Here is a 52,331-nt window from a genome sequence, read left to right on the forward strand (position 1 = left end):
CGCGCGCGCGGGTGGGGGCCGCGGCACCGGGCGGGGCGGGGCTGCGCCCCGCGGGCGGCCCGGGGGGGGGGGGGGGGGGCGGGCGGCGGCGGCCGCGGGGGGGGGGGGGGGGGGGGGGGGGCGGGGGCGGGCGCCCCCCCCCCCCCCCCCCGCCTCCAGGCGGTCGCGCTCCTGCCCGCTGGCCCGCCTGCCCGCCTGCCTGCCTGCCCGCCCGCCTGCCTGCCGGCCCGGTCGCCGAGCGGGCACGAAACGTCCCGTTCGCGGCCGCTGTGCGGCCGGTTCCGCCCGCTCGCCGAACGCGAGCGGCGAGTCGTGCCCGCTCGGCCGCTCAGCCCGGGCGACACATTCAGCCCGCTCGCGGCGGCGCCGGCGAGTGGCCCGCGGCCTACTGCACCGCGGCGCGCAGCGGCGCCGTCGCGAACTCCCGCATGCCGCGCTCGAAGTCGACCTCGGCACGCCACCCGAGCTCGGCGGCGATCCGGTCCGACGACGCCGTCACGTGCCGGACGTCCCCGAGCCGGTACTCGCCCGTGACGACCGGTCGCGGCCCCTCGGGGCCGGCGATCGCGGCCGCCATCTCGCCGATGGTGTGCACGACGCCGGAGCCGACGTTGTACGCACGGAAGGTCTCCGCCGGGAGCTCCGCCGTCGCGGCGATCGACGCGGCGTTCGCGCCGGCGACGTCGTCGACGTGCACGAAGTCGCGACGCTGGCGGCCGTCCTCGAAGACGCGAGGGGCCTCGCCGCGGGCGAGCGCCGAGCGGAACAGCGAGGCGACGCCGGCGTACGGCGTGTTCGCGGGCATGCCCGGCCCGTAGACGTTGTGGTACCGCAGGGCGATCGCGCGGCCTCCGGTGGCACGGGCCCACGACGACGCGAGGTGCTCCTGCGCGACCTTCGTCTGCGCGTACACGTTGCGGGGGTCGAGCGCGGCGGACTCGTCGATCAGGCCGGGCAGGAGCGGCGTGCCGTCCGGCCCGATCGGGTCGAACTCACCGGCGTCGAGGTCGGCGCGGCGACGGGCGGGCGGGCGCACGGGCTCGCCGGCGGCGGTCGTGTACGCCCCCTCGCCGTAGACGACCATCGAGCTCGCGACCACGAGCCGGCCGATGCCGTGGCGGTCCATGCCGGCGAGGACGTGGGCCGTGCCCGCGTCGTTCGTCGAGACGTAGTCCGGGGCGTCCTGGAAGTCGACGCCGAGGCCGACCTTGGCGGCTTGGTGGCACACCACGTCCACGCCGTCGAGGGCTGCGTCGAGGGCGACCCGGTCGCGGACGTCACCGTGCACGAACTCGATGCCCTGCTGCTGGTGGGCGGTGACGACCTCGGCGGGGTCGCCGTGCACGTCGTCGCGGAGGGAGTCGAGCACGCGCACCTCGTGGCCCTCAGCCCGGGCGCGGCGGACGATGGCGGAGCCGATGAAGCCGGCGCCGCCGGTGACGAGCAGGCGGGTCACGCGGTGGCTCCCGTGGTCGCTGCTGCGGGCCGTGCGCTCGTCATGGCGCTCGCGCTCGCCTCGGCCGGGACGAGCTCGCGCGGGGTGTAGTCGTCCGGGATCGCCGCCACGATCGAGCCGATCGCGCGGACGATCACCTCGTTCGCGCGGGCAAGACGCTCCATCACCATGCCGTGCGTGACCGGGGCCTCGCTGGTTCCGGCGGCTGCCTGCGCTTCCGCCTCGGCCTCGGACGGGGCCAGTCCGGCGTCGGCGTCGGTCACGAACGAGAGGTTCACCGTCCCGATGCCGAGCTCGGCCGCGAGGGGCACCTCCGGCGTCATCGTCATGTTGATCGTGTGGCCGCCGGCCTCGCGCATCCAGATGGACTCCGCACGCGTCGAGAACCGCGGCCCCTGGATCACCACGCACGTGCCCGTCGGGCGGGACGGCACGTCGAGGCGCTCGATCGCACCGATCGCGACGCGTCGGAGCACCGGGTCGAACGGGTCCGCGAAGGAGAGGTGCTGCACGGCGTCCTCGAAGAACGTGTCCGCGCGGCCCCACGTGCGGTCGATCAGCTGGTCGGTCACGACGAAGGTCCCCGGGGCGTAGTCGGGGTGCAGCCCGCCGACGGCGCTCGACGACACCACGGCACGGACCCCGAGCGACCGCAGCGCCCACAGGTTCGCGCGGTGGTTGATGCGGTGCGGGGCGACGGAGTGCGCGCGGCCGTGCCGAGTGAGGAACGCGACGCGCTTGCCGGCCATCGTGCCGATGCTGATCGGGCTCGACGTGGCGCCGAACGGGGTGTCGACGTCGATCTCGTCCGCGGTGCCGGGTTCGAACAGCTCGTAGAGGCCCGAACCGCCGATCACCCCGATGCGCGTCTCGTCCACAGCCCCGGTCGTGGTCACGTCGTTCTCCACAGGTCCTCCGAATGGTCCTCGGCGCGTTCTGCGCGCTCGTTACGCTACTGGGACCACCCCCGGCCGGACCGGGAGCGGGCACACTTCTCACCTGTTCGGAGGCGCACGTGCGAACGATCGGTCAGCACCGCGACGAGATCGCGGCCCTGGTCGCGCCGGTCCTGTCCGCCAGGCGCTCCGCGGTCCCGGAGGCGCGGGACATCGACGACCTCGCCACCGGTGCCGGCGGCGGACGGGGGCACCGCGTGCTCGCACGTGCCGTCGTCGCACCCGTGCCGCTCCCGCCGTTCGACAACAGCCAGATGGACGGCTTCGCCGTCCGTGCCGCCGACGCCGGTCGCGTGCTGCGGGTGGTCGCCCCGATCCCGGCGGGGACGATGCCACCGGCACTGGACCCCGGGACCGCTGCGCCGATCATGACGGGGGCGCGCATCCCGCTCGGCGCCGACGCGGTGTTCCCGGTCGAGGCCACCGACCCCGGGGCGTTCCCCGCGGCGCTGGCCTTGGCCGAGGTCACGGTGCCGGACGACCTCGCCCCCGGGACCTTCGTCCGGGCGACGGGCACCGACCTGCCGAGCGGGGGCGAGCTGGCTCCTGCCGGTGCTGCCGTGACACCCGCGGTGCTCGGGACGCTCGCCGCGGCCGGGGTCTCGACGGTCGACGTCGTCCGGCAGCTCCGGGTCCTCGTCGTGTCCACCGGCTCCGAACTCCAGGGCGCCGGTGACGCCACGATCGGCGACGCCAACGGGATCGCACTGCGGGCGGCGCTCGCCGAGATCGGGGTGGCCTCGCGGTCGGTGCGGGTGCCGGACGACGAATCGACCTTCGTCGCGGCCCTCGACGATGCGGTGGGGGACTGGGCCGACCTCGTGCTCACCACGGGGGGCATCAGCGCCGGGGCGTACGAGGTCGTGCGGCAGGCCCTCGAACCGCGGGATCTCGCCGTCACCCCCGTCGCGATGCAGCCCGGCGGCCCCCAGGCGTTCGGTACCGTCGAACTCGCCGGGCGTCCGGTCCCCGTGGTGTCCTTCCCCGGCAACCCCGTGTCGGCGCTCGTCTCGTTCGAGGTCTTCCTCCGCCCGCTCCTGGCGGCGGACGCCGGGATCCCCGACGACCGCGTCGCCGAGGTGCTGCCCGCTGCGGACACCGCGACCTCGCCGGAGGGCAAGCACCAGGTCCGGCGCGGCCGGGTCGAGGACGGCCGCGTGCACTTCGTCGGGGGTCCCAGCTCGCACCTGCTCGCGCACTACGCCACCGCCACGCACCTCGTCCACGTCCCGATCGGCACCGCCACGGTGGCGCCCGGTGACCCGCTGACCGTCTGGAGTCTCCGTTGACCGAACCAGCACCCGCCGCCAACGAACTCTCGCACGTCCGCGCCGACGGCACCGCCCACATGGTCGACGTCTCCGAGAAGGACGTCACCGCGCGGTCCGCCACCGCGACCGCGACCCTCGTCACCCGCCCCGACGTCGTCGCCCGCATCCTCGACGGCTCGCTGCCCAAGGGCGAGGTGATCGGCACCGCCCGCATCGCGGCGATCATGGCGGTGAAGAAGACCTCCGACCTCATCCCGCTCTGCCACCCGCTGCCGATCGCCGGGGTCGAGGTCGACATCACCGGCGACGACGACCGCGTCCTCGTCGAGGTGTCCGTGCGGACGACCTCACGGACCGGCGTCGAGATGGAAGCGCTGACCGGCGCGAGCATCGCGGCCCTGACCGTGTACGACATGGTGAAGGCCGTCGACCGCACGGCCACGATCACGGACGTCCGGGTGCTCGAGAAGCACGGCGGACGCTCGGGGGACTGGAGCAACCGATGACCTCGCAGCCGACCACGGGCCGGGCGGCCGTCGTGGTGGTGTCGACCCAGGCGTCCGTCGACCCCGCGCTCGACCGGACCGGTCCCGTCATCGCGGGCTGGCTCCGCGAGCGAGCCTTCACCGTGGCCGAGCCGGTCATCGTGCCCGACGGCGGACCGATCGCCGAGACGGTCTCCGCCGAGCTCCTGTCGGACGCCCGGGTCGTGATCACCACGGGCGGGACCGGCGTCACCCCGACCGACCGCACGCCCGAGGCGATCGCACCGCTCATCGACCTCGAGCTCCCGGGCATCACCGAGGAGATCCGGCGCCGCGGACTCGCCGGAGCAGGACCGACCGCGCTGCTCAGTCGTGGCATCGCGGGGATCGCCGGCAGTGGCACCCTGATCGTCACGCTCCCCGGGTCCCGCGGCGGTGTCGCCGACGGACTCGCGGTCCTCGACGGCCTGCTCGACCACGTCCTCGCCCAGGTCTCGGGCGAGGGCCACGCCCCGCGGAGCGCCTCGTGACGGACGCTGCGACGGTCGGCGACCGGGTCGTGGTGGCGGACGTCGTGGACCGCTCGATCACCGTCGACGAGGTCTCGGCCGTCGTCGCCACCGACCAGGACGGCGCCGTCGTCACCTTCGCCGGGGTCGTCCGCGACCACGACGGCGGCAAGGGCGTGACCGCGCTCGAGTACGAACGGCACCCGAGCGCCGGCGAGGTCATCGCCGAGGTGGCCCGGACCATCGCCGACGCCCACCCCCAGGTCCGCATCGCCGTGCTGCACCGCGTGGGCGCGCTCGGCATCGGGGACGTGGCGCTCGCCGCAGCCGTGTCGTCCCCGCACCGGGCAGAGGCGTTCGCTGCCTGCGGTGCGCTCGTCGACCTCGTGAAGGAGCGGGTGCCGATCTGGAAGCACCAGCGGTTCACCGACGGCTCCGACGAGTGGGTCGCCGCCCTCTGACCGGCGACCCTGTGGATCCCCGCAGCGGACCGTTGCCGGATCGCAACCGCGCCACGCGTTCGGGGCGTAGCGCCGGTTCCTAGCCGATCCATAGAATCCGAGACCATGAGCGTGCTGTTGTACGGGGCCGGCGTGGTCCTGCTGGTCTTCGCCCTGATCGACATCCTGACGAAGACCGACGACCAGATCCGTGGGCTCCCGAAGTTCGCCTGGGTGCTCCTCGTGGTCCTCGTCCCCGTCGTCGGCAGCATCGTCTGGTTCGCCGTCGGACACGACTGGGCGCCGGGCGAGCGGAACCACGGCCGGTACCTCGAGCCGGCTCGCCACGAAGACCGGTACGCCACGCTCGGCGATGCCCGCAACGCCCACGGCGACAAGCGGGTGAGCGGCACGGAGCAGGAGCTCGCCGAGCTCGAGCGCGAGATCGAGTACTGGGAGGCGCAGGCGCGCCTCAAGCGGGCGAAGGAAGCCGCCGGCGAGGGCGAGCCGACCACCGGGACCTGACCCGCGCCTCCCGACCCGCGCCGCTCCCTGACGGACGCTCGGTGCGAGGTCCCGCCCGACGTGCGACCCGAAGCCCGTCCCACGGAGCGAGGAACCTCGCACGCTGCGGACCGCCTCCCGCACCGACCACCCGGCCACGCCGCCTACCCTTGACGGGTGGCTCATCTCCTCGGCGCCGAGAACCTGCATCTCGAGTTCCCCACCAAGGTCGTCTTCGACAACGTCACCCTCGGCATCGACGAGGGCGACCGCATCGGCGTCGTCGGCCGGAACGGCGACGGCAAGTCGACCCTCCTCGCCCTGCTGTCCCAGCGCCTCGAACCGGACGGCGGCCGCGTCACGCACCGCCGCGGCCTGACCGTCGGGTACCTCGACCAGCGCGACATCCTGCCCGCGGGCGAGACCGTCGGCACCGTCGTCGTGGGTGACCTCGCCGAGCACGAGTGGGCCGGCGACCCGAAGATCCGCGACATCATCGGCGGCCTCGTGTCGGACATCCCGTGGGACGTGTCGGTGGACGAGCTGAGCGGTGGCCAGCGCCGCCGTGTCGCCCTCGCGCGCCTGCTCGTCGGCGACTGGGACGTCCTGTTCCTCGACGAGCCCACGAACCACCTCGACGTCGAGGGCATCCAGTGGCTCGCCGAGCACATCAACCGCCGGTGGTCCGCGAACCAGGGCGGCATGGTGGTCGTGACGCACGACCGGTGGTTCCTCGACGCGGTGTCGACCGACACGTGGGAGGTCCACGACGGCGTCGTCGACCCCTTCGAGGGCGGCTACGCGGCGTACATCCTCCAGCGCGTCGAGCGTGACCGGCAGGCCGCCGCGAGCGAGCAGCGCCGGCAGAACCTGGCCCGCAAGGAGCTCGCGTGGCTCCGCCGCGGCGCCCCGGCCCGCACGAGCAAGCCGAAGTTCCGCATCGACGCGGCGAACGCCCTCATCGACGACGTGCCGCCGATCCGCGACACGGTCGCCCTCGCGAAGACCGCCACCGCGCGCCTCGGCAAGGACGTCGTCGACCTGCTCGACGTCAGCGTCTCGTTCGACGGCACCGAGATCCTCGACCGCATCGAGTGGCGGATCGCGCCGGGGGAACGCACCGGCATCCTCGGCCCGAACGGCGCCGGCAAGTCGACGCTCCTCAGCCTCGTGTCCGGACGCCTGCAGCCCACGAGCGGCCGCGTGAAGACCGGCAAGACCGTTCAGGTCGCCGTCCTCGACCAGCAGCTCGCCGACCTCGCGCAGTTCGCCGATGACCGCGTCCGCGAGGTCGTCGCCCGCAAGAAGACGAGCTACGTCGCCGACGGCAAGGAGATGACGCCGTCCCAGCTGCTCGAGCGGCTCGGCTTCACCTCGGCGCAGCTCTCCACGCCGGTGAAGGACCTCAGCGGTGGCCAGAAGCGCCGCCTGCAGCTCATGCTCATCCTGCTCGACGAGCCGAACGTGCTGATCCTCGACGAGCCCACGAACGACCTCGACACCGACATGCTCGCCGCCATGGAGGACCTGCTCGACACCTGGCCCGGCACCCTCCTCGTCGTGAGCCACGACCGGTACCTGCTCGAGCGCGTGACCGACCAGCAGTACGCCGTGCTCGGCGGGCACCTGCGGCACCTGCCGGGCGGCGTCGACGAGTACATGCGGCTCCGTGCGGCCGGCACCGGTGGCGGGACCGCGTCCGCGGCTGCCGCCGCGTCTGCCGGGAGGCCCGACACGGCTGGCGGGACCGGCTCGGCCGGTCCCGTGGCCGGGTCCACCGCCACGCCCGGTCCCGGCGCGTCGGCTGCGGCCGCCTCGGGCTTGTCGGGCGCGGAGCGTCGGACGGCCGAGAAGGAGATGTCGGCGCTCGACCGCAAGATCGCGAAGATCGGTGCCGACCGGAAGCAGCTGCTCGACCAGTTCGCGACGCACGACCAGTCCGACTACGCCGGGCTCGGCGAGCTGCAGGCTCGCCTGGCCGGTCTGGAGGCCGAGGTGGAGCAGCTCGAGGAGCGCTGGCTCGAGGTCGCGGAGCAGCTCGGGGTCTGAGCGGGTCTACTCCGCTGGCTTCGCGTCCTCGGGGGCCCCGCCGCCGGGATTCGCGACGACCTCCCACAGGTGCCCGTCGGGGTCCTGGAAGAAGCCGGACCACATGCCCCACGGCCGCGTGTACGGCGGCGCGAGCATCGTCGCACCGGCGGCACGCGCGCGGTCGAGGAACACCTCGGCGTCGGCCTGGCTGTCCACGAAGTGCCCGATCGTACTGCTCGGCGCGGTCGCGAGGGCGACCCCGGAGTCCTTCGCCATGTCGTCGCGGCCGTACACACTGACGATGAGTCCGTCGTCGAGCGTGAACATCGCCGTGGTGCCGCCCGCCTCGGTGTCGGTCGCGGGGTACTCGGCGCCGATCACCCCGCTGCCGTCGATCCCGAGCAGGGCGCGGTAGAACTCCGCCGAGCGTGCGACGTCGGCGACGGCCAGGGTGATCGCGTGCATGGGCCGGAGGCTACCCCCGCAGCGCCGGAGCGTGTCCGCCGCACCGCCACAACGCCGCTGCCAGGGCGTCGATCTCCTTCCGGGCACCGGAGTCGCTCGTGCCCTCGGCGAAGACGGTGAACACGACGCGGTCCCCGCCGACCTCGTCGGTCACCCCGGTCAGGCCGTACATGTCGTCGAGCGTCCCGGTCTTGCCGCGGACGTGCCCGCGGGCGTCCGCTGCGGCACCGGTGAAGCGGCCGTGGTCGCCGAGCGTGCCCGTCCGTCCCGCGACCGCGAGCCTGGCGTCGACCGGACCGAGGCCGTCCTGCTTCGAAGCGACGGCGCGCATCAGCGTGGTGAGTGCCGAGGCGGGTACCCGGTTGTCGGGGCTGAGGCCCGAGCCGTCGACGAGGCGCAGGCCTCCGGTCGGCACCCCGTAGCGCACCAGGGCCTTCGTGCTCCCGGCCTGCACGGCGTCGAAGGAGCGGCCGGCGCCCTCGGCGATGGCGACGTGGCGGGCGAGCACCTCGGCGAGGGTGTCGTCGGAGTCCGTGAGCAGCATCCCGACCAGTTCCGACACCGTCGCCGACCGCACGGTCGCGAGCACCTGCGCGCCGGACGGCGCCGGCACCGAGGTCGTGTCCACCCGGACGTCCGGCCCGAGGAGTGCCGCGAACGCCGTCGCAGCGCGCGCGACCGCCCCGGCGCTCCGCAGCGAGTACGACTCGGTCGGGTCGTCGCGGTCTCCGTCGACCATGAGCGACGTGATGTTCGAGACGCTGCCGCTGGTCCGGGCGCTCTCCGGCCAGCTCGGGTGCCACGCCGGCCCGTCGAACAGGCTGGTGTCGACCTGCACCGAGGTCACCGGCTGCCCTGCACGAGCCTCGAGCACCTGCCGCGCCAGGTCGTCGAGGTGCGGTGCGTGCGGATAGACGCTGTCCTGACCGGACGGCAGCCGGCTCAGGGTCGGGTCACCGCCGCCGACCAGCACGACCGCGCCCGGATCGGTGCCCGCGACGACCCGGGTCGTGAACCGGTGGTCGGGTCCCAGCGCGGACACCGCCGCGGCTGCCGTGACGACCTTCATCGTGCTGCCGGTCTGCGTCGGCTCGTCACCCCGGTGCGTCAGGACCGTCTTCCCCGTCCGGGCCGATCGCGCGTCGAGGAACAGCGCACCGTGGTGCCAGCGGGCGGCGAGGTCGTCCGCGGTGCAGAGCTCGCCCGCCGCCTTCGCCTGGCGCTGCGCCCCGATGGCCGAGGTCGTGGCCGTGATGCCCGCCGCCAGCAGCAGGAGCACCAGCACGAAGAGCAGGGTGGAGCGGCGGCGACGGATGAGGGCGCGGAGTCGGGGCACGTCGATCATCGTGGCCGGAGCCGGCGTCGTCGCACATCGACCCGACGACCGAAGCCCGGCCCGTGGAATCGGCCGAACGGATGAAGCCGCTCGGCGGTCGGATCAGTCGCCGAGCCCGAGGATGAGTCGTCGGAGCAACCCCGACAGCTGGTCCTGCTCGGTGTCGGACACCCCGGCGAGGATGGCCCGCTCGGCGGCCAGCAGGTCCGCGATCGCGGCGTCGACCGCTGCGCGCCCGTCGGCGGTCAACGACACGAGGATGCCCCGGCCGTCCTTCGGGTCGGTCCGACGCGCGACGAGCCCGCGGGCAGCCAGCCGGTCCACCCGGTTCGTCATCGTGCCGCTCGACACCAGCGTCTGCTGGAGGAGCGTCTTCGGGCTCAGCTCGTACGGCTCACCCGCCCGCCGCAGTGCCGACAGGACGTCGAACTCCCACGGCTCGACGTCGCTCGCGTCGAACGCCGCCCGTCGTGCACGGTCGAGGTGTCGGGCGAGCCGGTCGACGCGGGACAGGACCTCGAGCGGGCCGAAGTCCAGGTCGGCGCGCTCGCGACCCCACGCCGCGACGATGCGGTCGACCTCGTCCTCCTGCGGCATCCCACCATCTTGGCGGAAGCAGGGGCTGCACGGCCAGCCGCCGCGGCCCGTGCCCGGGGATCAGTCGAACGCGAGCACGATCTTGTCCCGGGTCTCGCCCGACTCGAGGAGCCGGTGCGCCTCGCGGGCTTCCCGGACCGGCAGCGTCAGGCGTCGCTTGAGGCGGAGCGCTCCGGACGCGAGCAACGGCATCGTGACCGCCAGCGCGTCCGGCGCACGGTCGGGGCTCGGGTGGGACAGGAGCGCTCCGGACGAGGCGACCTCCGGGCCCCCGACGAGGGTGACGACCCTGCCGGGGTCACCGACCACGGACACCGCCTCGGCCAGGCCGCCGCGACCGGCCGCGTCGATGACCGCGTCCACCGTCGTGTCGACGTGGTCGAAGACACCGGGACCGGACGCGACGAACTCGCCGCCGAGGTCGCGGACGAGCGCGGCGTCGTGTTCCCTCGCGACGCCGATCACCCGGATGCCCCGGGTCCGCGCCAGTTGCACGACCATGCTCCCGACCGCGCCGGCGGCACCGAGCACGACGAGCGTCCCTCCGGGCTCGATCCCGACGGCGCGCATCGTGCCGACGGCGGCGTCGGCCGAGGCGGGCAAGGCGGCCGCGGCGTCCCACGGCACCGAAGCGGGCTTCGGGTACCAGACCGGGGTGGCGACGAGCTCGCCGTACCCGCCCTGGGCCGGCAACAGCGCGGCGACCTCGTCCCCGACGCGCGCATCGGCCCCGGCTCCGACCTCCTCCACGACACCGGCCGCCTCGAATCCCAGGACGTCGCCGGGGCGCTGCGGGAAGACCGACGTGAGGTTACCGGCGCGGATGTGCAGGTCGGTCGGGCCGACCGCCGCCGTCCGGACACGGAGGAGGACCTCGCCCGGCCGGACCACCGGCGGCTGCACTGAGCGCCACTGCAGGACCTCCGGACCTCCGAAGGCTGAGATCACGATCGCGTTCGACATGGTGCTTCCGTTCCTGTGGCCGGCGAGGACTGCTTCCCCGTCCCTGCACCGTAGGCAGTTCTCGGGAGGCCGAGCGTGTCCATGGCGCGGACACCCTGCCCAGGAGTGCGCCGTCGGACTCGTCGGTCGTGGGAGGATGGCCGGGCGCCTCCGTGCGCGTTCCGCCTTGGTGTAATGGCAGCACGACGGCCTTTGGTGCCGTTAGGTCCGGGTTCGAATCCTGGAGGCGGAGCTCGGCTCGATCAGAACATCGTGTTCGCGTTGGCCGCTTGCTCCGGTACCTGCTGCATCACGTCCCAGTGCTCGACGATGCGTCCGTCCTCGAGCCGCCACACGTCCGCGACGGCCATGCCGCGGTCGCCCGGTGCGAGGTGGAACGCACTGTGGGTGACGACGAGGTCGCCCTCGGCGACGGTCCGCTTGACGTCCACGTGGAGTCCGGGGAACCGTGTGCGCATGGAGTGCACGTAGGCGATGAATGCCTCCGCACCGTCAGGGGCCGAGGGGTTGTGCTGCACGTAGCTCGTGCCGAGGGCGCGCGATGCCGCGGCCTCGGGCTCGCCGTCGTTGAACGACTGCGTGTAGAAGCCCACGACGGTCTCGGTGTTCTCGGCGGTCGACATGGGTGTTCCTCTCCGCGATGCGCCCTCTGCGTTCCGCTGACCAGATCTTCGCCGGTCGCGCGGCCCGGCAGCCTGCCCCCGACCGGGACACGCTCCCGGGCCGTCGCCTCCGTACGGTCGCTGGCACCAACCGAACGGAGATCCGATGCCCGCTGTACAGTTCACCCGCGAGTCACCCGAGGTCGGACGCGTGGTCGTCTCCGATCCACCCGTCGGCCTGATGACGGGGGCGACCGTTCACGGCCTGGCCGACGTCGTCGCGGGGCTTGCGGGCGACTCGGACCTCAAGGTGCTCGTCTTCGAGAGCAGCACCGACGACTTCTTCCTCAACCACTTCGACCTCGCGCGGATCGACGACTTCCCCGGAGGTGCGGCCTGGCTCGATCTCGTCGTCGCGCTGTCGGAGGCCCGGTACATCACGGTCGCGGTGATCCGTGGGCGCACGCGCGGCGGCGGCAACGAGCTCGCGCTCGCACTGGATCTGCGGTACGCGAGCCGGCAGCGCGCCCGCTTCGGACAGCCCGAGGTCGGCACGGCGGTCGTCCCTGGTGGTGGCGGGACGGAGCGACTACCCCGACAGATCGGACGTGACCGCGCGCTGGAGGTCATCCTGACCAGCGCGGACTACGACGCAGACACCGCCGAGCGCTGGGGGTGGGTGACGCGTGCGCTCGACGACGACCAGCTCGACGAGTACGTGGCCGGCGTCATCGGGCGCCTCGCTTCCTTCGACGGCGACGCGCTCGCGACCGCGAAGGCGATGGTCAACCGTGCCACCCTCCCGCCGAAGGCCGACCTCGAGTCCGCCTACCGCACCTTCGAGGAACGCATGGCGAGCCCGTCGTACCGCGCACGGGCGGCGGCCGGTGCTGCGCGTCTCGACGACGACCAGCTGCTCGCCCTGGAACTCGAACTCGGTGAGTTCATCGGAGCGGCCGCTCGACGTCGGGTCGCCGACGCGTGAGACGGCGGACGGGAGGCGCGGTGCGGGCCCGACCCGCGCCTCCCGTCCGATCTGCGGTCGCGACGGGAATACCTGACGCGTCAGGTAGTTGTAGCCGCTGTGCAACAGCGACTGAGCGAGCGACAACTGGCCACGTGGCAACGGCTCCAGGTGGTGACGGAGCGGCTGCGCCGCCGTGTCGGCGCCGACCTGCGCGACGGAGCCGACCTGTCGGAGGCGGAGTTCACGGTGCTCGCGCACCTGGTCGACATGGGCGGCGACGCCCGGCCGACGACGTGCGCCGCGGCGATCGGCTGGGACTCCAGTCGCCTCGCCCACCAGCTGCGCCGGCTCGAGCGACGAGGACTGGTCGAACGGCGCGGAGGCCTCCGGGACGCGCGCGGATCGTCGATCGTGATCACCGACTCCGGGCGGTCCGCCCACCGGGCCGCCGTCGGTTCGCACCTCCGTGCTGCGGCGACGTGGTTCGGCGACGCGCTCGACGACGCAGCACTGGCAGGGCTCGACGGCGCACTGCGCGCGCTCGAGGAGCACATGCGCCGATTGGACGGCGACGGACCGGACGACGGACGTCCGGAAGCAGACGAACACGAGGAGCACGGACGATGAGCACCATCGACACATGGACGACACCCACTGCGGACCTGACAGGACGGACGGTCGTCGTGGTCGGCGGCAGCGGCGGCGTGGGGGAGGGCGTGGTCCGGTCGGTGCTCGCCGCGGGCGCGACCGTGATCGCGACCGGACGGGACGGCGCGCGACTCGATGCCGTCGCGGCACGGCTCGCGACGGCCGGGCTCCCCGGCACCCTGCACACGAGGGTGCTCGACGCGATGAACCCCGGGCTGGACGACGACGTGACCGCGATGGCGCAGGAGTTCGGGGCGTTCGACGGCGTGGTCGTGTCGCTCGCATCCTGGGGCGACCAGGGCCGGAAGCCGGCGCTGGCGCTCGACGACGACGAGTGGCAGCGCCTGCTGGACGGCAACCTGACGAGTGTCTTCCGGGTCTTCCGGGCGTTCCTGCCGCGGATCACCGGGACCGGAGTGCTCATGCAGTTGAACGGCATGAGCGCGGACATCCCGTTCCCCGGGAGTGCCGGGGTCGCGCTGAGCGCCGCGGCGACGAAGTCCCTCTCCCTGACGCTGGACGCCGAGCTCGGCGGACGCGGTCCACGCGTCGCGCAGCTCGTGCTCGGGGTGGTCCGGACCCGCGCCCGGCAGGCCGCCGGGATCGACGACCCGCGGTGGATCGACGCGACCCAGGTCGGCGACCACGTCGCGCACCTGGTCGCCGGGAGCAGCCCGCTCGCCCGCACCGCCCTGCAGTACTTCACCGATCGAGCCGAGGGCCCGCGTCCCGGGTCCACCGTGCGCTGAACCGAGGAACCATGGACATCGTCCGACCCAGCGACACCGGGTACGCCGCACTGCAGCACGTCTACTCGAGCACCGGCCGACCGGGATCGATCCTGCTCCCGCGCACGACGACCGAGGTCGCCGAGGCGCTCGCGATCGTGCGCGCGTCGGGGCGCCCGTTCGCGGTGCGCAGCGGCGGGCACGGCATCAGCAGCATCGCCACCAACACCGGTGGCGACGTGATCGACCTCCGTGCCCTCGCGTCCGTCGAGCCCCGGGGCGGCCGGTCGGTCCGCGTCGGGCCCGGCGCGCGCTGGGGCGCCGTGGCGTGGGCGCTCGCCCCGCACGGCCTCGCGATCAGCTCCGGCGATTCCGGTGACGTCGGGGTCGGCGGCCTCGCCACGACCGGTGGCATCGGCCTGATGGGCCGTGCGCACGGCCTCACCATCGACCGCCTGCGAGGCGCGGAGATCGTCACGGCGGACGGGACCGCACGGCGCGTCTCCGGCGACGAGGAACCAGACCTGTTCTGGGCGATCCGTGGCGCCGGCGCGAACTTCGGGATCGTCACGGCGTTCGACTTCGAGGCCTCGGAGACCGCCGACGTCGTGCAGACCACCGCGGTGTACCAGCCGATCGACCTCGCTGCGTTCCTGCAAGCCTGGGGCCGGACGGTGGAGACCGCGGCGCGTCCGGTGTCAGCCTTCCTCTACCTGGGGGCGGGGCCGACGCCGTTCGCGCAGGCGACCATCGTGTACGCCGGCGACGACCTGGAGGCGGCGGCCCCGGAGATCGAACGCTTCCTGCGGATCCCGGGCCTGGCCGGGCAGCGGGCCGCCGTGACGCCGTACGCGGCGGTACCGCTGACGAGCGGTGCGCCGCACACCGGGCAGCAGCGTGCTGCCACCCACACCGGGCTGGCCGTGCACCTCGACCAAGACCTGTCCGACCGGATCGCGGTGTTGCTCCGCAGCGCCGGCGTGGACATGGTCCAGATCCGCTCGGTCGGCGGCGCGATCAACGACGTCGACCCGGCGGCGACCGCCTACGCGCACCGGCACCAGAACTTCTCGGTGACCGCGGTGTCGGTCCGGGGCGGCGACGCGTTCCACGACGCGTGGGAGTCCGTGCACCCTCGGATGGACGGCATGTACCTGAGCTTCGAGACCGATCACGCACCGAGCGCCGTGGCCGAGGCGTTCCCGCCGGCGACGCTCGCGCGACTGCGGGACCTCAAGGCCCGGTGGGACCCCGACGACCTGTTCGACCAGAACTTCGACGTGTCGCGGACATCGGCGGAGCTCAGCTGAGGGCGACGGCGCCCGCGATGCGGTCCGCGAGGTCCGCGAGCGCGGCGGCGCTGTCGGACCCCGGCACGGCGTGGTACGCGCAGAGCAGGTACCCCGGTGTGTTCGGGACCACGAACGTCTGGTGGCGGAGCGTGATCTGTCCGTACCCGTCGACCGAGGGCCGGACATCCCCGTCGTAGTACGGGTCGACCTCGTGGCGCTCCCAGAGCCGGCGGAACACCGGGTCCGCCTCGGCGAGCCTCGCCGCGGTCTCGTGGAGCCGGGGGTCGTACGGGTGCCCGTAGAACCGCATGCGGCGTGCGGTCCGGTCGGCGAGCGCCGGCCAGGTCGGCAGCGCTCGGACCTCCGGGAAGGTGAAGACCACCTCGGGGATGCTCCTGCCGACCTCGAGCCCGAGCGGGACCACCCACCGCGCGAGGGCGTTCGAGAGCACGACCTCGTGGCGGGAGTTGATGATGTACGCGGGTGTGTTCGGCCAGGAGTCGAGGATGGCGGACATCGCCTCGATCGAGACCGCGGCCTCGGCCGCCGCCACGTCCAGCGGCTGCACCGTGCTGAGCCGCAGCAGGTGCTGGACGCCGGCATCGTCGAGCCGCAGTGCCCGGGCCAACGCGTGGAGGACCTGTTCGGACGGTGCGCGGTCGCGACCCTGCTCCAGCCGCAGGTAGTACTCCTGGCTGATCCCCGCGAGCCCGGCGACCTCGTCGCGACGGAGCCCCGGGACCCGGCGGCGCGTGTGCGACCGTACGTCGACGTCCTCGGGGCGGGTCGCCGCCCGACGCGCTCGGAGGTAGTCGCCGAGCGGTGTCCCTGTCGCGATCACGACCCGTCCTCCCTCCCTGCCGGCGCGTCCGGCGCCGTGGTTCCTCCATCCTGGCGCAGTCCCGGTCCCGGGATGCGCCAGGTGTCCCCGACGGGGACACCCTCGCGCCTGCTCGGACCCGTACCGTCGGCGCAGTGCGAAGGGAGTGCCGTGCACGATCCACCGGTCCGCCGGGCGCACGTCACCGTCGCCGCCCGTTTCGACTGCTCGCCGAGCGCGACGTGGTCCCGTTTCGTCGACTTCGCCGACGGGCACGTCGGTCCCGACGGTGCGACCGAGCTCCTCGCGCCCGGTACGAGTCGCTGGATCCGGCGGCTCCCTGGCGACCTGGGCGTCGTCGAGGAGCGTTCCCGCACCGAGGACGGCGTCGTCGCCTATCGCGCTCGCGTCCCCGGCGGTTCGGCGGTCGACGACGTGGACGGCGTCGTCCGCGTGTCCCAGGAGGCAGAGGGGAGCCTCGTCACGTGGACGACCGAAGCGGTCACCGCCCCGTCCGCGTCCGAGCGCGAGCGCGTCCGGCAGTGGCTGGCGGATCGACTCCGGACCGCCGGGGGCACGGTCCTCGCCCCCCTCACCATGGACGTGTGGCTCGGCGGCTACCGGGACGTCGCCCGCACCGGTCTCGACGGCACGGGCACCGCGACGTGGTCGCCCACGACGGCGACCCTGGTCTCCGGCGAACACGACGCCGTCCTCGTCGACGCCCTGATGACGGCGGACGAGGCCGACGCCCTGGTCGAGTGGATCCGAGGCAGCGGGAAACGGCTCCGGACCGTCGTGGTCACCCAGGGCCAGGCAGACCACTTCTTCGGCCTCGGTCGCGTTCTGCGGGCGTTCCCCGACGCGGTCGCGACGGCCGTCGCCGACGTCGCCACGCGTGCGCTCGACCAGACGGCGCCCGCACACCGTTCCCGGTGGGAGTCGTTGTTCCCCGGACGGCTCCCCGGATCCCTCACCGCTCCGACCCCCGACCCGGCCGGGGTCGTCGACCTCGAGGGCCATGCACTGCAGCTGTTCGACGTGGGACGGATCGGCGACCGGCCGACGAGCCTGGTGTCGGTCCGGCACCTCGACGCGGTGATCGGCGGCGACCTCGTCTACAACCGCGTGCACCCGTGGCTCGTCGGCACGGACGCGGATTCCCGACGGAGCTGGGCGCGGGCACTCGACCTCGTCGAGGCGCTGCGTCCGGCATGGGTGATCGCGAGTCACCGGCACCCGGCTTCCCGTTCCGACGCCGCTCGACCGCAGGTCGCCGCGCTCCGCAGGTACCTCGGCGACGTCGAGACGGTGCTCGCGGACCACGGTGATGCCGGTGGGTTCGTCCGCGAGATGCTCCGGCGGTGGCCGCGGTTCGGCAACCGATCGACGTTGGAGGCCTCCGCGGTGGCCCTGTACACGATGGGCCCCCCGCCATCGGAGGCCGACTTGCCAGACCTGCTCCCGCGTCGTCCGCAGGAGGAGGCGGACGAGCCGACGGACCTCGTCTGAGACGCGACTCAGGTTACGCTGTCCCCGACCGGGAGGAGCGTCGTGGGCGACACGGACCTCGCAGCGCGGCTCCGGACACTCCGGCTCGCAGCCGGCATGACGCTCGAGACCCTCGCGGAACGATCGGGCGTGAGCGTCCGGGGCATCAGCGACATCGAGCGCGGCCGCAGTCGCCACCCGCAGCCCCGCACGATCGAGGCGCTGGTCTCCGGACTCGGGCTCGACGACGCGGCACGTCGATGGCTCCGGGCGCCGCTGGTGGGCGCGGGGCCGGACACCGGACGCACCGATTTCCGCCCGCCGCGCGTGGCGGACTTCACCGGGCGCTCGGGTGAACTCGACCGGCTCGTCGCGGACCTCGACCGGCCGTCGGGCCCGCCGGTCGTCGTCGTCTCCGGACCACCCGGCATCGGGAAGACCGCGCTCGTGACGGAGGCGATCGGACGAGCGTCCGCCGCCGAGCGCCGCGTGTTCGTGGACCTCGCCGGACACGGCCGACCGGCGACGACCGCGTTGGAGGTGCTCCAACGCGTCCTCCGACAGTGCGACCCGGACGATCCGCCCGGCACGTTGGCGGCAGCGAGGGCGCGGTGGTCGGAGCTGTGCTCGGCCGAACGGGTGCTGGTGCACCTCGACAACGTCTCAGGCGAGGACCAGGTCCGACCCGTGCTCGTCGAAGGACGGTCGACCGTCGTCGCGACCTCGCGTCGGACGCTCGCGGGTCTCGACGCGGACCGGATCGTCCTCGACGTGCTCGGACCGGAGGACGGTCGTCGCCTGCTCGAACGCATCGTGCCGGCCGAGCAGCGCGATCCTGCTGCGGTCGACGAGCTCATCGCGCTGTGCGACGGATTCCCCCTCGCGCTCCGCGTCGCCGCCAACCGCATCGCGAGCCGTCCGGCCACGAGCGTGGCGGACCTCGTCGCCCGCATGCGGTCGACCGATCGCCGACTCACGCTGCTCGTGGCCGGCGACGTCTCGGTCGCGGCGGCGATCGCGGTTTCCTACGACGACCTCGACCCGGCGACGGCCGCCGTGTTCCGGGCGACCGCGGCACTCGACGGCGTCACGTTCGGCGCCGACGTCGTCGCGGCGGCGGTCGGCGCGAGCCCAGACGAGACCGAGGCCCGACTCGAAGGACTGGTCGACCTCGGCCTGGTCGAACCCCGGGGCACGCGGTACCGCGTGCACGACATCATCCGGCTGTTCGCGCTCGAGCGGCTCCGCGAAGACGCCCGGACCGAGGCAGCTGCACGCGAGCGGCTCACCCGGTGGTTGCTCGACCGGCTCCTCGCGGCCGGGTCCGCGTTCGTGGTGCCCGGCCGTGCCCCCGTCGCACAACCGGACGCCGATCAGGACGTCGCCCGCGACTGGATCATCGGAGAGGTCGACCACTGGTGGCCGGCCTTCCGTCGGGCCGCCGCGCTCGGGTGGCACGAGATCGTGGTCGCACTCACGACCGTGCTGCAGTGGTTCGGGAACCTCTGGCCGGACTGGGGACGGTGGTACGAGCTCGACCTCGTGGCACAGCGAGCAGCGGACGAGCTCGCGGACGACGCCGCGCGTTCACGAGTGGCGGGACATCTCGCCTGGGCCGCGCACGTCGAACGAGCCGACCACGGACTGGCCACGCAGCACGCGGACGAGGCGCTCGCCGCGGCGGAACGTACCGGTGCCGTCGATCTGATCGCATGGGGGCACTACCACGTCGCCTGGAGCGCACTCGACCGCGGGGATCCGGTCACCGCCGAAGTACACGCACTCGCTGCGGTCGCGGGGTTCGAGAGCGAGGACGACCCGGTCTTCCTGCACCAGGCGCGGGGCATGTTGGGCCTCGCCCTGCAGGCACAGGGTCGGTACGACGAAGCGGTCGCCGCGCTCCGAGCGGCGGTCGACGGCATCGTGGAGGGGCTCGACCCCGTCGACGAACGCGTTCGGTACGCGCAGGCGCTGGCCCGCGCGGCGCTCGCCACCACGCTCCTCGAGTCCGGTGCGCCGAGCGAAGCGCTCGACGTCCTCGACGCCGGGCTCCGGACGCTGCCGGACGACACCGGGACGTCCATCGGGCTGCTGCTCCGTTCGCGGGCGGCGGTGCTGGTGGAGCTCGGACGACCCACCGAGGCGCTGGCCGACGTGGACCGCGCGCTCCGCGCCTTGCCGGCACGCGTTCGTCCTGCCCGCCTGGACGCCCTGCAACGGGAGTTGGCGGCGCTCCGCGACTCACTCACCGGCCCGAGCGGCTGAGGGCCCGCGGGACGAGGGCGTCGCCCGGCGGTCAGACCTCGACGGCGCGTCGTCCAGGAGCGGTCGTGACCTCGTCTCGCAGCGCCGCCAGCGCCCGCGCACCGTCCGTGCCGTCCGCCGCGTGGAAGGCGGTGAGCACGTACCGCTGCGGGCCCGGGACCTCGAGCGTCTGGCACGTGAGGGTCACCCGGCCGTGGCCGTGCACGTCCTGGTCGATCGAGCCGTTGAGGTACGGGCGGGCGTCGTGCCGTGCCCAGAGCCGCCGGAAATCCGGGTCCCGGACGGACAGGGTGCCGATGATCTCCTGCAGCCGCCGATCGCGGGGATCGCTCCCGTACCGCAGCGTCGCCGCGGTCCGGGCGGCGGCCTCCGGCCAGTCCTCCATCACCGCGCGGCCGAACGGCGAGAACACCGCCAGCGGCAGGTTCACCCCGGGTGTCAGCCCGCCGCCCGTCATCGCCCGTGCCAGCGGGTTCACGACCAGGACGTCCTGGTTGCCGTCCATGATGTACGCCGGCGTCCCGGTCCACTGGTCGAGGAGGCCGCTCAGCGTGTCCATGACGCGAGCCGGCGTCGTGTGGTCGTCGGAACGAGCCTCGCCGGTCTGGATCCGGACGAGGCGGTCCATGTGGTCCACCGCGTCCTGGTCCAGGCGGAGCGCACGGCCGAGGGCGTGCAGCACCTGGTCCGACGGTTGGCGATCGCGGCCCTGCTCGAGTCGGAGGTAGTACTCCTGACTGATCCCGGCGCGGCGGGCCACCTCGTCCCGTCGCAGCCCGACGACCCGCCTCGGCGTCGACGACACGATGCCGACGTCCTGCGGCTGCACGAGTGCTCGTCGTGCGCGGAGGTACTCACCCAGAGGCGTGATCGCAGTCGGCATGGCATCGCTCCCGCTCGTCCTCGCTGCACCGTCGTGAACGGTGCTGCATGATGTCGGGTACCAGCCCACCAGGCACCCGGCGTCGGCACCATGCAGAACGCAGGCAGGAATCGAGGAGCACGTGCAGGAACGACCCGACGGCGAGCTCCTCCGGCGGTTGCGCACCACTGCGGGCCGGACGATGGCCGACCTCGCCGACGCCGCCCACGTCGGCGTGCGGACCCTCAGCGACATCGAGCGAGGGGTCGCGCGGCGCCCGCAGCGCGCGACGATCGAGGCGATCGCGACGGCACTCGGCGTGACGTCAGCGGAACGGGACGCGCTGCTGTCGATCGGCCGGGCCCGTCCGTCGACGCCGGCGAGCGCCCCGGACGTCGTCGGCGACTTCACCGGACGCGACACCGAACTCGGCAGGGTGCTCGACCGTCTCCGGGGCGCCCACGCGGGTGCGGTGATCGTGTCCGGCGGCCCCGGGGTCGGCAAGAGCACCTTCGCTGCCGAGGCGCTCCGCGTCCGCGGTGTCCCGTGGATCCACGTCGACCTCGGCGGGCAGACGGCCGCCCCGCTGTCGGCGCTCGACGTCCTCCGCCGTCTCGTCTCCCTCGCCACCGACGGCACGGAAGAGGCACCGGTGATCTTCGACGCGGCGGCAGCACGGTGGCGCGAACTCAGCGCCGACCACCGGCACGCGGTCCTGCTCGACGATGCCGGCAGCGAAGCGCAGGTGCGTCCGGTGGTCGACGCGGCGGGACCGGGGGTGCCGGTGATCGTGACGAGCCGGAGTCCGCTGGCCGGACTCGACGCCGGGCTCCGCCTCCAGGTCGAGCCGATGCCGCGCGCCGATGGCCTCGCGTTGCTCGAGCGGATCGTGCCCGACGCGGCGAGCGAGCCGGCTCTGGCGGCGGTGGCCGAGCACTGCGCGGGGATCCCGCTGGCGCTCCGGATCGCCGGAAGCCGCATCGCGGCACGGACGGACGACGTCGACGGCTTCCTCGGTGCCATGCGCGCCGAGGAGCAACGGCTCGGCGCCCTCCGGCACGGTGACCGCTCGGTCGAGGCCGCGTTCGCCGTCTCCTACGAGCGGCTCCCGTCCGTCACGGCGCAGGTGTTCCGCTCGCTCGCGGTGATCGACGGGACGAGCTTCGATGCACGGACCGGCGGCGCTCCCCTCGGGCTCGACGACGTGACCGCCGAGGACGCACTCGAGGAGTTGGTGGACCTCGGTCTCGTCGAGCCACGCGGTGGGAACCGGTACCACGTGCACGACCTGCTCCGGGCGTTCGGTGCCGACCGGATCGACGCCGAGGACGGTCCCGGCGCGTCCCGTGCGCTGCGGGAGCGACTGCACCGATCGGTCCTCTCGCTCCTCGATCGAGCGGCACGGCGGTTCGCTCCCGAGTCCGCCCGCCGTGACCAGGCCGATCCGGAGTTCGCCGGCCCGGCAGCGGCGAGGCGGTGGATCACCGGTGAGGTCGACCACTGGTGGGCGGCGTTCCGCGCCGCAGTGTCGGGTGGGCTGCACGGCGACGTGATCCGGACCGCGGCCGGTCTCGAGTGGTTCTCCAACCTGTGGCCGGCATGGGGGCACTGGTACGAGCTGTTCGGCGACGCGGTCGACGCCGCGCACGCGGCCGACGACCGAGCGTCGGCAGCGCGGCTCCTCGGTCTGCAGACGTGGGCTGCCCTGATGGAGCGCGGCGACCGGGCCGGTGCGCTCGAGCTCGCCACCAGGGGTCTGACGGACGCCCGTGCGGCGGACGACGACGCCGTGTCCGCGAGCGCCGAGTACCACGTCGCGTGGGCACACCTGGCGCTCCGACAGCCGGATCTCGCGCTGCCGCACATCGATGCCGCGATCGACGGGAACACGAGGACCGGGGACGACGCCGCGCTCGTCCAGTGTCGCTCGATGGCGGGCGCAGCACTCCACCTGCTCGGCCGGCACGCCGAGGCGATCGCGTCCTTCCGAGCGGTCCTCCGCGACCTCGAGCGGGTCGGGGAGGGCGACCCCGGGGCGGTGTTCACCCGGGTGGTCGCGCTGGAGGAGATCGCGAAGTCGGCCAACGCGCTGGGGCGATGGGACGAAGCCCGGGACGCGGCGGACGCGGGGTTCGGTGCGGCGTCGGCACTGTCGTGGGACACGGGTGCTGCTCGCGCGCTCCGACAGCGTGCCGAGGCGCTGTTCGGTTCCGGGGAGGCCGACGGAGCCCGACGCGACGCCGAGCGCGGGATCGCCCTGGTCGACGCCGATCGGGCGGACGCCCAGGCGGCGGTGGTGCTCGGCGAGCTCCGCGCGCTGCTCGAGCGGATCGACGGCCGCGCGCCCTGAGCGGAGACTGTCCCCGGCAGAGACAGGCGCACGGCCTTCCTCGCTGGCTAGCCTGCGACGGTGCAGCGAGACCCTGACGACCGACCCATCGTGCGCGCCCGCGACGTCGAGCACGCCTATCCCGGTCGCGCGGCCGAGCCGGTCCTGCGCGGGGTGTCGCTCGACGTCCAGCGCGGCGAGATGCTGGCGGTCGTCGGCCCGAGCGGCTCCGGCAAGAGCACGCTGCTCGCGTGCCTGTCCGGTCTGGAACGCCCGCTCCGGGGCACCGTGGAGATCGACGGCACCGACATCGGCCCGCTCTCGCGGCAGCGGTCGGCCCGGTTCCGACGCGGTCGGGTCGGCTTCGTCTTCCAGTCGTACAACCTGCTCCCGGCACTCACCGCCCGGGAGAACGTGGCGCTGCCGGCACGCCTGGCGAAACGCCCCGCTGATCGCCGGACGGTCGACGCCGCACTGGAGGCCGTCGGGATGCTCGACTCCGCACACCGGTACCCGGATTCGATGTCCGGCGGACAGCAGCAGCGCGTGGCGATCGCCCGGACGCTCGTCGCACGGCCGCAGGTGGTGTTCGCCGACGAACCGACCGGGGCGCTCGACACGGTGGCCGGCGGCGCGGTGCTCGACCTGCTGCGGCACACCGCCTCGGGGCAGCGTTCGGTCGTCATGGTGACGCACGACCTCGCGGCCGCGGCGCGGGCCGACCGCGCGATCGTCCTGCGGGACGGCGTCGTCCACGCGGAGCTGGTCGCACCGGACGTCGACGCGCTCTTCGACTCGATCGAGCGTGCGTCGGTACGCGCATGATCCTCGTCCGCCTGGCGGCAGCCGATCTCCGCACGTCGTGGCGCGTCTGGGCCGGCCTGTGCGCGGTGTCCGCGGTCGCCGCACTGGCAGGCAGCGTCCCCGGTGTGCTCGTGGTCGGCGGCCTGCGGACACCCGGGGTCCGGGGGCTGGCGCTGCTGTCCATCGCGGGCACGACCGCCGCGTTCGGGCTCATCGCGATCCTCGTGGTGGTGTCCGCCGTGGTGCGGCTCACCGCGGGGCTCCTGGAGCGGACGTACGCCCTCTGGCAGCTGGCCGGCGTCACTCCTCGAGGGGTCCGTGTGACGGTGCTCGTCCAGACCGCACTCGTCGCCGTGCTCGGCGCCGTGGTCGGAGCGGCCGCGGCTGGCGTCGTCGTCCCGGCCGCCGTCGACGCAGCCCTGGCCGGAGCCTCCGGACTCGACGGGGTCCGGGTGGCCGCTTCCTGGGCCGAGGCCGTCGTCGTCGTCGGGCTGACGGTCACCGCCGCGGTCGTCGCCGGGCTCTCGGGGAGCCGCCGCGCCGCCACGACCCCGCTGCTGCTCGGTGTCGGACCGGGTGTGCGCGGACGTCGACCGCCGATCCTCCGTGCCACGGTCGCGGCACTGCTGACGGCGCTCGCGGCGAGCATGCTCGCCGGACTCCCGGCGTCCGTACCGGACGGCGCGGCGTCGGCACTCCTCATCGGTCCGGTGCTGGTCGCGGCGGTCGCCGTCCTCGGCAGGTCGGTCGGTGCACCCGTCGTCCGGCTCTGGACGGCGGCGGTGCCGGCGAGCGCGTCGGTGTCCTTCGCTCTCGCGCGCGCAGCTGTCCGGCGGGCTGCGGCTCGGAGCGACACGACGCTCGCGGCGCTCCTGGTGGCCGTGGCCCTGCCGACGGCGCTCGTCGGGGGTCAGCGGACGGCGGCGACAGCGACCGGAGACGACGCGACCGGGAGCGGCTCAGCGGTGACGACCGTCCTCGTCCTCAGCGGCCCGGTCCTGCTCGCCGCCGTCGGGGCCGCGGCGACGGCGGCGATGGCGGCTCGGGACCGCGCGCAGGAGCGCGAGCAGCTCCTGGCCGTCGGCGCGACCCCGGCCTTACCAGTGGCCGTCGCGGCACTCGAGGGTGTCGTCCTCGGGGTGAGCGGCACGCTCATCGCCGCGGCCACCGTGGGCGTCTCCGTCATCGCGGAGTGGGCGGTGCTCGTCGGGCGGTACCCGTCGACCAGGCCGATCGTCCCCGTCGCGGTCCTGGTGGCGATCGGCGCGCTGTGCACGGCTCTCGTCGTGCTGTCGTCCCTCCTGCCGGCCGTGCCGGGGCGGACACGGAGGAGGACCTCGCCGGGCGACTGACGGCGACGTATGCTCACACCGTGCCCGAACGCGCCTCGCAACTGGTCGGCCGCGACGCCGAACTCCTCGTCCTGGCCGGTGCCCTGGACCACGCCCGGCGGGGGCACGGTACCGCGGTCCTGGTCGACGGCGATCCCGGCATCGGCAAGAGCGCCCTGCTCGAGACCGTCGCCGCGGACGCCACCGCGGACGTCCGGTTCGTCCTCCGTGCCCGTGGGGTCCGCAGCGGGACCGAGATCCCGTTCGGCGGCCTGCACGAGCTGCTCCACCCGCTCCTGCCCTTCGGGGCCGCCCTCCCCGATCGTCAGGCTTCGGCCCTCGACGTCGCCTTCGGCCGTCGTGACGGACCGGCCCCCGACCGGCTCCTGCTCGGCATCGCCGTGCTCGGGCTGTTCGAGGAGGCGAGCAGCCACGGGACCGTGGTGGCACTCGTCGACGATCTGCACTGGACGGACCGGACCTCGCTCGAGGCGCTCCTCTTCGTCGCATCGCGGGTCCGCGGACTCCCCGTCCTCCTCGTCGCGACGACCCGGAGCGGTACCCCTGTCGGTGACCACGAGGACGCGTTCCCGACCGTGCTCCACGTCGGTCCGCTCGACGACGCCGCGGCGGACCGACTGCTCACCGACGTCGCGGACCACCTGCCGACCGGGGAACGGGCACGGGTGCGTCGGGAGTCGTACGGCAACCCGCTCGCCCTGCTCGAGTTCTCCGCGCCCGTCGCCGGCACTGCGCGCGGACCACTGTCCGAACGCATGTCCGCCCGACTCGAGCGGACGTTCCTCGCCGGTGTCCTGCTGCTCCCGGAGACGACCCAGCGGGCGTTGCTCGTCGCGGTCGCCGGAGAGGACGCCACCGCACGGGAGCTCGAGCAGGCACTCGTGGGTGTCGGGCTCGGCGCAGGCGAGTTGGCGACCCTCGAGCGCGAGGGTCTGCTGCGGCGTGACGGCGACCGGTTCGTGCCACGGCACCCGCTGGTGGGGTCGGCGCACTACGACGCCGCCGATCCGGTCCGTCGGCGCGAGGTCCACCACGCCCTGGCACTGGCGGTCCGTTCGCCCAGTCGCCGTGCGATCCACCGGGCCGAGGCGACGACCGGCCTCGACGAGGCGGTCGCCGTTGAACTCGACGCCGTGGCGAGTGCTGCGCTCCGGCAGGGCGCCCCCGCCGAGGCGGCATCGGCGTGGCGGCGAGCCGCCGACCTCTCGCCCGACCCGACCCAGCAGGCGAACCGGTTGGTGGAGGCCGCCGAGGCAGCCCGACGCGCCGGCGCCTCGGGTGAGGCGTCCGCCTTGCTCGACCGTGCCAAGCCGCTCACCGACCTGTCGGACGGCCGCGCACAGCACCGGTTCGCGCGCGCGGAGTGGATGCTGAGCATGACCGCGGACCACCGCGGTCGGACGGCCGAGGAGCTCGTGGCGTTCGCGACGACCCGGGCAGATCCGACCGAGCGTGCCGAGGTCCTGCTGTGGGCGGCGGCGAAGTGCTACATCCACCAGGAGGCGGACGCCGTCCGAGCGCTCGTGGCCGCCACGGTGGAGGACGTCGACCACGCTCCGGGCGGACGCGGGGACGCCGACGACGCGGTCCTCGCCGAGGTGGCACTCGCCCTCGTCCGTCCCGGGCAGCGTCTCGACGAGCGCACCGTGGACCGGTTCCTCGCCCGTGCACAGGCGACCGACGGCGTCATCGTGAACTGCCTGGCGTTCGCCGCCGAGGAGTCCGGCGACATGGCCACGTCGGACCGGTGCTGGACCGCTGGCGTCCGGCTGTTCCACGACGCGGCACGCACGAGCGACGAGACCACCGCTCTGTGTGGACGTGCCTCACCCCGCGTCACGGCGGGCCACCTCACCGACGGACTCGCCGACGCCGATCGCGCGGAGCGTCTCAGCCGCGAGCTCGACCTCCCGGTGGTCGCCGGGATGGCGCTCTCCGAGGCGGCGCGGGCCCTCGTGCGGGCCGGGGACACGGCCACGGCCCGGACACGACTCGCGGCCCTGGACGAGATCCCGGTGGCCGGCGCCTTCGCGCGCATCGTCGCGACCGCCGCGTGGGCGGCAGCACTCATCGCCGTCGACGAGGGACGCCACGAGGACGCCGTGGCACACCAGGTGCGCACGCGGGCGAACGGCGCGGTGGCGCTGTGGGCGGGCGCCGACGTGGTCGAGTCGGCGGTCCGCGCGGGCGACACCGACTCGGTCCGTGCCTGGCTGACGGACGCCGCCGCTGCGGCCGCCACGACCGGCTCGCCGCACCTCGCGCTGCTCGTCGAGCGGACGCGCGGTCTCCTCGCACCGGACGACGAGACGGCCCTCGGGCACCTCGCCGCGGCGGTCGACCTCGGTTCGGCGATCGACACACCGTTCGACCTCGCGGTCGCGCGACTGCACCTGGGTGAACGGCTGCGGCGCGTCCGCCGGATCGTCGATGCACGTCAGCACCTGTCCGAGGCGGCCCGGCTGTTCGACCGCATCGGCGCCCGCAACTGGGCCGCGCGCGCCGCGTCCGAACTCCGGGCGACCGGTGGACAGTCGACGGACCGGACGTCGACGGACCGGGCGCCGGCTCGACTCCTCACCGCGCAGGAGCTCCTCGTGTCGCGCATGGCGGCGACCGGGCGCACCAACAAGGAGATCGCGGACGAGGTCTACCTCTCGCACCGGACGGTCGCGGCGCACCTGTCCCGGGCGTTCACGAAGCTCGGCATCAGCAGACGGTCCCAGCTGGCCGGTGCGCTGCGGCCCTCGGACCGTTCCGACTGAGGGCGCGAGCAGACGGTCACGCCACGCGTCCGACCTCGCTGGCGGCCGAGCGAGCGCCGAGACCGCGGCGCATCGCGGTGAACCGCTGCAACGCCAGGGCCGCTGCCGTCCCCGGTTCGGCGGTCAGGGTCATCACCGACCGCCCGCTGCCGCCCGGGACGGCCAGCGAGTGGCACGTGAGCTCGACCGGTTCGGCGGTGGCGAGTCGGATCCGAGCGACCCACGTGACCTGCTGCTCGACGTCGTGCCGGGCCCACAGTTCCCGGAAGGTCGCGTCCCGGATCGCCAGGGTCCCGACGACCTCGCGGTGACGGGCGTTCCTCGGATCACCGTGGAACCGCAGGTTGGCGACCGCCCGTCGGGCGTCGTCCTCCCAGTCGATGACCTCGGCGCGCGCGCGGTCGGTGAACAGGTGGAACAGGAAGTTCGTCCCTGGCAGCAGCCGCGGCCTGATCGCCCGGGCCAACGTGTTCGATGCCAGGACGTCCTGCTCGGCGCTCATGAGCATCGCGGGCACGCCGGACAGTCCGTCGACGAGCTCGAGCAGTGCGGGCTCGACCGGTGGGGGCGGTCCCGCCCCTTCGTCGGTGGTGTTCCCGGTCTGGCCGCCCTCGTCGAGTCGGGCGAGCCGGTGCATGTGCTCGAGCGCGACGTCGTCGAGGCGCAGGGCCCGCACGATCGCGCCGAGCACCTGGTGCGAGGGCCTCCGGTCCCGGCCCTGCTCGAGCCGGAGGTAGTACTCCTGGCTGATCCCGGCCAGTCCCGCCACCTCGCTGCGGCGGAGTCCCGGCACCCGCCGGGCCCGTGAGGAGTCGATGCCAACGTCGGCCGGTCGGACGAGGGCCCGGCGTGCGCGGAGGTACTCGCCGAGGAAGGAGGTCTGAGCGGGCATCGTGTCTCCCGGGTCGTGGCGAGCGTTCCCGGGACGTCCGGCAACCGTGCTCCACGTTGCCGCTGGTCGTCCCCTCCGGGCATCGGTCGAATGACCACATGTCGGCGGCTCGACCGGATCGCGCCGATGGTGTCCCCGCCGGGGACACGATGCCGTCGACGACCGGGCCGTACGCTCCGTCCGTGAGCACGGACGACGGGGTCGACCACCCACGAGCACTGCTCGGCAGGCTCGTGCTGCCGTGGCGGACGGTCCCCGCGGTCGTCTACGACCGACACCTGACCGTCCGGGTGGCGAACGCGTTGGCCGGGGCCGTGCACCCGACGTTCCGGTCCGGTGCGAACCTCGCGCGGGCGACGTTCCTGCGGCCTGAGGGCGACGAGGCGTTCCGCGCGTCGTCGGAGACGGCGGAGGCGGTGCCGCTCGGCGCCCGCGTCGTCGCGGAGCTGCGGCGCTCCCTCGACGAGCACGAGGAGGACCGCGGGTACGTCGAACTGGTCGGGGAGCTCGCGGCCCGGAGCGAGGCCTTCGCTCGACTCTGGGCTGGGCCGGACACTGCGGATCCGGACGGGGTCGTCGGCTTCGACAACCCCGTGGTCGGTCACCTGGCCCTCGCCTACCACCGGTTCGCGGTGCCCGGCCCGGACGGCGACACGCTGCTGTTGTGGCGTGGCGCGGACGAGCAGTCCGCCCGCCGCCTGTCGAGCCTCGCCGACAGCCTCGCCGACTGACAGCCTCGCCGACTGACAGCCCCCGCCGCGGCCACCCCACCCGGCCCGGCTGACCGGTCCCGCCCGGCCGGCCGGACCCGGCCCACCGCGCACGCCTCAGCGCGCGACGACGACCTTTCCGATCGCGGTCCCGCCCGCCACCTGACGGTGCGCCTCGCGGAGGCCGGCCGGGTCGAGCCCCCGGACGACCGACGTCGCGGTGGTCCGCACGCGACCCGCGTCCACGAGGTCCGCCAGCGCATCGAGGAGCAGGCCCTGCTCGCCCATGTCCGGCGTCCCGAACGCCGATCGGGTGAACATGAGCTCCCAGTGCCAGGCGATCGACTTCCGCTTGAGCGGGTAGAGGTCGAGTCCGCGCGGGTCGTCGATCGCGGTGATCTGGCCGAACGGGCGGACCAGATCGGCGAAGGCGGTGACGTTGCCCGCCGAGTGCGCGGTGAAGACGTAGTCGACCCCGTCCGGCGCGACCGACCGCACGCCGCCGACGAGGTCGTGGTGGTCCACGACGTGGTCGGCTCCCATCGACGACACCCAGTCGCGGCTCTCGGAGCGGCCGGCGGTCCCGAGCACCGTGAGGCCGGTGCGCGCCTTCGCGAGCTGGACGAGCACCGACCCGACACCGCCGGGTGCTCCGACGACGAGCAGGGTGCCGGTACTCGACTCCGTCAGGCGGAACCGGTCGAACAGTGTCTCCCAGGCGGTGATCCCCGTGAGCGGGAGCGCCGCGGCCTCGGCGTGGTCCAGCGTCGCGGGGCGGCGACCGACGAGGCGTTCGTCCACGAGGTGCAGCTCGGCGTTCGTCCCCGGGCGGTCGAGGGTGCCGGCGTACCACACGGCGTCACCGACGGAGAACCGGGTGACCTCCGAGCCGACCGCCTCGACGACGCCGGAGGCGTCCCAGCCCAGTTGCTTCGTCCCGGACCGCAGGCCCTGCCGGGTCTTCGTGTCCACCGGGTTCACCGACACCGCCTCGACCCGGACGAGCAGGTCGTGCGGGCGGACCGGGTGGAGGGGGACGTCGCGGACGACGAACGCGTCCTCGTCGCGGACCGAGCGTCCGCCCTGGGCGAGGAACGCACGGGTCGTGGTCGGGACGTCCCGTCCGGTTCGGTGTGTGGCAGTGTCGGTCATGGCGGTCCTCCGTGCGGGTCGCGTCGGCGGGTGACCGACCGGAGGCGCGGATCGCCTCGTGCAGGCACGGTACGTCCGCACGTGGCCGGTCCGCGTGGCTCCGTCGGGGACACGCTCGCGCCGCCTGTCCCTGCGAGGGGATGGTCCTCGGGGGGACACGTGCGGAGCACCCCACCGGCCGTAGCGTCCTCGGTGTCGCGACGACGTGACCCCGACCGAGGAGACCTGCGATGACGATCTCGTTCCCGCCCCTGCCCGCCGTGCTGCACGTTGGAGCGGGAGCCGCCACCCCTGCCGTGCAGACCCTGCTCCTGCCCGTGCCGACGCCCGCGACCGAACGGCCGGGGGTCCGGCGGTGAACCCGCTGCGGGCGGTCCTGCACGTGCTCAGGGCGGACCCGGACCAGTGGCGTCGACGCGGGCTCCGGTCCCCGCGCGAGATCGCCGTGCTGGTGGCGGAGCGGTCGCTCCCCGACGATCCGTCGTACCGGGACTTCTTCGTCCCGTCCCCGTGACCCGGGCGCACGGCGAATGGCCCGGCCCCGAGGGGCCGGGCCGTCCGACGTACCGGGCGTCAGGCTGCGCCGTCGAGCACCGCGACGTCCCTCGGGGACAGGACGACCGACGCCGCCGCGACGTTCTCCTCGAGGTGGTCCACGCTGGACGTCCCGGGGATCGGCAGCACGTTCGGAGCGTGCTGCAGCAACCACGCGAGGGCCACCTGCGACGGTGAGGCGCCGGCCCGTGCCGCCATCGCCCCGAGTGCTCCGGCGCCGCGCGTGAGGCCGCCGGTCGCCAACGGGAACCACGGGATGAAGCCGATGCCGAGTTCCGCGGTGACCCGGACCAGGTCCTCGGAGGAACGCTCGACCAGGTTGTACAGGTTCTGCACCGTGGCGATCGGCAGGATCCGCTGCGCGGCGAGGAGCTCCGGGACGCTCACCTCGCTCAGGCCGACGTGCCGGATGAGTCCCTCGGCGCGGAGTGCCGCGAGGGTCCCGAGCTGCTCGTCGAGCGGCACCCGCTGGTCGATGCGGTGCAACTGGTACAGGTCGATCCGCTCGAGTCGCAGGCGGCGGAGGCTGCCCTCGACGGCGGCGCGCAGGTGCTCCGGGCGACCGTCGACGACCCATTCGCCCCGTGGTCCCCGGACGAACCCGCCCTTCGTCGCGATGACGACGTCCGATCGGTACGGGGCCAGCGCCTCGCCGATGAGTCCTTCCGCGACCTCGGGGCCGTAGGCGTCCGCGGTGTCGACGAGCGTCACGCCCAGCTCGACGGCGCGGCGGAGCACGGCGCGGGCGCCCTCCGGGTCGCGGGACGGGCCGAACGCATTCCGGCCGGCGAGCTGCATCGAGCCGAACCCGAGTCGGGCGACGGGCAGGTCCCCGCCGATCAGGAAGGTACCGGCGGCGGCGGCTGAGACGCCGTGGAGATCGGTGGTGAGGGTCATGGTGATCCTGTTCGTTGACGTGGAGTGACCGGGAGGAGGGCGGGTCACGCGGTGTGGACTGCCGCGCGCTCCCTGCGGGACCGCGCGGTCAGACCGATCCCGGCGGCGACGGCCGCGATCGCCACGAGCGCGGCGTACGCGGCGCCGACGCCGGCGAGTCCGACGGCGCCGGTGAAGAACCCGGCGACGAGCACCGGAACCCCGTAGGCGGCGTACGCGACCAGGTAGACGGCGGCGAAGAGGCCGCCACGGGTCGCGTTGTCGGCGAGTGGTCCGAGGATCCGCAGGGAGGAGCCGAACGCGGCGCCCTGGCCCGACCCGCCGACGACGGCGGCCGCGACGAGCAGCGGGAGGTCCGCGGAGAGGATCGCCGACCCGGCGCCGATCGCGCCGAGCAGCAGCAGCGCGGCACCGACCGCGGTCGCGATCCGGGCGGTGGCGCGTGAGAAGAGCATGCCGGCCACCGCGGCGGCCGCCGGTTGCAGCGCGACGACGGCCGCGCTGGCGGTCCCGCCGTCGATGCCGAACACGCCGTCGTCGAGACGTGGGCCGAGTCCGAGGAACAGCCCGGAGAACATCCAGCCGGCGACCGTCAGCGGGGCGAGCACGGCGAACCACGCTCGTGCTGCACCGGGCACCGCGAGCACCGGCCGCAGGGACATGAGTGCGCCGGCGTGCCGGTCAGCGGTCTCGTCGGCCGCGAGGACCGCGGCGATGCCGACGAGCAGGACGACCCCGAGGGTCAGGAAGACGGCGGCGGTGGGGTCCGGGGTGAACTGTGCCGCGATCCCGCCTCCGAACGCCCCGAGCGCGAGCCCGCCGACGGGAGCGGCACTGGTCAGCACGGTCATCGTGCGACGGTGTCGTTCGCTCGACAGCTCGATGATGGCCGCCGTGAACGTACTGGTGGCGGCTCCCGTCGCGATCCCCTGCACGGCCCGCGCGGCGATCACCCACCCGATCGAGTCGGCGAGCAGGAACAGGACGCTCGCGATGAGCATGAGCACGAGCGCCCCGATGAGGACGGGCCGACGCCCGATGGGGTCGGACAGCCGTCCGGCCACGAGGAGTGTCCCGAGCAGGGTGACCGCGTACACCGTGAACGCCGTCGTCAGCTGCCAGTCGGGGAAGCCCCACGCCGACTGGTACACGACGAACAGCGGGCTGCCGGCACCCGCTCCGAACGCCACCGCGACGGACGCGACGACGACGCCGATCAGGGCGAGGCGTCGGTACGGGGCCGAGGTGCGGCGGGAGCCACTCGACTCGGACCTGCGGAGCAGCCCCAGCGAGCGGACCGCGATGCTGCCGACGATGCCGGTCGCGACCGCGACGACGACCCAGGCGAGGACGGTCCCCAGGGTGCCAAGGCCGGCGGTGGAGAGCAGTCGCACCGCGTACGTGGCGCTCGCCGCCGTCGTGAACGTCATCGCCCAGAACCCGATCGCGAACCCGCTCCGGACGTACCGGCGCACGAGGAAGGCGTGTGGGAGCAGGAAGGCGACCATGGTGCCCGCGAGGGCGGTGTCGACGACGGAACCCGCGCCTCCCGTCATGGTCCACCAGGCGTTGCCGGCGACCGCCGGCGGCGCGGACAGGATGGCGAGCGTCGGCAGGAGCGGCGGCGGCACGGCGGGTCCGGTGGCGAACCGTGCGATGAGCACCGCGCCCACGAGCAGCCAGAACAGCACCCCGGTCGCGAAGTACCCCATCGCCAGGTCGTGGTGTCCGATCACGGCGAGTGACTGCGCACTGAGCAGCGAGCCGGCCACGGTCGGCAGCAGGTAGCCGCCGTGCAGGGAGGCGGCTTCGCGGGGAGACGTGAGGAGATCGGTGACGAACCAGGCGCCGAAGGCGGTCGTGAGCGCCAGCATCGTCCAGACGCCGACGGCACCGGCGACGGGCGCCCAGGTCGCGAGGTGGGCGGCGAGCAGCGAGCCGACGGCGGGGACGAGCGCGGCGAACGGCCCGAGCACGGGGTGTCGGAGGTCGGCGCCGATGGCACGGAGCCCTCCGGGGCGGTGGAGGTACCGGACGATCGTGACGGCCCAGGCGATCGCGGCGGCGGCCCACAGGACCTCGCCGATCGCCGTGGGCGCACCGAGCAGGCTGCCGGCGGCCGTCCAGGTACCGGCGAGTCCGGCGGTGCCGAACGCGATGCCGAAGGTGTTCAGGGGGAGCCGGGGGTGGTGCGTGGCCGTGGTGTTCATCATGCCTCCTGTGGCGGTGCCGCTGTAACCATCCAGAGTGGTTGCGTATTCCGGGGCGCGAGCGGTGACGGACTGGAGGCGCGGTGCGGGCTGGCGCCGCGCCTCCAGTCCGGTGGTGGGTCGCGTCAGCCCTTGATCCAGGCGAGGACGTCCTGCTGCAGGACCGCGCGGTAGTCGCCGTGGATGCCGTGGGGGGCGCCGGGGTAGGTCTTGAGGGTGCCGTCGGCGACGAGCTCGATGGCCTTGCGTGCGGCGTCGTCGATGGGGACGATCTGGTCGTCCTCGCCGTGGTTGATGAGGATCGGCACGGTGAGCGCCCTCAGGTCCTCGCTCTGCTCGGTCTCGGAGAAGGCCTTGACGCAGTCGTACGCGGCGGACAGGTTCACGTTCTGGCCCTGGCGCCAGAAGTCGAGCTTCGCGCCGTACGAGACGTCGCGGCCGTGGTTGGCGCCGAAGAAGCTCTCGGAGAGGTCGAGCCAGAACTGCGACGCGTCCTCGAGGACGCCGGCACGGATGCCGTCGAACACGTCGATCGGGGAGCCCTCGGGGTTGCTGTCGGACTTCACCATGATCGGCGGGATCGCGCCGGCCGTGACGACCTTCGCGACGCGGCCGTTCGCGTACTGCGCGGCGTAGCGGACGACCTCGCCGCCGCCGGTGGAGTGTCCGAAGACGATCACGTCGTGCAGGTCGAGGTGCTCGATGAGCGCGGCGAGGTCCTTCGCGTACTGGTCGATGGTGTGGCCGACGGCGGTCTTCTCGGAACGGCCGTGGCCGCGGCGGTCGTGGGCGATGGTGCGGTAGCCGTTGTCGCTGAAGAACTTCAGTTCCGGCTGCCAGGCGTCGGAGCTGAGCGGCCAGCCGTGCGCGAAGACGATGGGCTGTCCCTCGCCCTGCTCGGTGTAGTACATCTCGATGCCGTCGGGAGTGGTGAACGTGGGCATTGCAGGCTCCTTGCGTCGTGGTCTGGTGCCGGACGAAGGTCGTCGGCGATCGTCACGCTAGGAGCGGTGCGCGCGGCAGGGCGTGTCCCCGTCGGGACCACCCACGGCCTCCGGTGCGACCGCACGGGTGACCCGGGCGGGGACACGCTGCGACGGTGCGCGGTCCCTAGCGTCGGCTGCGTCCACGACGAAGGGAACCAGCCCATGACCGATCTCACCCTCACCCAGGCGCACGCCGCCATCGCCGCCGCCGAGGCGAAGGCCGCCGAACTCGGCGTCCCCTCGACCGTCACCGTCCTGGACCGGGGCGCACGCGTCGTCGCGGTCGCCCGGCAGGACGGCGCACCGCTGGTGTCCGTCGACGCCAGTGCCGCGAAGGCCCGCACCGCGGTGTCGTTCGGTGCCGCGTCCGGCGACCTGGCCGGCGCCGTCCAGCCCGGTGCACCGCTCTACTCGCTCGGGGCGGCCAGCCACGAGCCGCTCACGTTCGTCGCGGGCGGTGTCCCGGTGACCGACGCAGCCGGTTCCGTCATCGGTGCCGTGGGGTCGAGCGGCGGGTCCCCGGACCAGGACCTCGTGATCGCGGAAGCCGCGGTCGCCGCGCTCTGAACCACCGGTGTCCCCGCCCGCGCTGACTGGCCCGGGCGGGGACACGCACGTCCGGGGGCGGCCGATCTACCGTCCCGACATGCACACCGAGATCACCGAGTACACCGCCGACCGATTCTCCATCCCCATGGCGCAGCCCTTCGACGAGGTCGTCGCGGCGTTCGAGCTGGCCGTGCCGCCGCTCGACCAGACGAGCCTGACCGAAGCACTGGCGCGGCACCGCGACTGGGACACGGTCGAGACCTGGACCGAGCAGCACGCACCCCGTGGCTTCATCCGGTACTGGCGGAACGAACCGACCGCGTTGATGGCCATCGCCGGGCACCGGTCGTCGTGTGTCTCGTACCTGGTGGGGAACCACGTCGTCGCGGAACGGATGTACCGGTTCGACCCGCGCGTGATGGGGCTCGCGCCGTTCCGCGTGACCATCTCGCAGCGGCCCGGGGACCCGGTCCTGCTCACCGCCGACGTGCCGAGCGCGTCGTTCGGCTCCTTCGGTGACGGGCGCATCACCGCCGTGGCCCACGGTCTGGACCGCGAGTTCGCGGAGCTGCTCATCGCACTCGGCGCTCCGGTCCCCGAAGTCCTGGCGGAGCTGTGACGGCGTGCCCGTCGTCAGCGGACCTGCTCGACGACGCTCTCGCCGTGCGGTTCCCCGATCCGGACGACGGGATCCGCGAGGATCCGGGCGAGGGGGATCGACACCAGCCCGGTCGCGGGCGGCGTGTCCGGGGCGGAGGGGTCGCGACGGCGGCTGCGCATGGAGGAAGGCTAGGCACCCGCCGTGCCGGGCCGCGTGGCCGCGCCACGGTCACCCTGGAGCCGGCGCCGTGAGCATCGACGAGACCCTCACCTGGGTCGTCGCGTTCCTCGTCGTGACGGTCGCCGTCAGTGCAGCCGCACGGCGCGTGGGGTGGTCGGCCCCGCTGGCCCTCGTCGTCATCGGGGTCGCCGTGTCCTACGTGCCGGGTGTGCCGCGCGTGGACGTCGAACCGGACTTCGTCCTGTCGGTCCTGCTCCCGCCCCTGCTGTTCGCGGCGGCGCTGCAGACCTCGCTGTCGGACGTCCGTGCCCGGCGGGAATCGCTGTTGCTGCTGTCCGTCGGGCTCGTCGCGTTCACCACGCTGGTCGTCGGCGTCGTGACGTGGGCCGTGGTCCCGACGCTGACGCTGGCGGCGGCGTTCGCCTTCGGTGCCGTCGTGGCGCCGACCGACGCGGTGGCCGTCTCAGCCGTCACCCGGCGCGCACCGCTGCCGAGGCTGCTCGCCTCGGTCCTGGACGGGGAGAGCCTGCTCAACGACGCGACGGCGCTCGTCGCGTTGAACACCGCAGTGGTGGCCATCGTCGCGGTGTTCGACCCGGTCCGCGCCGCGGGCGAGTTCGTCCTCGCGGTGGTCGGCGGCATCGGCATCGGGTTGTCGGTCGCGTTCGTCATGGGCGCCGTCCGGAGGCGGCTCTCCGTCGCGGTGCTCGACACGAGCCTGTCCCTCGTCACGCCCTACGTCGCGTTCCTGCTCGCGCACGGCATCGGTGCATCGGGTCCACTCGCCGTCGTCGTCACCGGACTCTTCCTCGGGTACCGGGCGCCGGTCCTGCAGTCGGCCGAAGCCCGCCTGGCCGAGTCGCTCAACTGGCGCACCGTGCAGTTCCTGCTCGAGAACGCGGTGTTCCTGCTCATCGGACTCAGCCTGCCGGCGATCCTGCGCGGGGCCTTGTCGTCCGGGATCGGGCTGGGTCGCGCGCTGCTCGTGATCAGCGTGGTCCTCGTGACGCTGGTGGCCGCGCGGCTCGGCTGGAGCCTCGCCGTGACGGCGGTCTACCGATGGGGGCCGGCGCGGCTCCGACGCCGGAGCTGGCAGTGGCGCCTGGACCTGCCGGTCACCGTCGCGGGCGTCCGGGGGGTCGTCACCCTCGCCGCGGTGTTCCTGCTGCCCGAGCAGACGCCGCACCGGGCGTTCCTGCAGTTCCTCGCGTTCGTGGTCGTCGTCGCGACGCTCCTGCTCGGGCTCTCGCTGCCGTGGGTGATCCGCCGGGTCGCGCTGCCACCACCGAACCTCGACCAGGAACGGATGGAGACCCAGCTGCTCCTCGCCGAGGCCCGCGCCGAGAGCCTGCAGCTCGTCGACGGCCTCGACGACGGTGCCTACGACGACCGGGCCGTCGAACGCGTGCGGATCGACGCCGCCCTGCTGGGCGAGACGTTCGTCGGGGACGACGGGGTCCGAGCCGACCGTGCGGCCTCCTACGCGGAGCTGCGGATGCGCACGATCGCCGAAGAACGTCGAGCGGTCCTGCGCGCGCGCCGGGAGGGGCGCTACGCGGAGACCGCCGTCCGTGCGGTGCTGACCGTCCTCGACATCGAGGAAGCCGCGGTCCGCGCGACGCTCGCCGGCGACGTGGACTGACGGCCGGCCGGTGTCTGACCGTGTCCGGACCATGTCCCTGACGGGAGCACGCGGCGCTGTCCGCACCGCTCCTAGCGTCGACCTCGCCACCGACCACCCGGGTCGGTCGAACCCAGGGAGTCATCGATGAGCACCACGGAGACCACGGCCGGTCACACCGCCACCACCGTCCCGACCAGCACCGTGACCGCGGCGAACGGCACGACCTACGCCTACCGCCGGTTCGGGAGCAGCACCGACGGCGTCCCACTCGTCTTCCTCATGCACTTCCGCGGCAACCTCGACAACTGGGATCCGGCGCTCATCGACCCGATCGCGGCTCGGCGCGAGGTCGTCCTCGTGGACAACGCCGGCGTCGGCGCGTCGACCGGGACGGTCCCGACCACCGTGGGGCAGATGGCCACCGACCTGCTGGCCTTCACCGACGCCCTCGGCATCCGTCGGTTCGACGTCTTCGGGTTCTCGCTCGGCGGGTTCGTCGCCCAGGACCTCGCCCTCCTCCGACCGTGGGCGGTCCGCGCCCTCGTCCTCGCCGGGACGGGCCCCGCCGGTGCGCCGTCGATGCACGGATGGCGGGAGGACATCGAGCGCGAATCACGGCACGACGTCCCCACGGCGGAGAGCCTCCTGTACATCTTCTTCGCGCACACGGACACGAGCCGGGCTCGTGGCGTCGACTTCCTCCGGCGGTTGGGCGCTCGGACCGAGGACCGCGATGCGCCGACCACCCCCGCTGTGCGCGACGCGCAGTACGACGCCGTGCTCGCCTGGGGCGTCCCGGACATCTCGAAGCTCGAGCGCTTGACCGGGATCCGGCAGCCGACGCTGGTGCTCCAGGGGGACGACGACCTGATGATCCGGACGCCCGGGAGCCACACGCTGGCCGGACTCATCCCGGACGCGCGCCTGCACGTGTTCCCCGACGCCGCCCACGCGTCGATCTTCCAGTACCCCGACGAGGCCGCTGCCATCGTCGAGGACTTCCTCACCGCGGCCACCGCCGCCTGACCCGGAGCGATCATGACCACCACCACGACCCTGCTCGACCGCATCCTCGACGCCCACGGCGGCAGCCGCTGGGCCGACGTCTCCACCATCTCGGCGAACCGACACTTCGGAGGCGCCTTCTGGGGCCTCAAGCAGGTTCCGGGGATCGCCGAGGAAGGTCGGTTCACCGTCGACCTCCGCCGCCAGCGCACGTCGCTCGAACACTTCGGTGCCGACGACCTCCGTACGGAGTTCACCGGCGACCACGTCGCGGTCGTCCGCACGACCGCGCACGGCGACGAGGTCGTCGAGGAACTCGCCGATCCGCGATCGTCGTTCCGCGGCCACGTGCTCGAGACGCCGTGGAACCGGCTGCAGCTCGCCTACTTCACCGGCTACGCCATGTGGACGTACAACACCGAGCCGTGGTCGTTCACGTTCCCCGGCGTCCGCGTCGAGGAAGTCGGCCCGTGGACCGAGCCGGACGGAGCCACGTGGGACCGCCTGCGCGTCACCTACCCCGACAGCATCGCGACCCACACCCCCACGCAGACCCTCTACGCCGATGCGGACGGCGTCCTGCGCCGCCGTGACTACGAGGTCGACATCGCCGGTGCCTCGCCGAGCGTCGAGTACATGACCGGCCAGACCTGGGTCGACGGCCTCCTGCTCGCCACCGAGCGCAACATCTTCGTCCGCGACGGGGACGGCCACGCGCTCCCGGAGCCGCTCATCGTCTCCATCGGCATCGACGACGTCGTCGTCGGGTGACCGGGCCCACCATGCGAGTCGTCGTCGCCGGCGCACACGGCAAGGTCGCACGGCTGCTCTCCGCGCAGCTGCGGGCCGGCGGGCACGTGCCCGTCGGCCTCATCCGGAACCCCGACCAGCGCGGGGAGCTCGCACGTGCGGGCGTGATCGCGATCGTGCTGGACCTCGAACACGCCTCGGTCAGCGACGTCGCGGCGGTGCTCACCGGTGCGGACGCCGTCGTCTTCGCAGCGGGCTCCGGGGAGAACAGTCCCAGCAGCCGTTCGCTGGCGATGGACCGGGACGGAGCGATCCTCCTCGCCCAGGCCGCGGTGGTCGCCGGCGTCCGGCGGTTCGTGGTGCTCTCCGGCGCCGGTGCAGACGACTACGAACGCGGCTCGACCGAGCCGTTCCAGGTCTACCTGCGGGCCAAGGCCGACGCGGACGCCGCCGTCCGGACGCTCGACCTCGACTGGGTGATCCTCCGCCCCGACGCGCTGCACGACGGCGCCGGCACGGCACGGTTCTCGGCCGGAGTCCGGGTCGAGCGGCGCGGGATCGCTCGCGAGGACGTCGCGGCGGCGTTGTGCGACGTCGCCGTCGGCCAGGACCCGGGCCGGGTGCAGCTCGAGATCACCACCGGCGACCTGCCGCTCCGTGCCGCGCTCCGTGCCGCGGACGTCGCGGTCGGTTGATGCCCGCACACCCCCGATCGACGGCACGACGACAGGAAGGCCAGACATGACGGAGATCACAGGAGCAGTGGTCGTGGTGACCGGTGCGAACGGCGGCCTGGGACAGGAGTTCGTCCGACAACTGCTCGACCGCGGGGCGGCCACGGTGTACGCCGCAGCACGGACTCCACGCGCTCAGGTCGGCGACCGCGTGGTCCCGATGCGGCTCGACGTGACGGATCCGGCATCGGTGCGGGCCGCCGCGGACGCGGTTCCGGACGCGACGATCGTCGTCAACAACGCCGGAGTGCTGCGCAGCGGATCCCTGGTGGACGGCGACATCGCCGCTGTCCGGGAGCAGATGGAGACCAACTTCTTCGGACCGGTGCAGGTCACCAGGGCGTTCGCGCCGGCACTGCGTCGCGCACACGGTGCGGTCGTGAACGTCGCGTCCGCGCTCAGCTGGCTCGCGATCGGCAACGGGTACAGCGCGTCCAAGGCTGCGCTGTGGTCGGCGACGGACTCCATGCGCCTGGACCTCGCCCCCGACGACGTCCAGGTGCTCGGCGCGTACCTGGCGTTCACGGACACGCCGATGACACCGGGGGACATGCCGAAGAACGACCCGGCAGACGTCGTCGCCGCGATCCTGGACGGCGTCGAGGCAGGGGCGCACGAGGTCCTCGCCGACGACCTCACGCGCGCGGCACGGTCATCCCTCGCTGCCCCGGTCCACGAACGCTACGACGCCCTCCGGTGAACGACGGAACGGCCCGCGGGGACCCTGATCGGGTCCGCGCGGGCCGTTCGTCGTCTCACACGTCCAGCGGTTGGAGCGTCCGGAGCGCGATGGGGACCGCCAGGCGCCCCTCGAGAGCCGAGCCGAGGGCCGCGAACGCGGCGCCCGCTGCGTGGCTCTCGAGGGCGGACTGGTCGGCCCAACGCTCGACCATCACGAACCGACCCGTTCGGGCGTCGTGGTGGAGGTCGTACTGTTCGCAGCCGAGATCCTCGGACCGGACCCGCGCGACCGCGGCGAGCAGGGCCTCCTCGACGGCCGGTTCGTTGTACGGCGCGGGTTCGATCTCCGCGATGACGACGATGCTCATGACTTCCTCCTCGGCTCAGGCGACGCGCTGGCCACCGTCGACGTGCACGGTGGTCGCCGTCAGGAACGGGTTGGTGAGCGCGAACACGACCGCGTCCCCGATGTCCGCCGGTGTTCCGACGCGCCGGGCGGGGTTCGTCCGGGCGACCTCGTCGAAGAACGCCGACTTGTCGTCCAGTCCGTCCCAGGACCCGGAGTCCACGATGCCGGGTGAGATCCCGACGACCCGGATCGGGGCGATGTCCACCGCGAGGGCCGGGACGAGTGCGTCCACCGCGCCGTTCGTCGTCGCCATGACGGCGAGCCCTCCCTGCGGCCGGGCGGAGACGTACCCGGAGAAGAGCACGAACGAGCCCCGCGGTGACATGCGCGGCGCGAAGTGCTTGGTCAGCAGGAGCGGACCGAGGACCTTCGCCCGGAACGCCTCCTCGATGTCGGCTGCCGCCAGGGTCGTGACGGGGCCGTTGGCGTGGTCGGCCGCGACCGTCACGACGTGGTCCACCGGTCCGAGCACGTCGGCAGCGGCGATGATGCTCTCCTCGTCGCCGAGATCGAGGCGGACGGCCGCCGTCCCGCGTCCGACGATCTCGGCGACCTGTTCCGCGGTGTCGAGTCGTCGGCTGGCAGCGACGACCCGCGCGCCGGCACACGCGGCCGCCTGCGCGATCGCGGTGCCGATGCCTGATCCGGCGCCCACGACGAGGACGGTCGTGCCGTCCAACCCCTGCGTGCTCATCGGATGGCGTCGAGGCCGGCCTGCGCGATGACGGCGTCCTCGTCGGGCGTACCGCCGCCGGAACCGACAGCACCGATGACGGTCCCGGTCGCGTCCGTGATGGGGAGTCCACCGGCGAGGAAGGCGAGGGGCTCGGTGCTCGCTGCGCCGAGCGTGTAGAGCGGGGCGCCGGGCTGGATCGCAGCTGCGAGGTCCCCGGTCGCCGCGCCACCGAAGTACACCGACGTCCGGGCCTTCGCGAAGCTCGAGTCGACGGACACGAGCGGGGCGCCGTCCTGGCGGACCGAGGCGACCATGCGGGCGCCGCGATCGAGGACGGTGATCGACGACGGGACGCCGAGTTCGGTGGCCTTGGCGTCCGCGGCGGCGATGATCTCCTGTGCCTGCGCGAGAGTGATGGTCATGCTGGTTCCTTTCGTTGTTCCGTACTCGGTGGTGGGGGACTCGGGGTCAGAGCGCCGGCTCGTCGGTCACGACGACCTTGCCGATCACGCGACCGCTCTCGACGAGGGCGTGTGCCTCCCGCAGGGTCTCGGCCGAGATCGGTCGGAGCACGGTGGTCGCCGTGTGCCGGACCCGGCCGGCGTCGACGAGGTCCGCGACGGTGTCCAGGAGCTCGTGCTGACGATGCATGTCGGTGGCCTGGTGCAGCGAACGGGCGAACATGAACTCCCAGTGCCAGCTCAGTGCCTTCGACTTCAGTGCTACGACGTCGACCTGTTCGGGATCGTCGATCGCGACGATCTCACCGAAGGGACGCAGCACGCGCTCGTACACGGGGAGCTGTCCTGCCGAGTTCGTGGTCAGGATCCACTCGATCCCGTCCGGCGCGACCTCGAGGACCTGTGCGGCCAGGTCCGCGTGGTGGTCGACGACGTCGTGTGCGCCGAGGTCCCGGACCCAGGACTCGCTCGCCGGACGTGACGCGGTCGCGATGACCCGCACGCCGGGCAGCAGCGTCCGGGCGAGCTGGATGGCCATCGAGCCGACGCCACCAGCGCCGCCGACGACGAGCAGGGTCCCGGTGGCGTCAGCACCGATGCGGAGCTTCTCGAACAGGCTCTCCCAGGCGGTGATCGCGGTGAGGGGAAGCGCTGCGGCCTCGGTGTGCGACAGGGTGCGGGGTCGCCGCCCGACGATGCGCTCGTCCACGACCTGCAGCTCGGCGTTGCTCCCGGGACGGTCGATGGCCCCGGCGTAGAACACGTCGTCGCCCGGAGCGAACAGGGTCACGGCGTCTCCGACGGCGCGGACCGTGCCGGATGCGTCGAAACCGAGCACACGGACGCCGCCGTCGGGTTCGGCACCGCCCCGGAGCTTCACGTCGACCGGGTTGACCGAGACGGCGCGGACCTCGACGAGCAGGTCGTGGGGCCCGGGAACCGGTTCGGGGATGGTCGTCGGCACCAGGCTGCGCGCGCTGGTCACCGGGAGAGCTGCGGTCTGTCCGATCGCTCGGACCTCGTTCGTCGTCGTCATGTCAGCACTCTGCACCCGGTGCTGTGGTTACCCGCAAGGGCCCCTGGTTACCCCGCGGTAACCATGGAATCCCTGATGGGCGGCAGTACCCATCGGGAATCGACCCCTTGTCGAAGGCCGCGGCGCGCGCTACCGTTCCGGTGTGACCCCCTCGACGAGCCACCCTCTCGAAGCGGCGCACGTGCTCGACGCCTGCGACCGGAACGACGTGTACGCAGCCGCTTGCCCCTGCCGCGAGATGCTCGACCTGCTCGCCAACAAGTGGACGGCGCTCGCGATCGGTGTGCTCGAGGACGGCCCGCAGCGGTTCGGGGAACTCCGGCGCCAGCTGCAGGGTGTGAGCCCGAAGGTCCTCTCGGCGTCCCTGAAGCGCATGGAGGAGGCCGGCCTGGTCGACCGCACCGTGTTCGCCGAGGTCCCGCTGCGGGTCGAGTACGCGCTCACACCGCTCGGTCGCGGTGCTGCCGCGCCGCTCGCGCACCTGCGCGACTGGGTGAACGAGAACGTGACGCGGCACTGAGACTCCTGACGGGCGATGCCATCACCCTGACGGAGCGCGCGCGCTGATGCGTGCCTCTGTCGGGGACACGCTTCGGCGGCCGCACGGCCGCACGGCCGTGCGGTGTCGGCTCAGCGCGCCCCCGGCGCCCCCGCCACCCGCTCGAGGATCCCGTCCAGCGCCGATCGATCCCAGAACGACCCCGCCCGGACCACCCCGTCGATGCGCCCCAGCGCCGTGTGACTCGTCATCGGATCGGCGGCGAGCAGCACCGCGTCCGCCCGTGACCCGGGTGCCAGGCGTCCGGTCTCGGTCTCGAGCCCGAGGAACCGCGCCGCGTCGGACGTCGCCGTCCGGAGGATCTGCAGGGGTCCCAGACCGGCGTCGGCGAGGTACCCGAACTCGTCGTGGAGCGCGAAGCCCGGGATCACCCCCGCGGCACCGTCGGCATCCGTCCCGGCGAGCATCGGGACGCCCGCACCGGCCAGGAGCCCGACGAGGCGCAGTTGGGCCGCCCAGTGCGACTCGAGGGCGTCCCGGGTCGCCCTCGGGAGGCCGGCGAACTTCCGGCCGGACCGGTCCCACGAGCGGAGCTCCCCGGGTGCGATGTAGCGGCGACGGTGGTCGTGTCGGTGCTCCGGCGCGTTCGGGAACTGCTGCGTGTGCAGGCGGACCAGGGTCGGGCACTGCCAGGTCTCGTGCTCGACGAAGAGCGCTGCCAACTCCTGGGCGGCCTCCTCGTCGAACGAGTCGTCGGCGAGGGTGAGCGCGCGGGCGGACGAGTCCGAGGTCCTCGTGGCCGGGTTCACCACGATGCCGCGGATCACGCGACCGATGACGCGGTCCATGCCCGGCAGCCTGACCGTTGGGATCTTCGGCGTGCGAGCCGCTCCGACCGCGGATCGCACCTCGGCCTCGCGGGACGACGTCGCGGCGAACACGGTCGCGCCGGGCCCGAGGTGCTCGATCGCTCGCATGCCTCCTCGGGACGCTTCGCGCGGGTCCACGTCGTTCGGGAGGTGTCCAGCGAGCGGGACACCGAGCCGACCTGCCTCAGCGAGTGCTGCGAGGAACGCATCGCGCCCGACGAGGGCCGCCTTGATGAAGTCGGCACCCTGGGCGTGCTGGTCACGGACGGTCGCGACGGCGGCCTCCGCGGTCGACGCGTTTACCGGCGCGAGGAGGTCTCCCGGCGTCGCGAGCAGTGCCGGAGCGCCGAGCGGTGCGGGCAGTGCACCCGCGGCACGGGCTGCCAGCAGGGCGGGCGAGCCGGACATCTGGCGGAACCCGACCACCCCGTTCGCGAGCATCAGTGCGTAGGCGCCGTCGACGTCGTCCGGGGAGTTGAGCGGGTGGGCGTGCATGTCCGCGAAGCCCGGCACCAGGAACCGGCCGCGTCCGTCGACGACCTGCTGGCCCGGGGCCGTCCCGGTCTGCGACGTGGCGGACACCGACGCGATGGTCGCGCCGGTGAACCGCACGTCCTGCCCGGCCGTGGCGGTCCCGTCGAGCGGGTCGACGACGGTGACGTCGCGGATGACGACGTCGTGGTCGGCAGTGGGTGCGGTGACGTAGCGGCTCATGTGCGGTCTCCGTCCCGGTCGTCGCGATCGTGGCCGTCGAGCCAGTCCTGTTCGGCGGCTTCCACCGCCTCGACGGACCCGGGCCGGTCCGTGCCGGGCAGGTCGTCGGCGATGCGGTGACCGCTCGCTCCGAGAACCGTCGCGAGCCATCGGTACGACGGCCGACGGTCGTCGACCGCGACGGAGGACAGGTCCGGCACGGTGCCGGGAACGGTCGGTGTCACCGTGTCGGATTCGTAGACGCACGTCATCGCGGCCAGCCGCCAGCCGGTGCCGGTCCGGCGTGCGCGGTACAGCAGCCGGACGCGGGAGGCCAGGTCGACCTCGGCGCCGCCCAGTCCGGCGCGGACCTCGATGACCGCCGGTGCGGCGACGATCGCGCGGTCACCGAGGAGGTCGACGACCGGCGGGCTGATCCGGTGTGTGGCGGCCGTCCCACCGGCGGCCATCGCGATGGACCCCGCGACGAAGTCCCGCGCGCTGCCGTCGAACCAGCTGACGCGCACGCGGCCGTCCGGCTCCCACGCGTCACGCATGCGGTCCCACCGCCCGCGGTCCCGCCCCTGGCGTTCGCGCAGCACGAGCTGACTGATGTCGGTGACGTCGTCCACGATCTGCTCCTTCGTCCGGGGGCCGAGCGTAGGACGGCGCGAGAGCGGTTCGGTGAGGGTTTCCACTCAGCGGAAGACGGCGTCGGCGGTAGGGTGCAGCGGTGGGCGACACTCGCACGGGGACGGTCGGTCGGGCATTCGCGATCCTGGGGTGCTTCGACGACCGCCACCCGACGCTGACGCTGAGCGAACTCGCGCGTCGCTGTGGCCTGCCCGTCAACTCGACGCTGCGGATCGCGCGGAGCCTGGTCGCCGAGGGCGCCCTCGAACGCCGGGCCGACGGCCGGTTCACGATCGGGCTGCGCCTGTACGAACTGTCGTCCCTCGCCCCGCGGGGCGTGGCGCTCCGCCAGGCCTCCCTGCCGTACCTCCAGGACCTGCACGACCTGACGGGACAGCACGCCATGCTCAGCGTCCGTGAGGGGGACGAGGCGGTCCTCGTGGAGCGCGTCTCGCCCAAGCGCGGGACCCGGAGCGTCGACTACCGGGTCGGCGGCCGGATGCCCCTCGCGGCGACCGGCGGCGGACTCGTCCTGCTCGCGTTCGCGCCCGACGAGGTCCAGGAGCGTGCGATCACGACGTTCGACGTCCGGACGTCGGTCGACGAGGTGACGTCGGCGGTCGAACTCCGCCGGTACCTGTCGGCCGTCCGTCGGACGGGTGCCGCCGTCGGCTCGCAGCGGTCCCCGCGTGCCCTCGTCGCGGCGGGTGCGCCGATCCGGGACGCCTCGGGCGTCGTCGCGGCCCTCTCGATCGTGATGCCGGCCGGTCACGCCGAGCCGAGCACCGTCGTGCCCGCGTTGCACGCGTGCGCACGGGCGATCACGCGCGACGCGACGCGCTGACCCGCTCGCGCCGTGCCGTGGTCCGGCACCGCGTCGGACAGGAGGCGCGGTGCCGGCCCGCACCGCGCCTCCCGTCCGATGCCGGGCCCTTCGCCGGCGGCCCCACCGCTGCCATACTGGCGGCATGACGATGGCGCAGCCCGTCATCGGGCGCGAGCGGGAGGGCTCCGCCCTGCGGGACGCCCTCCGCGACGTCCACGACGGCGGCTCCGCGTTCGTCATCGACGGTGAGGCCGGGATCGGCAAGTCGACGCTGGTCGCCGACCTGGTCCGCCACGCGACCGACCTCGGCGTCCGACGGCTCTCGACCGCGGGGACCCTCGCCGAGTCGGCCGAGCCCTACGCCGCGCTCCACCTGCTCCTGTACCCGTTGCGCAGCGGGATCGCCGACCTGCCCGCACCGCAGCGTCGTGCGCTCGAGGTCGCGTTCGGTCTCGCGACGGGGATCCAGCCCTCGCCGCTGCTCGCCGGGCTGGCGGCGCTGACGCTGGTCTCCGACGCCGCCTCGGAGGGCCCGATCCTGGTCGTCGCCGAGGACCTCCACTGGATGGACGCCGCGTCCGAGTGGGCGATCCGGATGATGGCCCGGCGGGTCGACCAGGACCCGATCGTCATGGTGATCACGACCCGGAACACCGAGACCGCGGACGACCCCGCGGTCCGGCGCCTCCACCTGACGCCGCTCGACGAGTCGGACGCCGGCCGCCTGCTCGACGCCGTCCCCGGGGCGCCGATGGGCCAGGCGCGACGCGACCTGGTGCTCCGCGCCGAGGGGAACCCGCTCGCGCTGCACGAACTCAGCCGCACGACACCGGGGGACCGAACCCGCGACCGTCCCGTGGTGGGCCGGGTGGAGCAGGAGTTCGCCGCGCGGTACGCGGAGCTGGACCACCCCGTCCGGCTGGCCATCCTCGCCGTCGCCCTGTCCGGCGGCACCGGCGCCGAGGAAGCCGCGCGGGTGGCCGCCCGGACGCTCGGGAGGTTCCCGCCGCCGACGTGGACGGAGCAGGCCTCGGCGTCGTCGCTGCTCGAGTGGGTGGCGCCCCGCGCGATCCGGTTCCGGCACCCGCTCGTGCAGTCGGCGGTCCTCACCGCCGCGTCGCCGACGGAGCGCACCGCGGTCCTGCGCTCCCTGGTCCTCGAGCACGACCACGACCCCGCGCGCACGGTCTGGTGGCGGGCCGAGCTGGCGACCGGCCACGACGACGACCTCGCGGACGAGATCGCCGCGATCGGCGACGAGCGATCGGCGATGTCCGATCCGTTCGTCGCGAGCCGGGCGTACGAGCGCTCGGCCGAGCTGACCTCGGACGTCGCCCGACGCGTCGGCCGGCGGATCCTCGCGGCGGAGCACGCCGGGCTGTCCGGACGGCTCGCGGACGCCTCGCTCCTGGTGCAACGAGCGTGCGACGAGGCACCCGACCGGCTCCTCGCAGCACGCGCGGCCTTCGTCGCCGAGACCCTGCCCACCGGTCGGACCGGGCTCGCGGTGGGCGACCTCGGGCCGGCCCTGCACGCCGTCTCCGAGATGCAGCAGGGCGGCGGGGTCGACCACGCCACCAAGGCGCTGCTGCACCTCGCCGCGATCGCCTGGGACCACACCGCCGAACCGGACCCCGGCGACCCGATGCTCGTCGTGGTCGAGGCGCTCGCCCTGCCGGACGACGACCCCCGGTCGATCCTGCTCGCCGCCCGGACCGAGCCGGTGGTGCGTGGCGACCGTGTGCTGGAACGAGCGCTCGCCGCCGCACCGACCGCCGAGGACGAGGGCTCCGCCTGGTACCTCGGGTACGCGCTCAACCTCGTCGGGGAGATCGAGACGGCACGTGTCCTCCTCGACCGTGCCGTCCGGAGCATGCGGGCGCGTGGTGACCTGCGCACCTTCCCGCAGGCGCTCATGGGGACCTCGATGACCACGTTCCTCGGTGGGGACCTCGGGCGGGCGCGGGTCCTCGCCGAGGAGGCCTCCTCGCTCGGACGGGACCTCGGTGACGACGGCTTCACCGCCGCGACCCGGTGCGCGCTCGCGTGGTTCGACGCCCTCGACGGCAAGCAGCCGGACCCCGAACGGATCGCGGGCGGAACGGCTGCCGGGGCGCAGGTGCTCCGGTCGAGTGCGATGCGCGCGACCCTGCTCGGCGCTGCGGGGGCGGCGTCCCTGGTGTCCGGTCGCGCGGCCGAGGCACTCGAATCCGTCCGGGCACTGGCCGATCCGGACCACGACGCGTTCAACCCGACCTTCGCCGTCATCACCTCGCACGACTTCGTCGACGCCGCGCTGGAGTCGGGCAACCGCGCCGACGCCGAGCAGCGGGCGGCGGACCTCGAGCGGCTCCACGCCCGCTGGCACGCGCCGATCGTCCGCGCCGCGCTCGACCACGCGCGGCTCGCACTCGTCCCCGACGCCGACCTCGAACCGGCGTGGGCGTCCGTGCAGCACGAACGGTGGCCGGTGCCGTACGTGCAGGCCCGTGCACTGCTCCGCCTCGGCGGCCGCCTGCGCCGGGCGGGTCGGCGGGACACGGCCCGTGCCGCCCTGCACGCCGCCCTCGAGCTGTTCGAGTCGATGCCCGCGCCGGCGTGGGCGGACCGGACCCGTGACGCCATCCGGGCGACCGGGCAGCGGGTGGCAGCGGCGGGGCACGGCGGCGTCGAACTGCTCACGCCGCAGGAGCTCCGGGTCTGCACGCTCGCGGCACGAGGACTGAGCAACCGGGCCATCGGCGAGCACCTGTTCGTCTCCCCGCGGACAGTGGGGGCCCACCTGTACGCCGCGTTCCAGAAGCTCGGGATCTCGGCCCGACAGGAACTCGCCGCGGCCCTGGCGGCCGGCTCGTCCGGCGACTAGGTCATCCGGCAACGCATCTCGGTCACCGTGACCGATGTGCACCGGTACCGCGCGCCCCTAGCGTCGTCAGCGCCACCCGGCACCGCCCTCGACGAAGCAGGTCCGCGTCTCTCGCAGCGGACCCGGAAGGACCGCACCATGCCCGGATCACCCACCATCGTCCTCGTCCACGGAGCGTTCGCCGACGCCTCCAGCTGGGCCCCCGTCACGAGGCTCCTCCTCGACCAGGGCCACCACGTCCTCGTCCCGCCCGTCTTCAACCGCAGCCTCTCCGGCGACGCGGCCTACATCCGGTCCTTCGTCGAGCAGATCGACGGACCGGTCCTGCTCGCCGGGCACTCGTACGGCGGCGCGATCCTGACCGTGGCCGGTGTCGCCGAGAACGTCGTCGGCCTCGTCTTCGTCGCCGCGTACGCGCTCGAGGAGGGCGAGAGCCTCGGGGCCCTGCAGGGCGGCTTCCCGGACAGCGACCTCGCCGCGAACCTCGTGTACGCGCCCTACCCCGTGGACGGCGGCGAGCCCGGCACGGACGTCTCCGTCGCCGTCGACGCCTTCCCCGCCGTCTTCGCGGACGGGCTCGCACTGGACGAGGCGCAGGTGCTCGCGGTGTCGCAACGTCCGCTCTCCGCCGTCGCGTTCGGCGAGCCGGCATCGGCGGCCGCGTGGAAGACCAAGCCGTCCTGGGGCATCGTCTCCAGCGCCGACCACACCATCAACCCCGACGTCGAGCGCTTCGGGTACCAGCGCGCCGGCGTCCGCGAGGTCGTCGAGATCGACGCCCCCCACCTCGTGATGCAGACCCACCCCGCCGAGGTCGCCGCGGTCATCACCACCGCCCTCGCCGCGGTCAGCTGACCCCGGCCCCTCGACCGACCGACCGAGAACCACCGAACAACCACAGGGAGACCACCATGGGATACGTGACCACCGACGACGGTGCAGAGATCTACTTCAAGGACTGGGGGAGCCACGACGCGCAGCCGATCGTGTTCCACCACGGCTGGCCGCTGTCCTCGGACGACTGGGACGCGCAGATGCTGTACTTCCTGGCCGAGGGCTACCGCGTCATCGCCAGCGACCGCCGCGGCCACGGACGTTCGTCGCAGATCGGCACCGGCCACGACATGGACCACTACGCGAGCGACGTCTCCGCCGTGGTCGAACACCTCGACCTGCACGACGCGATCCACATCGGCCACTCGACCGGTGGCGGCCAGGTCGCCCGGTACGTCGCCCAGTACGGCCAGCCACAGGGCCGGGTCGCCAAGGCCGTCCTCGTCGCGGCGGTGCCGCCGCTCATGGTCACGACCGAGGCGAACCCCGACGGCACCGACATCTCGGTCTTCGACGGGTTCCGCGAGGCGCTCGCCGCCAACCGCGCCGAGTTCTTCCAGGCCGTCGCCTCCGGCCCGTTCTACGGCTTCAACCGGGACGGTGCGACGCCGTCGGAGCCGGTCATCGCGAACTGGTGGCGTCAGGGCATGACGGGCAGCGCGCTCGCACACTACGAGGGCATCAAGGCGTTCTCGGAGACCGACCAGACGGAGGACCTCAAGGCCATCACGGTGCCGGTGCTCGTCCTGCAGGGCGACGACGACCAGGTCGTGCCGTACCGGGACGCGTCGTTGAAGCAGGCGGAGCTCCTCAGCGACGCCACGCTCAAGATCTACGAGGGGTACCCGCACGGCATGCTGACGACCCACGCAGACGTCGTCAACCCGGACATCCTCGCGTTCCTCCGGAGCTGAGCGCACCGACGCTGCGGACGCAGCGTCCCGGACTGGAGGCGCGGGGGGGGGGGGGGGGGGGGCGCCGGCCCCCCCCCCCCCCCCACCACGACACCGAAGACCGCCCAGCCCCCCACCCCCCCCCCCCGCGCGGCCCCCCACGCCTGGCGAG

The 52,331-nt window shown here is 73.5% G+C and carries 52 protein-coding genes, 1 tRNA gene and 1 pseudogene; 33 read left to right on the forward strand and 21 right to left on the reverse strand.

Annotated features, from left to right (window positions below):
• Positions 1-385 precede the first annotated feature (385 nt).
• Together J2X60_RS17190 and J2X60_RS17195 are read right to left on the reverse strand one after the other, a co-directional pair.
• On the reverse strand, positions 386-1,456 hold the full coding sequence (locus J2X60_RS17190; RefSeq protein WP_261645787.1) for an NAD-dependent epimerase/dehydratase family protein: 1,071 nt from the start codon (positions 1,454-1,456) through the stop codon (positions 386-388).
• Positions 1,453-2,352: an MTAP family purine nucleoside phosphorylase gene (locus J2X60_RS17195; RefSeq protein ID WP_309889230.1), complete on the reverse strand. Its 900-nt coding sequence runs from the start codon at positions 2,350-2,352 to the stop codon at positions 1,453-1,455. Before J2X60_RS17195 ends, J2X60_RS17190 begins: the two co-directional genes overlap by 4 nt.
• Before the next feature lie 119 nt (positions 2,353-2,471).
• Here J2X60_RS17195 and glp point away from each other — a divergent pair, with 119 nt between their 5' ends.
• The 7 genes and pseudogenes from glp (at position 2,472) to J2X60_RS17225 (ending at position 7,670) form a co-directional block, all read left to right on the forward strand.
• The gene (gene glp, locus J2X60_RS17200) at positions 2,472-3,701 is read left to right on the forward strand and encodes a gephyrin-like molybdotransferase Glp (RefSeq protein WP_309889231.1); all 1,230 of its coding nucleotides are present in this window, start codon (positions 2,472-2,474) and stop codon (positions 3,699-3,701) included.
• Positions 3,698-4,189: a cyclic pyranopterin monophosphate synthase MoaC gene (gene moaC / locus J2X60_RS17205; protein WP_309889233.1), complete on the forward strand. Its 492-nt coding sequence runs from the start codon at positions 3,698-3,700 to the stop codon at positions 4,187-4,189. Before glp ends, moaC begins: the two co-directional genes overlap by 4 nt.
• A complete protein-coding gene (locus tag J2X60_RS17210) occupies positions 4,186-4,698 on the forward strand; it encodes a molybdopterin-binding protein (RefSeq protein WP_309889235.1) in 513 nt (170 codons plus the stop codon). Before moaC ends, J2X60_RS17210 begins: the two co-directional genes overlap by 4 nt.
• Positions 4,695-5,138 (forward strand): molybdenum cofactor biosynthesis protein MoaE, encoded by a 444-nt coding sequence (locus J2X60_RS17215; protein WP_309889238.1) that lies wholly within the window; start codon positions 4,695-4,697, stop codon positions 5,136-5,138. The genes J2X60_RS17210 and J2X60_RS17215 overlap by 4 nt, the downstream gene beginning before the upstream one ends.
• A 105-nt stretch (positions 5,139-5,243) precedes the next feature.
• Positions 5,244-5,642, forward strand: a complete 399-nt coding sequence (locus J2X60_RS17220) for a PLDc N-terminal domain-containing protein (RefSeq protein ID WP_070416948.1) — start codon at positions 5,244-5,246, stop codon at positions 5,640-5,642.
• Between the two features lie 156 nt (positions 5,643-5,798).
• Positions 5,799-6,267 (forward strand): annotated as a pseudogene (locus J2X60_RS19065) (ATP-binding cassette domain-containing protein); the annotation flags it as partial.
• A 56-nt stretch (positions 6,268-6,323) separates the two neighbouring features.
• Complete coding sequence (locus J2X60_RS17225; protein ID WP_396127812.1) at positions 6,324-7,670, forward strand: ABC-F family ATP-binding cassette domain-containing protein; 1,347 nt, start codon at positions 6,324-6,326, stop codon at positions 7,668-7,670.
• 6 nt (positions 7,671-7,676) lie between these two features.
• Here the strand turns inward: J2X60_RS17225 and J2X60_RS17230 are convergent, their stop codons facing one another.
• The 4 genes from J2X60_RS17230 to J2X60_RS17245 all read right to left on the reverse strand — a co-directional run bounded on the left by J2X60_RS17230 (position 7,677) and on the right by J2X60_RS17245 (position 11,013).
• Positions 7,677-8,117, reverse strand: a complete 441-nt coding sequence (locus J2X60_RS17230) for a VOC family protein (RefSeq protein WP_309889242.1) — start codon at positions 8,115-8,117, stop codon at positions 7,677-7,679.
• Between the two features lie 10 nt (positions 8,118-8,127).
• Complete coding sequence (dacB, locus tag J2X60_RS17235) at positions 8,128-9,453, reverse strand: D-alanyl-D-alanine carboxypeptidase/D-alanyl-D-alanine-endopeptidase (RefSeq protein ID WP_309889244.1); 1,326 nt, start codon at positions 9,451-9,453, stop codon at positions 8,128-8,130.
• A 102-nt stretch (positions 9,454-9,555) separates the two neighbouring features.
• The gene (locus tag J2X60_RS17240; protein ID WP_070416944.1) at positions 9,556-10,050 is read right to left on the reverse strand and encodes a MarR family winged helix-turn-helix transcriptional regulator; all 495 of its coding nucleotides are present in this window, start codon (positions 10,048-10,050) and stop codon (positions 9,556-9,558) included.
• Positions 10,051-10,110: 60 nt separating this feature from the next.
• Entirely contained in the window at positions 10,111-11,013 is a 903-nt protein-coding gene (locus J2X60_RS17245; RefSeq protein ID WP_071295080.1) for an NADP-dependent oxidoreductase, read from the reverse strand.
• A 160-nt stretch (positions 11,014-11,173) separates the two neighbouring features.
• Here J2X60_RS17245 and J2X60_RS17250 point away from each other — a divergent pair.
• A tRNA-Gln gene (locus J2X60_RS17250) sits at positions 11,174-11,245 on the forward strand.
• A gap of 10 nt (positions 11,246-11,255) precedes the next feature.
• Here the strand turns inward: J2X60_RS17250 and J2X60_RS17255 are convergent.
• Complete coding sequence (locus J2X60_RS17255) at positions 11,256-11,636, reverse strand: ester cyclase (RefSeq protein WP_071303543.1); 381 nt, start codon at positions 11,634-11,636, stop codon at positions 11,256-11,258.
• Positions 11,637-11,781: 145 nt separating this feature from the next.
• Between J2X60_RS17255 and J2X60_RS17260 the strand changes: the two genes are divergently transcribed.
• From J2X60_RS17260 to J2X60_RS17275, 4 genes are all read left to right on the forward strand, one after another.
• The gene (locus J2X60_RS17260) at positions 11,782-12,600 is read left to right on the forward strand and encodes an enoyl-CoA hydratase/isomerase family protein (protein WP_309889253.1); all 819 of its coding nucleotides are present in this window, start codon (positions 11,782-11,784) and stop codon (positions 12,598-12,600) included.
• A 153-nt stretch (positions 12,601-12,753) separates the two neighbouring features.
• On the forward strand, positions 12,754-13,209 hold the full coding sequence (locus tag J2X60_RS17265; RefSeq protein ID WP_254790778.1) for a MarR family winged helix-turn-helix transcriptional regulator: 456 nt from the start codon (positions 12,754-12,756) through the stop codon (positions 13,207-13,209).
• Positions 13,206-13,979, forward strand: coding sequence for an SDR family NAD(P)-dependent oxidoreductase (locus tag J2X60_RS17270; RefSeq protein WP_309889256.1), 774 nt, complete (start codon positions 13,206-13,208; stop codon positions 13,977-13,979). The genes J2X60_RS17265 and J2X60_RS17270 overlap by 4 nt, the downstream gene beginning before the upstream one ends.
• Before the next feature lie 11 nt (positions 13,980-13,990).
• Positions 13,991-15,268 carry an FAD-dependent oxidoreductase gene (locus J2X60_RS17275; protein ID WP_309889258.1) on the forward strand — a complete coding sequence of 426 codons (1,278 nt, stop codon included), beginning with the start codon at positions 13,991-13,993 and terminating at the stop codon, positions 15,266-15,268.
• On the opposite strand, the gene J2X60_RS17280 is transcribed toward J2X60_RS17275, so the two are convergent.
• Positions 15,261-16,091: a helix-turn-helix transcriptional regulator gene (locus tag J2X60_RS17280; RefSeq protein WP_175473757.1), complete on the reverse strand. Its 831-nt coding sequence runs from the start codon at positions 16,089-16,091 to the stop codon at positions 15,261-15,263. The two genes, J2X60_RS17275 and J2X60_RS17280, sit on opposite strands and share 8 nt — an antisense overlap.
• 150 nt (positions 16,092-16,241) lie before the next feature.
• Here J2X60_RS17280 and J2X60_RS17285 point away from each other — a divergent pair, with 150 nt between their 5' ends.
• Together J2X60_RS17285 and J2X60_RS17290 are read left to right on the forward strand one after the other, a co-directional pair.
• Positions 16,242-17,582, forward strand: coding sequence for an MBL fold metallo-hydrolase (locus tag J2X60_RS17285; RefSeq protein ID WP_309889261.1), 1,341 nt, complete (start codon positions 16,242-16,244; stop codon positions 17,580-17,582).
• A gap of 42 nt (positions 17,583-17,624) precedes the next feature.
• A complete protein-coding gene (locus tag J2X60_RS17290; RefSeq protein ID WP_071295123.1) occupies positions 17,625-19,826 on the forward strand; it encodes a helix-turn-helix domain-containing protein in 2,202 nt (733 codons plus the stop codon).
• 31 nt (positions 19,827-19,857) lie between these two features.
• Here J2X60_RS17290 and J2X60_RS17295 read toward each other — a convergent pair whose 3' ends face one another.
• Complete coding sequence (locus J2X60_RS17295) at positions 19,858-20,709, reverse strand: helix-turn-helix domain-containing protein (RefSeq protein ID WP_071295124.1); 852 nt, start codon at positions 20,707-20,709, stop codon at positions 19,858-19,860.
• Positions 20,710-20,830: 121 nt separating this feature from the next.
• Here J2X60_RS17295 and J2X60_RS17300 point away from each other — a divergent pair, with 121 nt between their 5' ends.
• The 4 genes from J2X60_RS17300 to J2X60_RS17315 are packed head-to-tail and all read left to right on the forward strand — an operon-like array spanning position 20,831 to position 27,938.
• Complete coding sequence (locus tag J2X60_RS17300) at positions 20,831-23,038, forward strand: helix-turn-helix domain-containing protein (protein WP_309889264.1); 2,208 nt, start codon at positions 20,831-20,833, stop codon at positions 23,036-23,038.
• Between the two features lie 60 nt (positions 23,039-23,098).
• A complete protein-coding gene (locus J2X60_RS17305) occupies positions 23,099-23,842 on the forward strand; it encodes an ABC transporter ATP-binding protein (protein ID WP_309889266.1) in 744 nt (247 codons plus the stop codon).
• Positions 23,839-25,173: a hypothetical protein gene (locus J2X60_RS17310; protein WP_309889267.1), complete on the forward strand. Its 1,335-nt coding sequence runs from the start codon at positions 23,839-23,841 to the stop codon at positions 25,171-25,173. Before J2X60_RS17305 ends, J2X60_RS17310 begins: the two co-directional genes overlap by 4 nt.
• Positions 25,174-25,193: 20 nt before the next feature.
• Positions 25,194-27,938 carry an AAA family ATPase gene (locus J2X60_RS17315; RefSeq protein WP_309889269.1) on the forward strand — a complete coding sequence of 915 codons (2,745 nt, stop codon included), beginning with the start codon at positions 25,194-25,196 and terminating at the stop codon, positions 27,936-27,938.
• A 16-nt stretch (positions 27,939-27,954) separates the two neighbouring features.
• Here the strand turns inward: J2X60_RS17315 and J2X60_RS17320 are convergent, their stop codons facing one another.
• Complete coding sequence (locus tag J2X60_RS17320; RefSeq protein ID WP_309889271.1) at positions 27,955-28,830, reverse strand: helix-turn-helix transcriptional regulator; 876 nt, start codon at positions 28,828-28,830, stop codon at positions 27,955-27,957.
• Positions 28,831-29,012: 182 nt separating this feature from the next.
• Between J2X60_RS17320 and J2X60_RS17325 the strand changes: the two genes are divergently transcribed.
• Entirely contained in the window at positions 29,013-29,561 is a 549-nt protein-coding gene (locus tag J2X60_RS17325; RefSeq protein WP_139201892.1) for a hypothetical protein, read from the forward strand.
• Positions 29,562-29,657: 96 nt separating this feature from the next.
• On the opposite strand, the gene J2X60_RS17330 is transcribed toward J2X60_RS17325, so the two are convergent.
• Positions 29,658-30,692: a zinc-binding alcohol dehydrogenase family protein gene (locus J2X60_RS17330; protein ID WP_071295130.1), complete on the reverse strand. Its 1,035-nt coding sequence runs from the start codon at positions 30,690-30,692 to the stop codon at positions 29,658-29,660.
• A 230-nt stretch (positions 30,693-30,922) separates the two neighbouring features.
• On the opposite strand from J2X60_RS17330, the gene J2X60_RS17335 reads away from it, so the two are divergent.
• Positions 30,923-31,051, forward strand: a complete 129-nt coding sequence (locus J2X60_RS17335; RefSeq protein ID WP_261645759.1) for a hypothetical protein — start codon at positions 30,923-30,925, stop codon at positions 31,049-31,051.
• Positions 31,048-31,206, forward strand: a complete 159-nt coding sequence (locus J2X60_RS17340) for a hypothetical protein (protein ID WP_175473759.1) — start codon at positions 31,048-31,050, stop codon at positions 31,204-31,206. Before J2X60_RS17335 ends, J2X60_RS17340 begins: the two co-directional genes overlap by 4 nt.
• A 59-nt stretch (positions 31,207-31,265) precedes the next feature.
• Here J2X60_RS17340 and J2X60_RS17345 read toward each other — a convergent pair whose 3' ends face one another.
• The 3 genes from J2X60_RS17345 to J2X60_RS17355 form a co-directional block, all read right to left on the reverse strand.
• Positions 31,266-32,144, reverse strand: coding sequence for an aldo/keto reductase (locus tag J2X60_RS17345; protein ID WP_071295131.1), 879 nt, complete (start codon positions 32,142-32,144; stop codon positions 31,266-31,268).
• A 44-nt stretch (positions 32,145-32,188) separates the two neighbouring features.
• Positions 32,189-34,357: an MFS transporter gene (locus J2X60_RS17350; protein WP_309889276.1), complete on the reverse strand. Its 2,169-nt coding sequence runs from the start codon at positions 34,355-34,357 to the stop codon at positions 32,189-32,191.
• Between the two features lie 122 nt (positions 34,358-34,479).
• The gene (locus J2X60_RS17355; protein WP_071295132.1) at positions 34,480-35,298 is read right to left on the reverse strand and encodes an alpha/beta fold hydrolase; all 819 of its coding nucleotides are present in this window, start codon (positions 35,296-35,298) and stop codon (positions 34,480-34,482) included.
• 204 nt (positions 35,299-35,502) lie between these two features.
• Here J2X60_RS17355 and J2X60_RS17360 point away from each other — a divergent pair, with 204 nt between their 5' ends.
• Positions 35,503-35,907, forward strand: a complete 405-nt coding sequence (locus J2X60_RS17360; RefSeq protein ID WP_071295133.1) for a heme-binding protein — start codon at positions 35,503-35,505, stop codon at positions 35,905-35,907.
• 79 nt (positions 35,908-35,986) lie between these two features.
• Complete coding sequence (locus tag J2X60_RS17365; protein WP_261645755.1) at positions 35,987-36,508, forward strand: hypothetical protein; 522 nt, start codon at positions 35,987-35,989, stop codon at positions 36,506-36,508.
• 14 nt (positions 36,509-36,522) lie between these two features.
• Here J2X60_RS17365 and J2X60_RS17370 read toward each other — a convergent pair whose 3' ends face one another.
• The gene (locus J2X60_RS17370; RefSeq protein ID WP_175473760.1) at positions 36,523-36,669 is read right to left on the reverse strand and encodes a hypothetical protein; all 147 of its coding nucleotides are present in this window, start codon (positions 36,667-36,669) and stop codon (positions 36,523-36,525) included.
• Between the two features lie 68 nt (positions 36,670-36,737).
• On the opposite strand from J2X60_RS17370, the gene J2X60_RS17375 reads away from it, so the two are divergent.
• The 5 genes from J2X60_RS17375 (at position 36,738) to J2X60_RS17395 (ending at position 41,483) form a co-directional block, all read left to right on the forward strand.
• Entirely contained in the window at positions 36,738-38,312 is a 1,575-nt protein-coding gene (locus J2X60_RS17375) for a sodium:proton antiporter (RefSeq protein WP_071303556.1), read from the forward strand.
• Positions 38,313-38,438: 126 nt separating this feature from the next.
• Positions 38,439-39,320 carry an alpha/beta fold hydrolase gene (locus tag J2X60_RS17380; protein ID WP_071295136.1) on the forward strand — a complete coding sequence of 294 codons (882 nt, stop codon included), beginning with the start codon at positions 38,439-38,441 and terminating at the stop codon, positions 39,318-39,320.
• A 12-nt stretch (positions 39,321-39,332) separates the two neighbouring features.
• Positions 39,333-40,070, forward strand: coding sequence for a hypothetical protein (locus J2X60_RS17385; protein ID WP_071295137.1), 738 nt, complete (start codon positions 39,333-39,335; stop codon positions 40,068-40,070).
• Between the two features lie 11 nt (positions 40,071-40,081).
• Complete coding sequence (locus J2X60_RS17390; RefSeq protein WP_309889283.1) at positions 40,082-40,744, forward strand: NAD(P)H-binding protein; 663 nt, start codon at positions 40,082-40,084, stop codon at positions 40,742-40,744.
• Between the two features lie 46 nt (positions 40,745-40,790).
• Positions 40,791-41,483, forward strand: a complete 693-nt coding sequence (locus J2X60_RS17395; RefSeq protein ID WP_071295138.1) for an SDR family oxidoreductase — start codon at positions 40,791-40,793, stop codon at positions 41,481-41,483.
• Between the two features lie 55 nt (positions 41,484-41,538).
• Here J2X60_RS17395 and J2X60_RS17400 read toward each other — a convergent pair whose 3' ends face one another.
• Genes J2X60_RS17400 through J2X60_RS17415 form a run of 4 tightly spaced genes read right to left on the reverse strand, consistent with a single transcriptional unit; the run spans position 41,539 to position 44,046 of the window.
• Entirely contained in the window at positions 41,539-41,832 is a 294-nt protein-coding gene (locus J2X60_RS17400; protein WP_071295139.1) for a putative quinol monooxygenase, read from the reverse strand.
• 15 nt (positions 41,833-41,847) lie between these two features.
• On the reverse strand, positions 41,848-42,567 hold the full coding sequence (locus J2X60_RS17405) for an SDR family oxidoreductase (protein ID WP_309889287.1): 720 nt from the start codon (positions 42,565-42,567) through the stop codon (positions 41,848-41,850).
• A complete protein-coding gene (locus tag J2X60_RS17410) occupies positions 42,564-42,971 on the reverse strand; it encodes a heme-binding protein (RefSeq protein WP_071295141.1) in 408 nt (135 codons plus the stop codon). The genes J2X60_RS17405 and J2X60_RS17410 overlap by 4 nt, the downstream gene beginning before the upstream one ends.
• 46 nt (positions 42,972-43,017) lie before the next feature.
• Entirely contained in the window at positions 43,018-44,046 is a 1,029-nt protein-coding gene (locus J2X60_RS17415) for a zinc-binding alcohol dehydrogenase family protein (RefSeq protein ID WP_071295142.1), read from the reverse strand.
• A gap of 142 nt (positions 44,047-44,188) precedes the next feature.
• Here J2X60_RS17415 and J2X60_RS17420 point away from each other — a divergent pair, with 142 nt between their 5' ends.
• Positions 44,189-44,566, forward strand: a complete 378-nt coding sequence (locus J2X60_RS17420) for a helix-turn-helix domain-containing protein (protein WP_254791863.1) — start codon at positions 44,189-44,191, stop codon at positions 44,564-44,566.
• 110 nt (positions 44,567-44,676) lie between these two features.
• On the opposite strand, the gene J2X60_RS17425 is transcribed toward J2X60_RS17420, so the two are convergent.
• Positions 44,677-46,128 carry an amidohydrolase family protein gene (locus tag J2X60_RS17425; protein WP_309889290.1) on the reverse strand — a complete coding sequence of 484 codons (1,452 nt, stop codon included), beginning with the start codon at positions 46,126-46,128 and terminating at the stop codon, positions 44,677-44,679.
• Positions 46,125-46,739 carry a nuclear transport factor 2 family protein gene (locus tag J2X60_RS17430; protein ID WP_309889292.1) on the reverse strand — a complete coding sequence of 205 codons (615 nt, stop codon included), beginning with the start codon at positions 46,737-46,739 and terminating at the stop codon, positions 46,125-46,127. The genes J2X60_RS17425 and J2X60_RS17430 overlap by 4 nt, the downstream gene beginning before the upstream one ends.
• A gap of 101 nt (positions 46,740-46,840) precedes the next feature.
• On the opposite strand from J2X60_RS17430, the gene J2X60_RS17435 reads away from it, so the two are divergent.
• From J2X60_RS17435 to J2X60_RS17450, 4 genes are all read left to right on the forward strand, one after another.
• Complete coding sequence (locus J2X60_RS17435; RefSeq protein ID WP_309889295.1) at positions 46,841-47,584, forward strand: IclR family transcriptional regulator; 744 nt, start codon at positions 46,841-46,843, stop codon at positions 47,582-47,584.
• A gap of 124 nt (positions 47,585-47,708) precedes the next feature.
• Positions 47,709-50,432 (forward strand): LuxR family transcriptional regulator, encoded by a 2,724-nt coding sequence (locus tag J2X60_RS17440; protein ID WP_309889297.1) that lies wholly within the window; start codon positions 47,709-47,711, stop codon positions 50,430-50,432.
• Between the two features lie 138 nt (positions 50,433-50,570).
• Positions 50,571-51,287 carry an alpha/beta hydrolase gene (locus tag J2X60_RS17445; protein ID WP_309889298.1) on the forward strand — a complete coding sequence of 239 codons (717 nt, stop codon included), beginning with the start codon at positions 50,571-50,573 and terminating at the stop codon, positions 51,285-51,287.
• A gap of 56 nt (positions 51,288-51,343) precedes the next feature.
• Entirely contained in the window at positions 51,344-52,180 is an 837-nt protein-coding gene (locus J2X60_RS17450; protein ID WP_071295149.1) for an alpha/beta fold hydrolase, read from the forward strand.
• Positions 52,181-52,331 lie beyond the last annotated feature (151 nt).

This window comes from Curtobacterium sp. 320 (genome assembly GCF_031455235.1).
Classification (GTDB): Bacteria; Actinomycetota; Actinomycetes; order Actinomycetales; family Microbacteriaceae; genus Curtobacterium.

Coding starts and splice junctions, on each gene's coding strand:
- J2X60_RS17370 (WP_175473760.1), bottom strand. CDS start 36,669: ATGCGCAGCCGCCGTCGCGACCCCTCCGCCCCGGACACGCCGCCCGCG.
- J2X60_RS17450 (WP_071295149.1), top strand. CDS start 51,344: ATGGGATACGTGACCACCGACGACGGTGCAGAGATCTACTTCAAGGAC.
- J2X60_RS17245 (WP_071295080.1), bottom strand. CDS start 11,013: ATGTCGAACGCGATCGTGATCTCAGCCTTCGGAGGTCCGGAGGTCCTG.
- J2X60_RS17410 (WP_071295141.1), bottom strand. CDS start 42,971: ATGACCATCACTCTCGCGCAGGCACAGGAGATCATCGCCGCCGCGGAC.
- J2X60_RS17360 (WP_071295133.1), top strand. CDS start 35,503: ATGACCGATCTCACCCTCACCCAGGCGCACGCCGCCATCGCCGCCGCC.
- J2X60_RS17425 (WP_309889290.1), bottom strand. CDS start 46,128: ATGAGCCGCTACGTCACCGCACCCACTGCCGACCACGACGTCGTCATC.
- J2X60_RS17335 (WP_261645759.1), top strand. CDS start 30,923: ATGACGATCTCGTTCCCGCCCCTGCCCGCCGTGCTGCACGTTGGAGCG.
- J2X60_RS17255 (WP_071303543.1), bottom strand. CDS start 11,636: ATGTCGACCGCCGAGAACACCGAGACCGTCGTGGGCTTCTACACGCAG.
- J2X60_RS17320 (WP_309889271.1), bottom strand. CDS start 28,830: ATGCCCGCTCAGACCTCCTTCCTCGGCGAGTACCTCCGCGCACGCCGG.
- J2X60_RS17345 (WP_071295131.1), bottom strand. CDS start 32,144: ATGACCCTCACCACCGATCTCCACGGCGTCTCAGCCGCCGCCGCCGGT.
- J2X60_RS17395 (WP_071295138.1), top strand. CDS start 40,791: ATGACGGAGATCACAGGAGCAGTGGTCGTGGTGACCGGTGCGAACGGC.
- J2X60_RS17230 (WP_309889242.1), bottom strand. CDS start 8,117: ATGCACGCGATCACCCTGGCCGTCGCCGACGTCGCACGCTCGGCGGAG.
- J2X60_RS17220 (WP_070416948.1), top strand. CDS start 5,244: ATGAGCGTGCTGTTGTACGGGGCCGGCGTGGTCCTGCTGGTCTTCGCC.
- J2X60_RS17365 (WP_261645755.1), top strand. CDS start 35,987: ATGCACACCGAGATCACCGAGTACACCGCCGACCGATTCTCCATCCCC.
- J2X60_RS17355 (WP_071295132.1), bottom strand. CDS start 35,298: ATGCCCACGTTCACCACTCCCGACGGCATCGAGATGTACTACACCGAG.
- J2X60_RS17445 (WP_309889298.1), top strand. CDS start 50,571: ATGCCCGGATCACCCACCATCGTCCTCGTCCACGGAGCGTTCGCCGAC.
- J2X60_RS17415 (WP_071295142.1), bottom strand. CDS start 44,046: ATGACGACGACGAACGAGGTCCGAGCGATCGGACAGACCGCAGCTCTC.
- J2X60_RS17385 (WP_071295137.1), top strand. CDS start 39,333: ATGACCACCACCACGACCCTGCTCGACCGCATCCTCGACGCCCACGGC.
- J2X60_RS17310 (WP_309889267.1), top strand. CDS start 23,839: ATGATCCTCGTCCGCCTGGCGGCAGCCGATCTCCGCACGTCGTGGCGC.
- J2X60_RS17270 (WP_309889256.1), top strand. CDS start 13,206: ATGAGCACCATCGACACATGGACGACACCCACTGCGGACCTGACAGGA.
- J2X60_RS17260 (WP_309889253.1), top strand. CDS start 11,782: ATGCCCGCTGTACAGTTCACCCGCGAGTCACCCGAGGTCGGACGCGTG.
- J2X60_RS17380 (WP_071295136.1), top strand. CDS start 38,439: ATGAGCACCACGGAGACCACGGCCGGTCACACCGCCACCACCGTCCCG.
- J2X60_RS17350 (WP_309889276.1), bottom strand. CDS start 34,357: ATGATGAACACCACGGCCACGCACCACCCCCGGCTCCCCCTGAACACC.
- J2X60_RS17295 (WP_071295124.1), bottom strand. CDS start 20,709: ATGCCGACTGCGATCACGCCTCTGGGTGAGTACCTCCGCGCACGACGA.
- J2X60_RS17330 (WP_071295130.1), bottom strand. CDS start 30,692: ATGACCGACACTGCCACACACCGAACCGGACGGGACGTCCCGACCACG.
- J2X60_RS17225 (WP_396127812.1), top strand. CDS start 6,324: ATGGTGGTCGTGACGCACGACCGGTGGTTCCTCGACGCGGTGTCGACC.
- J2X60_RS17240 (WP_070416944.1), bottom strand. CDS start 10,050: ATGCCGCAGGAGGACGAGGTCGACCGCATCGTCGCGGCGTGGGGTCGC.
- J2X60_RS17440 (WP_309889297.1), top strand. CDS start 47,709: ATGACGATGGCGCAGCCCGTCATCGGGCGCGAGCGGGAGGGCTCCGCC.
- J2X60_RS17390 (WP_309889283.1), top strand. CDS start 40,082: ATGCGAGTCGTCGTCGCCGGCGCACACGGCAAGGTCGCACGGCTGCTC.
- J2X60_RS17275 (WP_309889258.1), top strand. CDS start 13,991: ATGGACATCGTCCGACCCAGCGACACCGGGTACGCCGCACTGCAGCAC.
- J2X60_RS17210 (WP_309889235.1), top strand. CDS start 4,186: ATGACCTCGCAGCCGACCACGGGCCGGGCGGCCGTCGTGGTGGTGTCG.
- J2X60_RS17405 (WP_309889287.1), bottom strand. CDS start 42,567: ATGAGCACGCAGGGGTTGGACGGCACGACCGTCCTCGTCGTGGGCGCC.
- J2X60_RS17400 (WP_071295139.1), bottom strand. CDS start 41,832: ATGAGCATCGTCGTCATCGCGGAGATCGAACCCGCGCCGTACAACGAA.